Here is a 56,141-nt window from a genome sequence, read left to right as displayed (position 1 = left end):
CGCGCGCTGCTGCACCGGATCGCCGTCGCGCAGGCCGAGGGACGGGCTCCGTCGCTGGTCGCCGCCGTCGTACGGGACGGCAGGGCCGTGTGGCACGGGGCGCGCACCTCGGTGGACGGACACGGACCGGACGAGACGGTGCAGTACCGGATCGGATCCATCACCAAGACCTTCACCGCCGTGCTGGTGCTGCGGCTGCGCGACGAGGGTCTGCTCGACCTCGGTGATCCGCTGGAGAAGCATCTGCCGGGCACGGGGGTGGGGGAGGCGACCATCGCGGAGCTGCTCGCCCACACGGCGGGCCTGGCGGCCGAATCACCCGCGCCCTGGTGGGAGCGGACGCCCGGCTCACTGCGGCCCGAACTGAGCGATGTGCTCGGCGAGCAGCCCCTGCTGCATCCCGCCGGACGCCGGCACCACTACTCCAACCCGGGCTACGCCCTGCTCGGCGCCCTGGTGGAGGAGGTGCGCGGCGCCTCGTGGGAGGAGGTGCTGCGCGAGGAGATTCTGGAGCCGCTCGGCCTGCACCGCACGAGTACGCAGCCGCAGGCTCCGCACGCGGGCGGCTGGGCCGTGCACCCGTGGGCCGACGCGATGCTGCCCGAGCCGCTGGAGGACCTGGGCCGGATGGCGCCGGCCGGCCAGCTCTGGTCGACCACCGGGGACCTGGCGCGGTTCGCCGCGTTCCTGGCCCGCGGAGACGACCGGGTCCTCGGCGCGCGGTCGGTGGCGGAGATGCGGACGCCCGCGGCACCGGCCGAGAGCGCTGACGTGGTGGATGGGGTCACGTACGGCCTCGGGCTGCAGATCCAGCACCGGGACGGCCGGTTGCTCGTCGGGCACTCCGGTTCGCTGCCGGGCTTCCTGGCGAGTCTCACCCTCAGCGTGGCGGACGATGTGGCCGCGGTGGTGCTCACCAACTGCACCAGCGGACCGCTGCCGGGTGCCGTGGCGGCGGACCTGGTGCGGATCGTCGCCGAGGCGGAACCCCGCTTCCCCGAACCCTGGCGGCCCCTGCGCGAAGTCGATCCGGCGGTGCTGGAGCTGGTGGGGCAGTGGTACTGGGGGACGCACGCCTTCGGCCTGCGCGCGACCGCCGACGGGCTGCTCTCCCTGGCACCGCTGACCGGGAGAGGCCGCAGGGCCCGCTTCCGCGCGAACGGTGACGGTACCTGGACCGGGCTGGAGGGCTACTACGCCGGCGAGCTGCTGCGGCCGGTGCGGCGCCCGGACGGATCCGTGAGCCATCTCGACCTCGGCTCGTTTGTGTTCACTCGGCAGCCGTACGACCCCGAGGCCGCGGTGCCCGGGGGCGTCGATGCCCAGGGGTGGCGGGGCATCGGCTGATCCACGCCGGCCAGGGGTGTGTTTCACGTGAAACACACCCTTCGGCCGTCGCGGCGCACCGGAGGGCGGTCAGAGCCGCAGTTTGAAGCCCTCGTGCGAGGCCGTGAAGCCCAGCCGTTCGTAGAAGCGGTGGGCGTCGGTACGTGTCTTGTCGGACGTCAGCTGCACCATCCGGCAGCCGAGCCGCCGGGAGGTGTCGATCGCCCACTCGATCAGCTTGCTGCCCAGCCCGCTGCCCCGTTCGTCGGCGTGGATGCGCACGGCCTCGATGAGGGCGCGGGTGGCTCCCCGGTGCGAGAGTCCGGGGATGGTCGTGAGTTGCAGGGTGCCGATGACGCGGCCTTCGCGCACGGCGACGACGAGGTGCTGGTTCGGGTCGGCGGCCAGGCGCGCCAGCGCGGTCCGGTAGGGCGTCAGGTCGTCCGGTGACTCGCGCTGGGCTCCGAGCGGATCATCGGCGAGCATCGCGACGATCGCCGGAAGGTCGTCGGCGGTCGCGGCGCGTATCTCGAGATCTCCCATGCGCGCACCCTATGCGGGCACGTTCAGCGACTCCACCACCCGCACCAGCGGAGCCAGTTCGGGGCTCTTCGCGGCATCGTCCAGGGCCTCACGCAGGGCGGCGTCATTGGTGGGCCGCGCCTCTTCCAGCAGGCGCAGGCCCGCTTCGGTGACGTTGGTGTAGATGCCTCGCCGGTCGGTGGGGCAGAGGTAGCGCTCCAGCAGGCCGCGGTCCTCCAGCCGGCTCACCAGGCGGGTGGTGGCGCTCTGGCTGAGTACGACCGCGTCGGCGACCTGCTTCATCTGCAGATGTCCGCCTTCGCCGGCGTGCTGCCTGCTGAGCACGTCCAGCAGCGAGTACTCGCGCACGCTCAGATCGTGCTGGGCCTGCAAGGCGCGTTCGATGTGCGCCTCGATCCTTCCGTGCAGCGCAGAGAGGGCGCACCAGCCCTGAGCCAGGGCGGTGAGCGCTGGGTCCGTCGCTGTCATTGGCGTTTCCTCCGTCCGGGAGCGGCTTCCCACCAGAGTAGAGCACCGGTGCAATAGTGGGCGCTTGCACTTAGCCAGCGTCTGCAACTATTGTGGACGCACGCTAAGCGCTCCTGCAATCGTTTGGGAAGGTGTACCCCCACATGCCTCTCGCGCTTCTGGCCCTCGCGATCGGGGCCTTCGGAATCGGAACGACCGAGTTCGTGATCATGGGCTTGCTGCCCGAGGTCGCGAGCGATTTCGGGGTCTCCATCCCCACGGCGGGCCTGCTCGTGACCGGCTACGCCCTCGGTGTGGTCATCGGAGCCCCGATCATGACGGTGCTCGGCACCAAGGTCCCGCGCAAGCGCATGCTGATGCTGCTGATGGGCCTCTTCATCGCCGGCAACCTGCTCTCCGCGGTGGCCCCGGCCTTCGCGATCATGCTCCTCGGGCGGGTGATCGCCTCCCTCGCCCACGGCGCCTTCTTCGGCATCGGGTCGGTCGTCGCGGCCGAGCTGGTCGCACCGGACAAGAAGGCCGGAGCCATCGCCATGATGTTCACCGGCCTGACCGTCGCCAATGTCGTCGGCGTCCCGCTGGGCACGCTCATCGGTCAGAGCGTCGGCTGGCGCGTCACCTTCGGCATCGTCGCCGCGCTCGGCGTCGTCGGTCTCGCCGGTATCGCCAAGCTCGTGCCCGAGCTGCCCCGCCCGCAAGGCGTGCGGCTGCGCCACGAGCTGGCCGCCTTCAAGAACGCCCAGGTCCTGCTCGCCATGGCGATGACCGTCCTCGGCTTCGGCGGTGTCTTCGCGGCCATCACCTACATCGCGCCGATGATGACCCACATCGCTGGATTCTCCGACGGATCGGTCACCTGGCTGCTGGTCCTGTTCGGCCTCGGCATGGTCGGCGGCAACCTCGTCGGCGGCAAGTTCGCCGACCGCGCCCTGATGCCGATGCTGTACATCTCCCTGGGCGCCCTGGCCGTCGTCCTGGCGCTCTTCACGCTCACCGCCCACAACAAGGTCGCGGCAGCGGTCACCATCGCGCTGATCGGCGCCCTGGGCTTCGCCACCGTGCCGCCGCTGCAGAAGCGCGTCCTCGACCAGGCGCACGGGGCCCCGACGCTCGCGTCCGCCGTGAACATCGGCGCCTTCAACCTGGGCAACGCCCTGTCCGCCTGGCTCGGCGGTGTCGTGATCGCGGCCGGCTTCGGCTACACGTCCCCCAACTGGGTCGGTGCCGCCCTCGCCGCTGCCGCGCTGCTCCTCGCCTTCCTCTCGGCCGCCCTGGAGCGCCGGGACGGCACGCACGGCACCGTGGTCGCCTCCGGGGCGCCGGCCGAGCGCCGGACCGCCGTCCACCACTGAGCGGACCGCACTCCGGACGCCTCACCCCCCCGTAATCCCCCAGACGCCCGTACCGGGGCTCCGTCCCGGTACGGCAAGCACCAACACCAGCACCATCCAAGGAGACAGCTCCATGAGCACCACCACCGTCGCCCCGCTCACCACCGAGGACGCCGAGCTGCTCGTCGCCACGGCCCGCCGGGCGGCAGAGGACGCCGGAGTCACCGTCAGCGTCACCGTCCTGGACGCCGGCGGCCACCTGCTCGCCTTCCGCCGGGACGACCGGGCCGTGCTGATCTCCGGCGAGACCAGCACCCGCAAGGCCTACACGGCCCTCCAGCTGAACGCGCCCACCGCCGACCTCGTCGACGCCGTCCAGCCCGGCGGCCTCTTCCACACCCTGCCCACCGCTCTCGACCGGCCCCTGCTGTTCATCGCGGGCGGTGTCCCCGTCCGCCGGGACGGCCGGCTGATCGGCGCCATCGGTGTCGGCGGGGGTGCGCCGGAGCAGGACCACGGGTTCGCCACCGCGGCCGTGGAGGCACTCGCCTGATCCGGCGGCCGACCTCGTGACGCCGGCCCCGCCGCACCGAGCGGCGGGGCCGGCGCACGCCCGTACGCGGGTCAGCCCGCGGCGACGGTCAGGGGTGCGAACCGCCGGGTCCAGTCGCCCGGCAGGTCCGCGATGCCGTAGGTCATCACCGAGTTGAAGGCCACGGAGGCCAGCCCCCGCTCCTTGGCCCAGGCCAGCAGCTCCTCGTGGCGCACGTCGATGTCGGTGCGCAGGGGGCGTTCGGTGCGGGCCGCCAGCGAGGCGATGAGCGCCTTGGCGGTCTCGGTGTCCCGGGCGATCAGCGGGCCCACGACATGGGTGTCCATGTTGGGCCAGGCGGCGGTGTAGCCGATGAGCCGGCCGGCCTCCTCGGCGACCCGCAGCTGATCGGCGAAGGCGGGCAACCGGGTGATGAGAGGTGTGCGATCGGTGCCGAACACCTCCTCGTCGAGGCGCACGATCGCCGGGAGGTCCTCCGCGGTGGCGGCACGCGTGACGACCGCGGACTCCGGGCCGCCGGGAATGAAGCGGCCCAGCAGCATCTCGGCCCGGCCCGTCACCTTGAAGCCCAGCTCCTCGTAGAGGGGCCGGCCGTTGGGGGTGGCGTGCAGGGTCAGCGGGGTGGTCCCCATGGCCGAGACGATGTGCCGCATCAAACGGCGGCCGACTCCTTGACGGGCATGGCGCTCGGCCACGAGGACCATGCCGATGGCACCGAGATCCGGCCGCCCCCACCCGCCGTACTCCGTGACGACGCACGCGGCGACCAGACCGCCCTCGGGGTCGTCGATGCCGTATCCCTTCCCGGCGGTGAGGAGGAAGCCCCACTTGTGTTCCTCGCGTGGCCACCCCCGGTCTTCGGACAGGTCGGCGCAGGCGGTGAGATCGCGAAGCGTCAGACGGCGGATGGGCAGAGGGGTGAGGGAAGGAGTTGGCACGCAGGTCAGGCTGTCCGAACGGCGCCCCCGCCGTCCACCTGTTTCGATGCAGACGCACGTGCTTTTGGCCACCTCATGGCCATCCGTACAACCCTCGGACAGCTGTGCGGTGTTTCACGTGAAACATGGCACGGCCTTACTAGCCTCGGCGGCATGACCAGACTTCATCTGTTCGACATGGACGGCACGTTGCTGCACGGGTCCACCGCTCCGCTGGAGATATCCCGCCAGTTGGGCCTGGAAAGCGAGACGGTGGCCCTGGAGCGCGCGATCGCGGACGGGCGGATCGGCCCGCCGGAGTACGCCGCGCAGGTGTACGACCTATGGGCGGGCCTGACCGAAGCGCATGTGCGGGCCGCGTTCGAGGCGGCTCCCTGGCTGGCCCGGATCCGCGAGGTGTGGGCGCGGATCAGGAGCGTGGGCGAATACTGCGCGGTGGTGTCCCTCTCGCCCTCCTTCTTCGTCGAACGCCTCCTGGACTGGGGTGCTCACGCGGCCCATGGCTCCCGTTTCCCGGCCATACCGTTCACCGAGCCCGTCGACCCGGCCGGGGTGCTCAGCGCCGCCGCCAAGGTGGTCATCGCGGAACGGCTCTGCGCGGAATTCGGCGTGACCCGCGCGGACTGCGTGGCGTACGGCGACTCGGCATCGGACAAGGACCTGTTCGCCGCGGTGCCGGTGTCCGTGGCGGTCAACGCCGACGCCCATGTGGCCGGCCTCGCCACCCACTCCTACTCGGGCCTGGACCTGTGGGAAGCCTATGAACTGGTGGGACCGGCGCGGTAGCTCCCGGACCGACCGGGATCACCCGAGATCGGGGGCGTGCATGGCTCGCACTCCCTCGATGTTCCCGTCCAGGTAGTGGCGCAGGGACAGCGGGACGAGATGGACGGAGGCGATGCCGACGCGGGTGAACGGGATGCGGACGATCTCGTACTCGCCGGCCGGCTCCTCCACTTCGGGGCCGTGTCGCAGGGACGGGTCCATGGACTCGAGCCGGCAGACGAAGAAGTGCTGCACCTTCACGCCGGTCGCGCCGCCGTCCTCCCCGATGTGCTCCACCGTGTCCACGAAGCACGGCACCACATCGGTGATCTTGGCGCCCAGTTCCTCGTACACCTCCCGGTGCAGGGCGTCCACGACGGTCGAGTCCCCGGGTTCGACCCCGCCACCGGGAGTGACCCAGTAGGGATCGACGCCGGGCTTGGTGCGCTTGATCAGGATCAGGTCGTCACCGTCCAGGAGAACGGCACGCGCGGTGCGCTTGACCACGGGTCGGACGGTCATGGGAGAAATGTGGCCCCGCTGGTTCCACGTGAAACATCGCAAAGCGCCACGGCCCGACCGCTGTGCGTGCACCCCACCCGGGCGGCCTCAGCACCAGGCCGCGGCCGCACGCTGGAGCCACGCGTGGGCCCGTGCGACATGGGGCAGGGCGAGCGTCCCGGTCCGCACCACCAGGAAGTATGTGCGCAACGGCGGCACCACCGGGTCGAGCAGGGGGACGACCGTGCCTTGGTCCAGGGCGTGCGCGCACAGATAGCGGGGCAGCACCGCCAGCCCGGCCCCGGCGATCGCGCAGGAGAGCACCGCCCGCAGATCCGGGGCGATCACCGTGCCCGTGGCGGTTGGGGCGCAGTCGAAGACGGAAGCCCAGTAGCGCGAGACGAACGGCAGCGACTCGTGGACCTCGACCACGGGCAGGTCTTCCAGGGCCGAAGCGCCCTTCAGCCGTACGGTGTCCGCACCGATCCGCTCCGCCCAGCGCGGGGCCGCGACCAGCACATGCTCCTCGTCGCACAGCGCAGTGGCGGACAGCAGGGCCCCGCGCGGCCGGGTCGTGCTGATGGCCACGTCGTGCCGGCCGCAGGCCAGCCCGTCCAGCGTCTCCTCGGCCGTGCCGAAGGAGACGCGCAGCGTGAAGCCCTGCCCGTCCTCGCCGGTCAGCCCGGTGAGGACGGGCAGCGCGCGTTCGGTGGTGAACTCCGGAGGGCCGGCCAGGTACAGCGTTCGCGACGAGGCGTCGTCGTCCAGGCCGCTCTCGGCTATCTCCACCAGGGCATCGAGGTGCGGTGCGGCCCGGTGCGCGAGTTCGTCACCGATGGTCGTCGGGGTCACTCCCCGCGCCTGGCGGAGAAAGAGCGGCCTGCCGAGCTGGCGCTCCAGCGTGCGGATCTGCGAGGTGACGGCCGGCTGGGAGAGCCCGAGCAGAGCGGCGGCGCGGGTGAAGGAGCCGGCCCTGTGCACGGTGACGAAGGTCCGCAGCAAGGCCAGATCCATGGCGTGCCCTCCCTGTCCCTGCCCTCCTCGCCCTTCCGCCGGCCGCCAGGCAGGAACCAACTATAAATATGTCGATACGCCCCTGTCGCTACCGTGATTGGACACTGACGCAGAGTCAACTAGCCTTGTCCGGGCGGTCTTTCCACCCGGGCCGCAGACGGTCCGAGCCACGAGGGGGGGAGGCTCGGACCGTCCTGGAAACGGCGGCCGGCCACCGCGGAAGGAGCTACTCGGCGGACTCGTCCAAGGCGCGCAGGACGTCGGCCACCAGGTCCTCCGGGTCCTCCGCGCCGACGGACATCCGGACGAAGCCCTCCGGGACGTCGTCCCCGCCCCAGCGGCGGCGGCGCTCGGCCGTGGACCGCACCCCGCCGAAGCTCGTCGCGTCCTCCACCAGGCGCAGGGCCGCGAGAAAACGCTCGGCACGCGCGCGCGTGGGCAGCGTGAAGGACACGACACAGCCGTAACGGCGCATCTGCCGCGCCGCGACCGGGTGCGAAGGGTCGTCGGGCAGGCCCGGGTAGCGCAGACCGGAGACCTCGGGCCGCTGCCGCAGTGCCTCGGCGACCGCGAGGGCGGTGGCGTTCTGCCGGTCGACGCGCAGCTGGAGCGTGGCGATGGACCGGTGCGCGAGCCAGGCCTCCATGGGCCCGGAGATCGCGCCGACGATCTTGCGCCAGCGGCGTACGGCGGCCATCGCCTCGGCGTCGCGGCCGGCCACGTAGCCCAGCAGGACATCACCGTGCCCGGTGAGCTGCTTGGTGCCGCTGGCCACGGAGAAATCGGCGCCCAGCTCCAGCGGGCGCTGACCGAGCGGGGTGGCGAGGGTGTTGTCCACGGCGACCAGCGCGCCACGGGCGTGTGCCGCATCGGCCAGCCGCCGGATGTCGCAGACGTCGAGCCCGGGGTTCGACGGCGACTCGATCCACAGCAGCCGCGCCCCGTCCAGCAGCTCCAGCTGGGCGTCGCCGCCGGTCGGCGCGGTGCGCACCTCGATGCCGTAGGCCTCCAGCTGGGCGCGGACCAGCGGCAGCACCTGGTAGCCGTCGGAGGGCAGCACGACCGCGTCGCCGGCGCGCAGCTGCGAGAACAGCACGGAGGAGATCGCCGCCATGCCGGAGGCGAACACCAGCGTCTCGACGTCCTCCCGCCCCGGCGCCTCCAGCTCGCCTATGGCCCGCTCCAGCAGGGTCCAGGTCGGATTGTCGTCACGGCCGTACGCGTACGGTCCCGTCACCTCACCGGGCAGGTGGAAGTGCGCCGCGAACACCGGGCCGGGCAGGGTCGGCTCGTGCTTGACCGGTTCGGGCAGTCCCGCCCGTACCGCGCGCGTGCCGTCGCCCGTGCGGCCCTCGTCCTTCGTGCCCTCGCTCATGCGGCCCGTCCTTCCAGTTCGTCCTGTACGGCGGCGAGCAGCCCGGTGCTCGCCGCCTCCACCATCTCAAGGCACTCCTCGAAGCCGTCCCGGCCCCCGTAGTACGGGTCGGGTACGTCGAGGTCGGGGCCGGCACCGGGGTCGTAGGAACGCAGCAGGCGGATCTTGCGGGCGTCCTCCTCGGTGGGCGCGAGATGGCGCAGGGCCCTGAGGTGGCCGGTGTCGAGGGCTATCACGAGGTCGAGCCGGGCGAACCACGACGGCAGGAACCGGCGGGCCGTGTGCTCGCTGTCGTAGCCGTGTTCCGCCAGGACCGAGACGGTGCGCGGGTCGGCCGGCTCCCCCTCGTGCCAGCCGTCGGTGCCGGCGCTGTCGACCACCACCAGATCCTCCAGGCCGGCCTCCGCCACGCGCGCGCGGAAGACGGATTCGGCCATCGGGGAGCGGCAGATGTTGCCGGTGCACACGAAACAGACGCGGTAGGTCATGGCGCGCTCAGTCCTCGTCGGGCAGGACGACGTGCAGCGCCCAGGAGACGACGGAGACGATCAGGCCGCCGAGCACGGCCGTCCAGAAGCCCTCCACGTGGAAGCTGAGGTCGAGCTTGCCGCACACCCAGGAGGTCAGCAGCAGCATCAGCGCGTTCACGACCAGGGTGATCAGCCCGAGGGTCAGGATGAACAGCGGGAAGGTGAGTACCTTCACGACCGGCTTGACCAGCCAGTTGACCAAGCCGAAGATCAATGCGACGGCGATCAGCGTGCCGGTCTTCTTGGCGGTGCTGTCACCGGTCAGAGTGATCTTGTCGAGCGCCCATACCGCGACCGCCAGGGCGCCCGCGTTGGCGATCGTCTTGACTAGGAAATTCCTCATGTGTCTGATCGTGGCAGACCAGGCGGGACCCGGCCGGACGGCGGCGAGCGGGACCGCGAGGAGCAGGGCGACGGCGAGCAGTGAAGCGAGGACGGCAGCGGCGATGAAGGCATTCCGGCTGGATGATCTGGAGGCGGAGCGCGCCGCCAACGAGGGGGCCTATCTGCAGTTCCTGCGTGAGCGGAACATGTCGGTCGGTCTGTACGCCCTCGACGCGGGCGAGCACGACCCGCAGAAGCCGCACAACCAGGACGAGGTGTACTTCGTCGTCAGCGGCCGGGCCTCGCTCACGGTCGGCCTGGAGACGACGCAGGTGGCGCGGGGCAGCGTCGTGTACGTGCCCGCCGGGGTCCCGCACAAGTTCCACCACATCAGCGAGGACCTCAGGGTGCTCGTCGTGTTCTCTCCGCCCGAGGCGTGAGCCGGGTTCTCCGGGTTCCCTAGGGGACGGATCAGGGCAGGACAAGGGATGCCGGGCCCCCGCTCGGGCCCTTCGCGGCCCTAGCATCGAGTGCGTACGAAAGACAACGCACGAGAGCGCAAAGGACGAGGCGATGCGAGAGATCTTCGCGGGGCTGCCGTGGTGGGTGAAGTGGGTCGCGGTGCCGGTCATCGCCCTGGTCGTGTTCGGGGGCCTGATAGCGAGTGTCGTCGGGTTCGTGATCGGCCTGCTGTTCAAGGCGCTGGTCTTCGTCGCCCTGGTCGGCGGCCTGATCTACATCGTGCGGAAGTTCACCGGCAACTCCTCGTCGCGCAGCGGGTGGTGAGGCACCCGGTCATCGGTCAGCGGTGACAGGGGCGGTTCCCTCGGGGGAGGGAAGTTTCGGTCCGGAGCGGTTCCGGCGCGGTGGCGGACGGTTAAAGTCCGGAACCCCCCACAGGCTCCGGCTCCGTGGGCGGCGCCGATCCCCGTGCACCTCCTCTCGCACGGGCTCCCTCCTCGCGCTTCGGGAGTGACCCCTTGGCCATCGTCGACACCGCACCGGCAGCACCCCACACACCCGCCCTCGCACCGCGCCCCTGCGCACCCCCTCCCCAGCGACCACCGACCCCGCTCGTCCCCGGCCAGAGCACCGCGTCCCCGGCGGACAGCCCCGGCCCGCCGCCCGCCGCGGATGTCTGCGGGCCACCGTCCGCCACCGGCCGGCCGGCACCGCGGCCCGCGTCCGCCGGCACGCTCATCGGCTCCGTCCAGCGCGCCATGCGCCTGCTGGAGACCGTCGCCTCGCACGCCTACGGCGCCCCCGCCAAACAACTCGCCCGCGAGACCGGGCTCCCGCTGCCCACCACTTACCACCTGCTGCGCACCCTGGTGCACGAGGGCTATCTGCACCGGGACAAGGGGCTGTTCTTCCTCGGTGACGCCGCAGAACGCCTGGCCCGCTGCGGAGCACAGCAGAAACGTCGCAGCATGGTGGCGGACACGCTCGCGCACTGGCGCGATTCCATCGGTGTGCCGGTCTATTACGCGATGTACCGGGACGGTGAGATCGAGGTCATGTGCGTCTCCGCCTCCCGGCAGGCTCCGGCGGTCGAGGAGTGGGCGGACTTCCGCGAGACCGGCCATGCCCACGCCATCGGGCAGTGTCTGCTCTCCCAGCTGGACGAGGAGGCGCGGCGCGACCACCTCGCGCGCTACCCCGTCCGGCCCCTCACGCCGTACACCGTGCGGGACGACGACGCGCTGCTACGACGGCTGGCCCGGACCCGCCGGATGGAACCGACGGTGGAGCGCCAGGAGTACGCCGTCGGGACGGTCTGCGCGGCGATCCCCCTCACGGTCGGCGCCACCGCCGCCACGATGGCCATCTCGCTCCCCGCCCACCAGGCCGACCGGCTGCTGCCCGCCGCCCGCCGGCTGCAGACGGAGATCGGGCGCCACCTGGGCTCGCTCACGCTCTCTATCAGTATCTGAAAACTCACTCCTTGTAATCCACCGTGTACGTTCAGCTAGATTTGAGCACGGTCAGAGGGATCGATCCCGGCCAGTCGACGTCATATGACGGGGTAGTCAATGCGCGAGTCCGTACAGGCAGAAGTCATGATGAGCTTTCTCGTGTCGGAGGAGCTCTCCTTCCGCATCCCGGTGGAGTTGCGCTACGAGACCAGTGATCCCTACGCCGTGCGGCTCACCTTTCATCTGCCCGGCGACGCGCCGGTGACCTGGGCCTTCGGGCGGGAGCTGCTGGTCGACGGGGTCGGCCGTCCGTGCGGGGAGGGAGACGTGCGCATCTCCCCGGCCGACTCCGAGGTGCTGGGCGAGGTGCTGATCCGCCTTCAGGTCGGCGGCGACCACGCCCTCTTCCGCTCGTCGGCGCCCCCGCTCGTGGCCTTCCTCGACCGCACCGACAAGCTGGTGCCGCTCGGCCAGGAGGGCGCCCTGGCCGATTTCGACGCGCATCTGGACGAGGCCCTGGACCGCATCCTGGCCGAGGAGCAGAGCGCCGGCTGAAGCGCTACGGCGAGGGGGCGCTCCGCCGGTCCCCCGCGCCGCGCCGCAGGAACGCTTCTGCGCGACGGTGCCGGTCCCGGCAGCGCACCTCGCCGCGCCGGAACCGCCGGCGCTCACCGCTTCCGGCGCCGCCCCCGGCCGCCACGCGCGGGCGCGGACCGGGCGGCCCCGGCGGCCGACCCGGCCGCCCCGGCGTCCGGGGCGGCCCGGTCGGCCGACACCACCAGCGCGGCCAGCGCCGTGGTGACCGGGACCGAGGCGACCAGACCGATCGAGCCCACCAGCGTGCGCACGATCTCCTCGGCCACCAGCTCGCTGTTGGCCACGGTCCCGACGCTGCTCTGCGCGATCGAGAACAGCAGCAGCAACGGCAGTGCGGCACCGGCGTAGGCGAGCACCAGGGTGTTGACCACGGACGCGATGTGGTCGCGGCCGATCCGGATGCCTGCCCGGTACAGCCCGCGCCAGCCCATCGATGGGTTGGCCTCGTGCAGCTCCCAGACGGCCGAGGTCTGGGTCACCGTCACATCGTCCAGGACACCGAGCGAACCGATGATGACCCCGGCCAGCAGCAAGCCGCTCATGTCGATCGACGGATACAGGCCGTGGATCAGACCGGTGTTGTCGTCCGTGTTGCCGGTCAGCGCGGCCCAGCCGATGAACAGCGAGCCGAGCACACCGATCAGCGCCAGCGATATCAGCGTGCCGAGCACCGCCACCGAGGTACGGGCCGACAGCCCGTGACACAGATACAGGGCGATCAGCATGATGGCGCTCGACCCGACCACGGCCACCAGCAGCGGGTTCGAACCCTGGAGGATCGCCGGCAGGATGAACAGCGTCAGCACGAGGAAGCTGACGGCCAGCGCGACCAGCGCCATGACACCGCGCAACCGGCCCACCAGCACCACGGCGACCGCGAAGATGCCCGCGAGCAGTGTCATGGGGAACTTCCGGTTCACATCGGTCACCGCGTACTGCAGGTCCCTCGGGGCCGAGGGCTCGTAGGCGACGACGACCTTCTCGCCCTGGTGGAGCTGGCGTGACTGGTCCGGCTGCACGATCTCGGTGAAGGTACGGCCCTTGTCCTTGCCGGTGTCGACCCGGATGGTGGCCTTCCTGCAGGTGCCCTTGGCCCGCTGCTGCGCCGAGCTGCCCTCGGCCGTGGAAGTGTCACCGGTCGGGGGCACACCGGGGGCGTTCGCCGACGCGCAGCTCAGCTCGACGACCCGGGTGACCGTGGCCTGCTGGGTCTGCCGGTCGAAGCCGACGCCGGTGCGCTTGTGCTCCGGGGCCTGTCCGGGCCAGAGCACCACGAGGCCGACCAGGACCGCCGCGGTGAAGGGGACCAGGATCGCCGCGATGACCTTGCGCAGATGCTGGGAGACGGGAGCGGCGGGGCCGTGACTGTGGCTGTGACCGTGCGCGTGGCCGTGCCCGGAAGCGGCTCCACGGCCGCTTTCGGGGGCCCCGTGACCGTGCCCGGTGCCTTGTTCGGAGCCGTCTCGGCGGTGCGGCTCGGGCGGCTGGTGGGGGTACTGCTCCATGCTGGTCACCGCCCGATCATCCCAAGAACGCAGGGGGGCCCACTGTTCACCGCGCCATACATGGCGCTAGCGTGGAGGCACCTTTGCACACGCGGGAGCTCGGAGCACCGGGCTGAGAGGGCGCTGACCTCCGTGGATGCGATGTTTCACGTGGAACGAGCGATGTTCCGCGGGGAACATCAGCCGACGGAAACCGCTGCGTCGACCGCCGAACCTGTTACCGGGTAATGCCGGCGTAGGGAGTAGGTCTCATGACCAACAAGGACGCACGCACGCCTGCCTCCGCTCAGGACGAGAAGTCCACGGAGGCCGGGAAGTCCATCGGCTGGCACAAGGCGTATGTCGAGGGCTCGCGCCCCGACCTCCGGGTGCCGGTCCGTCAGGTGCATCTCACCAACGGGCAGTCGGTCACGCTGTACGACACATCGGGCCCGTACACCGATCCACTCGTCGACACGGACGTCCGCAGGGGCCTGTCGCCGCTGCGGGAGAACTGGATCATCGCCCGCGGCGACACCGAGGAGTACGCGGGCCGTCCCGTCCGTCCCGAGGACGACGGGATCAAGCACACCTCGCCGCGCGGCGGGCTGCGCAACCTGGACGCGGTCTTCCCTGGCCGCCCGCGCCAGCCGCGGCGGGGGCGCGACGGTCAGGCGGTGACGCAGCTCGCGTACGCCCGCCGGGGCGAGATCACTCCGGAAATGGAGTTCGTGGCCCTCCGGGAGAACGTGTCGCCCGAGGTGGTCCGCGAGGAGATCGCGGCGGGCCGGGCCGTGCTGCCGGCCAACGTCAACCACCCGGAGATCGAGCCGATGATCATCGGCAAGCGGTTCCTGGTGAAGGTGAACGCCAACATCGGCAACTCGGCGGTGACGTCCTCCATCGAGGAGGAGGTCGAGAAGATGACCTGGGCGACCCGCTGGGGCGCCGACACGGTCATGGATCTGTCCACCGGCCGCAACATCCACACCACCCGCGAGTGGGTGCTGCGCAACTCCCCCGTCCCCATCGGCACGGTGCCGCTCTACCAGGCACTGGAGAAGGTCGACGGTAAGGCCGAGGAACTGACCTGGGAGATCTACAAGGACACCGTCATCGAGCAGGCCGAGCAGGGCGTGGACTACATGACCGTCCACGCGGGCGTCCGGCTGCCGTACGTTCCGCTCACCGCCAACCGTAAGACCGGCATCGTCTCGCGCGGCGGCTCCATCATGGCCGCGTGGTGCCTGGCGCACCACAAGGAGTCGTTCCTGTACGAGAACTTCGAGGAACTGTGCGAGATCCTCGCCGCCTACGACGTCACGTACTCGCTGGGCGACGGCCTGCGGCCCGGGTCGATCGCCGACGCCAACGACGAGGCGCAGTTCGCGGAGTTGCGGACGCTCGGCGAACTCAACCGGATCGCCAGGCGTTTCGACGTACAGACGATGATCGAGGGCCCCGGGCACGTCCCGATGCACAAGATCAAGGAGAACATCGACCTCCAGCAGGAGATCTGCGACGAGGCTCCGTTCTATACGCTCGGTCCGTTGACCACGGACGTCGCGCCGGCGTACGACCACATCACCTCCGGTATCGGTGCCGCGATGATCGCCTGGTGGGGCACGGCGATGCTCTGCTACGTTACGCCCAAGGAGCACCTGGGCCTGCCCAACCGGGACGACGTCAAGACCGGCGTCATCACCTACAAGATCGCCGCGCACGCGGCGGACCTCGCCAAGGGGCATCCCGGGGCGCAGGAGTGGGACGACGCGCTGTCCGACGCCCGTTTCGAGTTCCGGTGGGAGGACCAGTTCAACCTCGCCCTGGACCCCGACACGGCACGGGAGTTCCACGACGAGACCCTGCCGGCCGAGCCCGCCAAGACGGCCCACTTCTGCTCGATGTGCGGTCCGAAGTTCTGCAGCATGAAGATCTCGCAGGACATCCGGCGGGAGCACGGCGGCAGCCGGTCCGAGATCGAGGCGGGCATGGCCCAGAAGTCGCAGGAGTTCGCGGCGGCCGGCAACCGGGTGTACCTGCCCATCGCCGACTGAACCGCCCTCCGGGAGCGCACCGCGTCGGCCCGGCCGTGCCCGGTGCGCGCCCCGGACGGCCCGGTGCGCGGCCGGGCTACTCGGGGCGGTGTTCCGGGCCGCCGAAGTCCGGGCTCGTGTAGTCGGGGCTGGTGTAGCGCGGGCGGTCGGAGGCCGTGCCGTCGCCGGGGCTGCTGAAGCCGGGCCGGTCGTAGCCCAGACGCGGGATGCGGCCGGTCGGAGCGGGCGGGACCGGGTGCTGTGCGCCGGCCGGTCCGGCCTCGGCCTGTGCCTCCCGGAGGAAGGGCAGGATGCCCCGCTCCAGCAGGGCGTCCCGCCAGGCCTCTCTGGCCCGCTCCAGCTCCTCCTCGTTCGCCCTGCCCCGGGCCCGGGCGTCCGCCGGGGTGCGGTTGCGCAGGGCGGCGAGCAGCAGTCCGACGGCGGCCACGAGGGCCGTCGCCGCGGTCAGCGCGCCGAACACCCAGCCGGTGGCGAGCAGGGTGCGCGCGAGGGTCTGCCCGGAGCTCAGCGCCCGCAGGACGTAACCGACGAGCAGCAAGATCGCCGCCGCGGTGCCGGAGAGGACGGGAGCCAGCACGGCGAGGACCGCGGCGGCACCCGCACCGGTGTCCTCGGCCGCCTCGTCCGGCGGGGCCCCCGCGTCCTGCGCGGTCGGGCCGTGGGCCGTCGCAGGGGAGTCGCCGGTGGCCACCGGGGCGGACAGCACCGGTTGGCGCAGTGCGTCGCGGAGTTCGGCGTAGTGCCGGTACTCGACCGCCGCGGCTGCCGTGATCAGAACGGCGGCGTCGAGTGCCATGGTGCGCAGGTGAGCCGTGGTCAGCCGCCGTGCGGCGGCGGCCGGTTCCGGTCGGCGCGGTGCCGAGCGCAGTGCTTCGTCGAGCAGTCGCTCGAATTCCCGGAGGTCCTCGCTCTTCAGGTGCTGCGGAAGGCTGTTCATCTGCATCCCCCGATGCTCCGTAGGGCTTGGGGCTCGCGCGTCGGCTGCCGTCGGGCAGAAACGGAGGGGAGCCTGCTACGGGTAAGCCGATGGTAGAGCCGTGACGGCGCGCGATGACAGGGGATTGCCGGAAATTGCCCTCCGGCCTGCGCGTACGCGTTCCGGGGGACGCCTTTCCGGGGAACCCTCAGTTGTCCAGCGGCAGTTGCCGGACCAGCAGCTTTCCGGCCATGGTCACGCCACCGTCCATGGCGATGGCGAGCCCGTCGGCGTAGACGTGCGGCCCTTCGACGGCCGGGCCGGTGCCCTCCTCGCCGTCCTCGGACCCGACCTCGCCGAGGAGGTAGGGGATGGGGCTGTGGCCGTGAACGACGCGGGTGCCGCCGTACGTATCGAGGAGGGTGCGCACGGCGTCGGCGCCGCCCTCGTCACGGAAGGAGAAGCGCTTGGTGAACTTGCGGAACAGGTCCCAGACCTCGTCGGCGTCGTTACGGGTCAGGGTCTCGCGGACGGTGTCGTTGACCGCCTCGATGGAGTCGCCGTAGTCGAGGTAGGCGGTGGTGTCGGAGTGGACGAGCAGATAGCCGTCGACCACCTCCACGGCGTCGAGGCGGGCCATCCACTGCAGATGGTGGTCCTGGAGGCGGTCCATGTCGGTCTTCTGGCCGCCGTTGAGCAGCCAGGCCGCCTGGAAGGTGGCGGTGCCCGCGCCGGAGTTGACGGGGGTGTCCCCGAACCGTTTGGCGCCGAGCAGCAGCAGCTCGTGGTTGCCCATGAGGGCCTTGCAGTAACCGCCTGCCGCGGCGGCCTCGGCGGACAGCCGCATGACCAGGTCGATGACGCCGATGCCGTCCGGGCCGCGGTCGGTGAAGTCGCCGAGGAACCACAGCCGGGTGGTGCCGGCGCACCACTGGCCCGAGGCGTCGATCAGGCCCTGTTCCTGGAGGGCGGCCACCAGCTCGTCCAGGTAGCCGTGGACGTCGCCGACGACGTAGAGCGGTCCGGGCCCGGTCGCGGGCTGCGGGGCCGGCGCGGCGGGGACCGGCTCGACGGGGAGCTGGAGGGTGTCACCGCGGTTGATGACCGGCAGGTCGCGCTGGGTGGGGGTGTAGCCCTCGGGGTACGCCTCCTCACCGGTTGGAACGGCGTTGCCGGGGTGGGTGCCGCCGGCGTACGGACCGGTCTCGTGTACGTACGCGGGTACCCGGAAGTCGCGCAGCGTCGCCGTCCGCTCCGCCTCGGGTCCCTGACCGGCCCCCTGAGTCATCAGACCCCTCCACCATCGCGCCGCATCTGCACCGCTTCGGACTGCCTGGTCGCAGCGGTCCGCGGTGTCGTGGGGCCCATCATAGGAATGCGCGTCGCGCCGTGTGATGACCCAGGGGTCGTGAATCGGAACAAGACTCCGGTTCACCGCGGCTTTCGCCCTGTTTGGGCAGATGTTCGACCTGCTGTCGACCGGTTGATCCCCCGGCCGACCGGTTCCCGTGCCGCACCGGACGCGCCCCTGCCCGACCGGACGCGCCCCGTGCCGCGTCCGCCGGGCCCCGCGCCGCCCCGGGCCGCTCGGGGTGCTACCGGTCGTCCGGGGTGCGCGGCGGGCTGACCGTCGTGCGCGGGGACCGCCGCTGCGAGGAGGTGCGCACGATCAGCTCGGTCGGTATCACCTGCTCGACCGGCTGCTCGGACTCGACGCCCTCGATCGCGTCGATGAGGAGCTGGACGACGGCGGTGCCGATGCGGCGTGGCTTCAGCGAGAGCGTGGTGATGGGCGGCTCGGTGCTGGCGTACATGGTCGACTCGCTGCAGCACACCAGCAGCAGGTCGTCGGGGACGCGCAGACCGTAGCGGCGGGCGGCGGCGAGCAGATCGGTGCCGTTGGGGTCGAACAGCCCGTAGACCGCGTCGGGCCGGTCGGGGCGGGCCAGCAGCCGGTCGGCGGCGACGGCGCCCGCGCACGGGTCGTGTGCCGGGTACGCCTCGTAGACCGGGTCCTGGCCGACCCGTTCGCACCAGCGCAGGTAGGCGGTGGTGGACAGATGGGTGTAGGTGTCCGTCGAGGTGCCGGTGAGCAGGCCGATGCGGCGGGCGCCGGCGTCGGCGAGGTGGTCGAGGATGCCGAGCACGGCGGCCTCGTGGTCGTTGTCGACCCAGGCGGTGACGGGGAGGGAGCCGGCCGGACGGCCGTCGGAGACGACCGGCAGTCCCTGCCGGACGAGCTCGCTGACGACCGGGTCCTGGTCGGAGGGGTCGATGACGACCGTGCCGTCCAGGGCCACGTTGGACCAGACGTCGTGGCGGGAGGTCGCGGGCAGGATCACCAGGGCGTAGCCGCGGGCGAGCGCGGCCGAGGTGGCGGCCCGGGCCATCTCCGCGAAATACGCGAACTCCGTGAAGGTGAAAGGTTCATCCCCGTAGGTCGTCACGGTCAGGCCGATCAGGCCCGACTTCCCCGTACGGAGGGTCCGGGCGGCTGCCGAGGGGCGGTACCCGAGGCGGTCGGCGACCTCGCGTACGTGGCGCCGGGTGGCATCCGGGAGCCGGCCCTTGCCGTTGAGGGCGTCGGACACGGTCGTGATGGAGACCCCGGCGGCGGCGGCGACGTCTCTGATGCCCGCCCGGCCCGGCCGACTGCCTCGACGTGAGGTTTCCGCGCGGCTCACCTGGTGCTTCCCTGCTGCTGTCATGGCGAGCCGATAGTAGGGCTCATGCGGCGGGGTGGTGCGGCCGCATATGCACACCTTTGGAGGCACGTTTCTGCATGGCTATATGGCGTCAAGTTCCTTGGAAACAAAGGCCGTTGCGCGTTTCCAGGGTAGGGCATGACTTGCCGAGGCGTACGGACCTGCCAAGCGTCCGATGTTTCGAAGAGGTCTCAACTCACCTGCACGGGCGACGCGCGCCAGGGCGCAAGCCACCGGCGCATAGATATATGTACGGCGCGCCCCCCGGATCGCACGCCTTCGTGCGGTGATGCCCCTGATGCCGACGGGGCCCCGCGATCCCGGCGCGGGGGCCAGCGGCCCGGTGGTGCCGCGCCTGTACGCAGCCGGGCCGAATCCTCTTAAGGTGTGGAGTATTGGAAGCCGGCGGCGTCGACGGTCCGCCGGTGGTCGCGAGGAGGACTGCGGTGAGCGAGACAAGCCCCAAGCTGCGCGCCGAGTTGGAGGGTATCCCCACCTACAAGCCGGGCAAGCCGGCCGCGGCCGGCGGTCCGGCCGCCTACAAGCTGTCCTCCAACGAGAACCCGTACCCGCCGCTGCCGGGCGTGATGGAGAGCGTGACCGCCGCGGCCTGCGACATGAACCGCTACCCGGACCTGGCATGCACCGGGCTGATGAACGAGCTGTCCGATCGCTTCGGTGTGCCGCTGTCCCACCTGGCGACCGGGACCGGATCGGTGGGGGTCGCCCAGCAGCTGGTCCAGGCCACCAGCGGTCCCGGTGACGAGGTGATCTACGCCTGGCGGTCGTTCGAGGCCTACCCGATCATCACGCAGATCAGCGGCGCCCGGTCGGTGCGGGTGCCGCTGACGCCGGGCGATGTGCACGACCTGGACGCGATGGCGGACGCGATCACCGACCGGACGCGGCTGATCTTCGTCTGCAACCCCAACAACCCGACCGGCACGGTGGTGCGGCGGGCCGAGCTGGAACGGTTCCTCGACCGGGTGCCCGAGGATGTGCTGGTGGTGCTGGACGAGGCCTACCGGGAGTTCATCCGCGACCCCGAGGTGCCCGACGGGGTGGAGCTGTACCGGGAGCGGCCCAACGTCTGTGTGCTGCGGACCTTCTCCAAGGCCTACGGGCTGGCCGGGCTGCGGGTCGGTTTCGCGATCGCCCATGAGCCGGTGGCGGCGGCCCTGCGCAAGACGGCGGTGCCCTTCGGGGTGAGCCAGCTCGCGCAGGAGGCGGCGATCGCTTCGCTGCGGGCCGAGGACGAGCTGCTGGGCCGGGTCGGCTCGCTGGTGTGTGAGCGCACGCGCGTGGTCGACGCGCTGCGGGACCAGGGCTGGACGATCCCGGAGACGCAGGCCAACTTCGTGTGGCTGCGGCTGGGGGAGCGCACTGTGGCGTTCGCGCAGGCCTGCGAGGAGCACGGGGTGGTGGTCCGGCCGTTCCCGGGCGAGGGTGTGCGGGTGACGGTCGGCGAGGCCGAGGCGAACGACATCTTCCTGAAGGTGGCGGAGGGGTTCCGCAAGGGCCAGTGATCCGGCGGCAGCGCCGGTGCCGGGGAGCGGTGATTTCCCGGGAGCGCCGCGAGGAGCTGTGACTCCGCGGCGGGATCAGTCTTCGATCAGTTCCACACGGATGGGGTCGCCGGCTCGTACGGTCGCCAGGAGGCCGGCGTCCCCGTCCAGGCTGCCGAGGATGTTGCACGGGCTCGCGAGGCGGCATTCCCCGTCGTGCGAGATCGGCGTGGGCCCATAGGGGAGGGCGAGGGAGTCGCCTTCCGTCCAGAAGGCCACCGTGCCCGGCTCCACGACCTGGCGGGCGTCCGTTTCACGTGAAACAGAGACGCCTGTGTCGAAATACACCTCCTCACCCCATGTGCTCGCGGTCGAGGCGAGGGGTAGTGCCTTGGCGAGGGCCTGTGCGGTCGGGGTGCTTGCGTCGAGGCTCGCGGTGATGCTGCCCGCGGGCCAGGAGATGCGTATCTGCATGGCGGGCAATTCAACAAGATGTTGAAGTCGCTGCCAAGGTCTTGACTCCATGGCGATAGGGGGGACCCCCCTGGTTCGGCCGAAAATCGGTGCGTCATAATGGCTTGTGAATGTGAACGCGTTCACAAGCGCGTCCCGTTTGCTCCTGTATGAGGGCAACAAACAGGTGCAAACCGCCGCTGACCACGCCGTAGTAAGGAGAGTGACGACGTGGACCTGGCTTTGGCGCCGGAAACACTGGCGCGCTGGCAGTTCGGCATCACCACCGTCTACCACTTCCTGTTCGTTCCGTTGACGATCTCCCTGGCCGCGCTCACGGCCGGGCTGCAGACGGCCTGGGTGCGCACGGAGAAGGAGAAGTACCTCAGAGCGACCAAGTTCTGGGGCAAGCTCTTCCTGATCAACATCGCCATGGGCGTGGTCACCGGCATCGTGCAGGAGTTCCAGTTCGGCATGAACTGGTCGGACTACTCGCGCTTCGTCGGTGACATCTTCGGCGCCCCGCTCGCCTTCGAGGCGCTGATCGCGTTCTTCTTCGAGTCCACCTTCATCGGCCTGTGGATCTTCGGCTGGGACAAGCTGCCGAAGAAGATCCACCTGGCCTGCATCTGGATGGTCTCGATCGGCACGGTCCTGTCGGCGTACTTCATCCTCGCGGCCAACTCCTGGATGCAGCATCCGGTCGGCTACAAGATCGACAAGGCGAGGGGCCGGGCCGAGCTCACCGACTTCTGGGCCGTGCTGACCCAGAACACCGCCCTCACCCAGGCGTTCCACACGCTCTCGGCGGCCTTCCTGACCGGCGGTGCCTTCATGGTGGGCATATCCGCCTACCACCTGGCCCGCAAGAAGCACATCCGCGAGATGAAGACCTCGCTGCGGCTCGGCCTGATCACCGTGGTCATCGCCGGTCTGCTCACCGCGATCAGCGGCGACATCCTCGGCAAGGTGATGTTCAAGCAGCAGCCGATGAAGATGGCCGCCGCCGAGGCGCTGTGGGACGGCCAGAAGCCGGCGCCGTTCTCGATCTTCGCCTACGGCGACGTGGAGAAGGGCCACAACAGCGTGGCCATCGAGATCCCGGGCCTGCTCTCCTTCCTCGCCGACGACAACTTCACCTCGTACGTCCCCGGCATCAACGACGTCAACAAGGCCGAGCAGCAGAAGTTCGGGCCCGGTGACTACCGGCCCAACATCCCGGTGGCCTTCTGGGGCTTCCGCTGGATGATCGGCTTCGGCATGGCCTCCTTCGCCATCGGGCTGGCCGGACTCTGGCTGACCCGGAAGAAGTTCATGCTGCCGCAGCACCTCCGGGTCGGTGAGGACGAGGTGCCGCACCTGGTGCTGTTCAAGAAGCAGGCGCTCGGTCCGAACCTCACCCCTTGGTACTGGCGCATCGCGACCTGGACGATGGCCTTCCCGCTCATCGCGAACTCCTGGGGCTGGATCTTCACCGAGATGGGCCGCCAGCCGTGGGTCGTCTACGGCGTCCTGCGGACCCGGGACGCGGTCTCCCCCGGTGTCTCCCAGGGCGAGGTCATCACCTCGATGGCCGTCTTCACCGCGCTGTACGCGATCCTCGCCGTGGTCGAGGTCAAGCTGCTCGCGAAGTACGTCAAGGCCGGCCCGCCCGAACTCACCGAGGCCGACCTCAATCCGCCCACGAAGATCGGCGGCGACACCCGTGACGCCGACAAGCCGATGGCCTTCTCGTACTAGGCCGGGGGAACAGTCATGGAACTTCACGACGTCTGGTTCGTCCTGATCGCCGTCCTGTGGACCGGCTACTTCTTCCTGGAGGGCTTCGACTTCGGAGTCGGCGTCCTCACCAAGCTGCTGGCCCGGGACCGAGCCGAACGCCGGGTGCTGATCAACACCATCGGCCCGGTCTGGGACGGCAACGAGGTCTGGCTGCTCACCGCGGGCGGTGCGACCTTCGCCGCCTTCCCCGAGTGGTACGCCACCCTCTTCTCCGGCTTCTACCTGCCGCTGCTGCTCATCCTGGTCTGCCTGATCGTCCGGGGCGTCGCCTTCGAGTACCGGGTCAAGCGGCCCGAGGAGAACTGGCAGCGCAACTGGGAGACGGCGATCTTCTGGTGCTCGCTCCTCCCGGCTTTCCTGTGGGGCGTGGCCTTCGGGAACATCGTGCGGGGTGTGAAGATCGACCAGCACTTCGAGTACGTCGGAGACGTCGGGGATCTGCTCAACCCCTACGCCCTGCTCGGCGGCCTGGTGACGCTCACGCTGTTCACCTTCCACGGAGCAGTCTTCACCGCGCTCAAGACCGTCGGTGACATCCGGGTGCGGGCGCGGAGGCTGGCCCGGTGGGTCGGTCTGGCCGCGACCGTCGTGGCGCTGGCCTTCCTGCTGTGGACGCAGGCCGACAGCGGTGACGGCAAGAGTCTGATCGCCGTGATCGTGGCCGTCGCCGCCCTGGTCGCCGCGCTGGTGGCCAACCAGGCCGGACGGGAGGGCTGGGCGTTCGCGCTGTCCGGGGTCACCATCGTGGCCGCCGTGGCGGTGCTCTTCCTCTCGCTCTTCCCGAACGTCATGCCGTCCACCCTGAACGGGGACTGGAGCCTGACGGTCACCAACGCCTCGTCGAGCCCCTACACCCTCAAGATCATGACGTGGCTGGCGGCGATCGCCACCCCGCTCGTCGTGCTCTACCAGGGTTGGACCTACTGGGTGTTCCGCAAGCGGATCGGCACGCAGCACATTGCTCCCGACGCCGCTCACTGAGTCCGCCGAGGGTGTGTTTCACGTGAAACACACCCTCTGGACCGAAGGGCATGTTTCACGTGAAACCGATCGACCCCCGCCTTCTGCGGTACGCCCGCGCGACCCGTCTCTTCCTCGTGGCCGTCGTCGGCCTGGGGGCCGTGGGAGCCGGGTTGGTCATCGCGCAGGCGATGCTCGTCGCCGAGATCGTCGTCGGCGCGTTCCAGCACGGTGAATCGGCCACCGGCCTGCGCACTCCCCTGCTGCTGTTGACGGCCGTCGCCGTGGGGCGGTCGTTGGTCGCGTGGCTCACCGAACTCGCGGCCCACCGGGCCGGCGCGGCGGTGAAGTCGGAGCTGCGCGGGCGGCTGCTGGACCGGGCCGCGGCGCTCGGTCCGGGATGGCTGAGCGGGCAGCGGACCGGCTCGCTGGTCACCCTGGCCACGCGCGGGGTCGACGCCCTGGACGACTACTTCTCGCGCTATCTCCCGCAGTTGGGGCTGGCCGTGGTCGTCCCGGTGGCGGTGCTGGCGCGGATCGTCACGGAGGACTGGGTGTCCGCGGCGATCATCGTCGGCACTCTGCCGCTGATTCCGCTGTTCATGATGCTGATCGGCTGGGCGACCCAGTCCCGGATGGACCGTCAGTGGCGGCTGCTGTCCCGGCTGTCCGGCCACTTCCTGGACGTGGTCGCGGGCCTGCCGACGCTGAAGGTGTTCGGCCGGGCCAAGGCACAGGCCGAGTCCATCCGGCGGATCACCGGGGAGTACCGGCAGGCCACGCTGCGCACCCTGCGGATCGCCTTCCTCTCCTCCTTCGCGCTGGAACTGCTGGCCACGCTGTCCGTCGCGCTGGTCGCTGTGACGATCGGGATGCGGCTCGTCCATGGGGACATGGACCTGTACATCGGGCTGGTGATCCTGGTGCTGGCGCCCGAGGCGTATCTGCCGCTGCGGCAGGTGGGGGCGCAGTACCACGCGGCGGCGGAGGGTCTGGCCGCCGCGGAGGAGATCTTCTCGGTGCTGGAGACACCGGTCCCGGCGTCGGGTACGGGCGCGGTGCCCGCGGGCGCCCTGGCCTTCGAGGATGTCGGCGTCCGCTATCCCGGGCGCTCGTCGGACGCGGTGACCGGTGTGTCGTTCCGTGTGGAGCCTGGTGAGACCGTGGCCCTGGTCGGGCCGAGCGGGGCGGGCAAGTCGACGCTGCTGAGCGTGCTGCTGGGATTCGTACGGCCCACCGGGGGGCGGGTGCGGGTCGGGGGCGCCGATCTCGCCGGCCTGGACCTGGCGGAGTGGCGGTCGCGGATCGCATGGGTGCCGCAGCGGCCGCACCTGTACGCCGGGACCATCGCGGAGAACGTGCGGCTGGCCCGGCCGGGGGCCGATGACGGTGCCGTGCGGCGGGCGCTGCGGAACGCGGGCGCGTGGGAGTTCGTGGCGGCGCTGCCGGACGGGGTCGACACCGTGCTCGGGGAGGACGGGGCCGGGTTGTCGGCGGGGCAGCGGCAGCGGCTCGCGCTGGCCCGGGCGTTTCTCGCGGACCGGCCCGTGCTGCTGCTGGACGAACCGACGGCCGCGCTGGACGGGGCGACCGAGGCGGATGTCGTGGCGGCGGTGCGGAGGCTGGCCGCCGGGCGGACCGTGCTTCTGGTCGTGCACCGGCCCGCGCTGCTGGAGGTGGCCGACAGAGTCGTACGGCTGGGCGGTGCGGAGGTCGCGAAGCCCCCGGTCGACGGCCGTACTCCCCCGGAGGACGAACCGAAGGGCATGCTGCCCGGTGGGCCGGAGAGTGGGCCGGACGGGGGGCGGCTCGGTGGGGACGCCGCGCCGGCCAGGGCTCGCGCGGCCCGGAGGGATGGCGCGCCGGCCGGGGCTTCGGGGGCCGGGCCGGACGGCGGTGCCGGTCCGCGGGGGCGGAGTGTGCTGGCACGGGTTCGTGCGCTGGGCGGCGGGGCGCGGGGGCGGCTGGCCGGAGCCCTGGTGCTGGGAAGTCTGGCGCTGGGAAGTGCCGTCGGACTGATGGCGACCTCCGGCTGGCTCATCTCACGGGCCTCGCAGCAGCCGCCGGTGCTGTATCTGATGGTGGCCGTCACCGCGACCCGTGCCTTCGGCATCGGGCGGGCCGTGTTCCGCTATGCCGAGCGGCTGGTCTCACACGACGCCGTGCTGCGGATGCTGGCCGACACCCGGGTGGCGGTGTACCGGCGCCTGGAGCGCCTCGCTCCCGCGGGGCTGCGCGGCACCCGGCGCGGCGATCTGCTCACCCGGCTGGTCGCGGATGTCGACGCCTTCCAGGACTACTGGCTGCGCTGGCTGCTGCCCGCCGGTGTCGCCGCCGCCGTCTCCGCCGCCTCCGTCGGCTTCACGGCCTGGCTGCTGCCGGAGGCCGGCGCCGTCCTCGCGGCGGGCTTGCTGGCGGCAGGTGTCGGTGTTCCCCTGCTGACCGCGGCCGTCGCCCGGCGGACCGAGCGGCGGCTGGCCCCCGCCCGTGGCGTCCTCGCCACCCGGGTGACCGAGCTGCTCACCGGCACCGCGGAACTGACCGTCGCCGGCGCGCTGCCGGCCCGTACGGACGCGGCCCGGCGAGCGGACCGCACTCTCACCGGGATCGCCGCCCGCGCCGCCGCCGTCACCGGGCTCGGGGACGGGCTCACCGCGCTGATCTCCGGGCTGACCGTCACGGCCACCGCGGTCTGCGGCGCCCAGGCGGTGGCGGCCGGACGGCTGGGCGGCGTGGCGATGGCCGTGGTCGTACTGACCCCGCTGGCCGCCTTCGAGGCCGTCCTGGGGCTGCCGCTCGCCGTGCGGCACCGGCAGCGGGTGCGGCGCAGCGCGGAACGGGTGTACGAGATCCTGGACGCCGCCGAGCCCGTACGCGAACCGGAGCAGCCCCGGCCGGCGCCCGTCACGCCGTTCCCGGTGGTCCTCAAGGGCGTGGCCGCGCGGTACGAGGGACAGCGGCGGGAGGCGCTCGCCGAGCTGGACCTGACTTTGGAGCGGGGGCGCCGGATCGCGGTGGTGGGGGCCTCCGGTTCCGGTAAGACGACCCTCGCGCAGGTGCTGCTGCGGTTCCTGGATCCGCGGGCGGGCTCGTACACGCTCGCCGGAGTGGACGCGTGCGCGGTGGCGGGGGACGACGTACGGCGGCTCGTCGGGCTGTGCGCGCAGGACGCGCACCTCTTCGACAGCTCGGTGCGCGAGAACCTGCTGCTGGCCAGGAAGGACGCCACCGAGACGGAGCTGCGTGGGGCGCTGGCCCGAGCCCGGCTGCTGGACTGGGTCCAGTCGCTGCCCGACGGTCTGGACACGCTCGTCGGCGAGCACGGGGCCCGGCTGTCCGGTGGGCAGCGGCAGCGGCTGGCGCTGGCCCGGGCGCTGCTGGCCGGCTTCCCGGTGCTGGTCCTGGACGAGCCCGCGGAGCATCTGGACCTGGCGACGGCGGACGCGCTGACCGCCGATCTGCTGGCCGCGACCGAGGGCCGTACCACGCTGCTGATCACCCACCGGTTGGCGGGGCTCGACGCGGTGGACGAGGTGATCGTGCTCGACGCGGGCCGGGTGGTACAGCGCGGGCCGTACCGGCGGCTGCTGGCCGAGGACGGTCCGCTGCGCGAGATGGCCGTCCGGGAGTCCGAAGCGGAGGCGCCCGCGGGAGCGCGCTGAGACGAGCCGCCACGGATCGCGCCGGTGCCGGCGGGAGCGCGTTGGGACGAGCCGCCACGGATCGCGCCGGTCCCGGCGGGAGCGCCGAAGCGTGCCGTCATGGGCGCGGGCGCCCCGCGTGCCGGGCGTCATGGCAGCGGTGCGGGCGGTGTGCCACTGGCTACCCGCGGCCGGCGAGAAGCTGTTCGATCACCACCGCCACGCCGTCGTCGTTGTTGGCGACGGTACGGCCCGACGCGGCGGCGATGGCGTCCGGGTGGGCGTTGCCCATCGCGTACGACTGACCGGCCCAGGTCAGCATCTCCACGTCGTTGGGCATGTCCCCGAAGGCCACGACCTCCTCGTGCGAGATGCCGCGCTCGGCGCAGCACAGGGCGAGGGTGCTGGCCTTGGACACGCCGGGCCCGCTCAGTTCCAGCAGGGCGCTGGGGCTGGAGCGGGTGACGTTGGCGTGCCCGTCGACCGCCAGGCGGGCCAGGGTGAGGAAGGCGTCGGGGTCGAGGGAGGGATGGTAGGCGAGGATCTTGAGGACGGGCTGGTCGGCGGTCGGGCCGTCGGGGGCGAGCAGCTCCTCGGCGGGCAGCACCGCGTCCGGTATCTCCATGTGCAGCTTGGGATAGTCCGGTTCCTGGTGGAAGCCGTAGGTCTGCTCGACCGCGAACACCGTGCCGGGGGCCGCCTCGCGTAGCAGCCGTACGGAGGCCAGGGCGTTCTCCCGGGCCAGCTCGCGGACCTTCACGAACCGGTGGGCGCCGGGGCCGCCGTGCAGGTCGACCACGGCGGCGCCGTTGCCGCAGATCGCCAGGCCGTGGCCGTGGACGTGGTCACTGACCACGTCCATCCAGCGGGCCGGCCGGCCGGTGACGAAGAAGACCTCGATCCCGGCCTCCTCGGCGGCGGCCAGCGCGGCGACGGTCCGCGCGGAGACCGACTTGTCGTCGCGCAGCAGTGTGCCGTCGAGGTCGGTGGCGATCAGCCGCGCCGGCAGGGCGGCGGCAGGGGTCCCGGGCTGTCTGGTCGCTGAGGTCACCCGGCCATTCTCGCCCAGGCGTCCGCACGGCCGTGCGGGACTGCGCACGGATGAGACACAGACGACGTCCCGTCGCGGGGCCACGGTCAGTCCAGCTGGGCGAGCGCCTCCATGGCGATCCGCTCGAAGACCTTCTCCTCCGCCGCGAAGACGGAGTCCGGGACGGGCCAGTGGATCACGATCTCGGTGAAGCCCAGCTCGCGGTGACGGCCGGCGAAGTCCACGAAGGCGTCCAGGGACGACAGCGGCCGGCCGCGGTCCGGGGTGAAGCCGGTGAGCAGGACCTTGTCCAGTCCGGCCACGTCCCGCCCGGCGGCCTCGCACGCCTCGGCCAGCCTGCCGATCTGCCCGCGCAGGGCCTCGACGGACTGCTCCGGCGTTCCCGTCTCGTACAGCTTCGGGTCGCCGGTGGTCACCCACGCCTGGCCGTACCGCGTGGCGAGCCGCAGACCACGCGGGCCGGTGGCCGCCACGGCGAACGGCAGCCGGGGCCGCTGCACACAGCCCGGGATGTTCCGGGCCTCGTGGGCCGAGTAGAAGCGCCCTTCGGAGGTCACCGCGTCCTCGGTGAGCAGCCGGTCGAGGAGGGGGACGAACTCGGCGAACCGGTCCGCGCGCTCACGCGGGGTCCAGGGCTCCTGGCCGAGGGCGGTCGCGTCGAAACCGGTGCCGCCCGCGCCGATGCCCAGGGTGACCCGGCCGCCGGAGATGTCGTCCAGGGAGATCAGCTCCTTGGCGAGGGTCACCGGGTGGCGGAAGTTGGGCGAGGTGACCAGCGTGCCCAGGCGCAGCCGGTCGGTGACCGCGGCGGCGGCCGTCAGGGTCGGGACGGCACCGAACCAGGGGCCGTCACGGAAGCTGCGCCAGGACAGGTGGTCGTAGGTGTACGCGGTGTGGAAGCCGAGCTGTTCGGCGCGCACCCACGCCGAACGGCCGCCTTCGTGCCAGCGGCGGTACGGAAGGATCACGGTGCTCAGACGCAGACTCATGGGTCCGAGCGTAAGCGGGCCGCCGACGGCGAACTAAACGGTCACCGCGAGCGTGCGCGTCAGGGGCCCGGGGGAGGGAGACGCAGATCACGCGGGATTTCCCGGTTGGAGGTTTGATCCACAACGAAGTGGGGTTATCCACAGGCGAATGGACGAAACTGTGGACAACCAGAGGGGGCGGTACGCCCTCGAGCGCCCGCCCCCACCCCTCACAGCCTCGGTTCCACCCGCGCGATCCTCCGCAGCAGCCCCGGCGCGAACCGGGACAGCAGATGGGCGCCCTTGGCCTCCGGGGTCACCGGAGCCACCGGTTTGTTCCGGGCGACCGCGTCCAGGATCGCGTCGGCCACCTTCTCCGGCGGATAGTTCCGCATGCCGTACAGGCGGGCGGACCGCTGCCTGCGACGGCGCTGTTCGGCCTCGTCGACACCGGTGAAGCGGGCCGTGGCGGTGATGTTGGTGTTGACGATGCCCGGGCAGACCGCCGTGACGCCGATCCCCTGCGGAGCCAGCTCCGCGCGCAGGCACTCGGAGAGCATCAGGACCGCCGCCTTGGAGGTGCTGTAGGCCGGCAGCAGCCGCGAGGGCTGGTAGGCGGCCGCCGAGGCGGTGTTGACGATGTGGCCGCCCTGGCCGCGCTCGGCCATGCGGGCCCCGAAGAGCCGGCAGCCGTGGATGACGCCCCACAGGTTCACGTCCAGCACCGCGCGCCAGTCGTCGGCCGTCGTGGTGAAGAAGGAGCCCGACAGGCCGATGCCCGCGTTGTTGACCAGCACGTCCAGCACGCCGTAGGCGCGGTGGACCTTCTCCGCGAGCTTCTCCATGGCCTGCTCGTCGGAGACGTCGGCCGGCTCCGCCCATGCCTCGGGGGCACCGACCAGCCGGCACAGCTCGGCGGTGCGGGCCGCGGACTCGGCGTCGCGGTCGACGGCGATCACCCGCGCGCCGGCCTCCGCGAACGCGAACGCCGTGGCCCGTCCGATGCCGCTGCCCGCACCGGTGATCAGCACCAGCTGCCCGGCGAACCGTTCGGCGTGCCGCCCGGTGGGCCGCGGGGCGGGCCGGCCGCCTTCCACGGACACGACGAACTCCTCGATCCACGCCGACAGCTGATCGGGGCGGGTGCGCGGCACCCAGTGCCCGGCGGGCAGCGTGCGGCGGGTCAGCCGGGGCACCCACCGGTCCAGGTCGTCGTACAGCCGCTCCGAGAGGAACACGTCCCCTTGAGGGGTGATGAGCTGCACGGGCGCGTGGGCGTAGGCGTCCGGGCGGGGCCTGCGCAGCCGGGCGCGGACGTTGTCCCGGTAGAGCCAGGCGCCGTGCGCCGCGTCCGAAGGGAGGGAGGCGGTCGGATAGTCGCCGGCCGGGACCCGCTCGGCCCGCTCCAGGATCCCGGGCCAGCGCTTGCCGAGCGGGCCGCGCCAGGCCAGTTCGGGCAGGGCCGGGGTGTGCAGCAGATAGACGTACCAGGATTTGGCGCCCTGGCCGAGGAGCTGGCCCACCCGCCGGGGCGTCGGACGCTTCACGCGCGCGTCGATCCAGTGCCCGAAGTGGTCGAGGGACGGCCCCGAGATCGAGGTGAACGAGGCGATACGGCCCTCCGTGCGGCCGACGGTGACGAACTCCCAGGACTGCACCGAGCCCCAGTCGTGCCCGACGAGGTGCACCGGCCGGTCCGGGCTGACCGCGTCCACGACGGCCAGGAAGTCGTCGGTGAGCTTGGCGAGGGTGAAGCCGCCGCGCAGGGGCCGCGGCGCGGTGGAGCGGCCGTGGCCCCGGACGTCGTAGAGCACCACGTGGAAGCGGTCGGCCAGCCGTACGGCCACCTCCGACCAGACCTCCTTGCTGTCCGGATAGCCGTGCACCAGGACGACGGTCGGCTGTGCCGGGTCGCCCAGCTCGGCCACGCACAGCTCGACCCCGCCGGTACGCACCCGGCGCTCGCGCGCACCCTTCACGGTCACTTCTCCTCCGCCCAGCGCCGCACGTGCGGCAGGTCGTCGTCCAGCCAGAAGGCGCTCTCCTCGGTGTCCCGGGAGTCGGTGACCACCAGGATCTCCTCGAACTTCGCGCCCGTGCCCCGGAAACCGAGATGCGGTTCGACCGCCCACAGGCCCGGCCGTGGCGGGTGGTCCGAGAAGCGGTACGGCGACCACAGCGGCGACCAGCCCTCGCGGTGTCCGTGCAGCGCGTCGGAGGCCAGGCCCTTCAGGGACTGCGTGCCGAAGCCGAACAGATGGGGCGACCAGCGGCGCGGCCGTACCCGGTCCACCTTGTGGGCGATCACCCCGAAGGGGTAGGCGCGGTGCCGGTTGGCGTAACCCTGGCGGACCATCAGCCGGTCCACGTCCTGGTAGATCTCCCGCAGCGGGCGCCGCTCGCGCACCTCGCGAAGGATCAGCTCCCGGTGGGCCTCCAGGTCGGCCATCAGCCGGTCCTGCACCGGGTTCACGCCCAGCGAGCCGGAGTAGCCGACGTCGGCCGGGTAGCCCTCGTACACCGGCGCCAGGTCCAGGATGAACGGCATCCCCGGCTCCAGGGCGCGGTCGGTGGGGAAGAACTGGAGCGGGACGCGGAAGCCCGAGAAGGCGGTGCGGTCGCCGAACCAGGCGAAGGGGAGGTGGAACCAGTCCCGCACCCCGCGCTCGCGCAGCCACTCCCGCTGCATCCGCGCCGCCTCGCGCTCGGTCACACCCGGTTCGAGCCGGGCCGCGACCGCCTCCGCGCACTCGTAGGCCAGGCGCTGCACCCGTTTGAATCCCCGCAGGTCCACGGAGGGTTCGCTGCTCACTGCCGTCGTCATGCCGCCCCGTCCCGTCGAGCGCGCTACGCGTCCGTAACTTGACACAGGCGAATCTGGCACTTGTTAGAGGTGGCGTCAATAGGCGGGATCAAGGGCGGTGGACGACGGCCGTCCGCCGCGCCCGGGCCACCCCTGGGTGGGTGACCCTTAGGGTCCCGTAATACCTGGGGCGGACGAGGAAACGGCTCTGAGGTCTGACGACGAACGTGGTCCGGGTCACTACCGTCGAAGGCGTGACTGTGATCGCGACCGAAAGCCTGAGCAAGCGGTTCCCCCGGGTGACCGCGCTCGACCGGCTGTCCGTGGACATCGGGCCCGGTGTGACCGGACTCGTCGGGGCCAACGGCGCCGGCAAATCCACCCTGATCAAGATTCTGCTGGGGCTGTCCCCCGCCACGGAGGGCCGCGCCGAGGTGCTCGGCCTCGACGTCGCCGCCAAGGGCGCCGCCATCCGCGAGCGCGTCGGGTACATGCCGGAGCACGACTGCCTCCCGCCGGACGTCTCGGCCACCGAGTTCGTCGTCCACATGGCCCGCATGTCCGGCCTGCCGCCCGCCGCCGCGCGCGAGCGCACCGCCGACACCCTGCGCCACGTGGGGCTGTACGAGGAGCGCTACCGCCCCATCGGCGGCTATTCGACCGGCATGAAGCAGCGCGTGAAGCTCGCCCAGGCCCTGGTGCACGACCCGCAGCTGGTCTTCCTGGACGAGCCGACCAACGGACTCGATCCGGTCGGCCGGGACGAGATGCTCGGCCTGATCCGCCGCATCCACAGCGACTTCGGCATCTCGGTCCTGGTCACCTCACACCTGCTGGGCGAGCTGGAACGCACCTGTGACCACGTCGTCGTCATCGACGGCGGCAAGCTGCTGCGCTCCAGCTCCACCACCGACTTCACCCAGACCACGACCACCCTCGCCATCGAGGTCACCGACAGCGACGCACACCCCGACGGCACCCGTGCTCTCCGCGAGGCGCTGCACGCGCGCGGGGTCGACACCCGCGCGGAGGCCGGCGGACTGCCCGGCGCCGGGCACATCCTGCTGCTGACCGCCACCGGCGAGGAGACCTACGACCTGGTCCGGGACGTGGTCGCCGACCTCGGCCTCGGCCTGGTGCGCATGGAACAGCGCCGGCACCACATCTCCGAGGTCTTCACCACCAGCGACGAACAGCGGAAGGAGGCCGTCGGCCATGGCGGTTGAGCATCCCCTGGCAACGCCCACCGGCGACCAGAGCCGCATCCACGACATCGGCTACCGCGGCTACGACGGCCCCCGCCTCGGCCGCTCCTACGCCCGCCGCTCGCTGTACTCGCAGTCCCTGCGCGGCGCCTACGGCCTCGGCCGCTCGGTGAAGTCCAAGGTGTTGCCGATGCTGCTGTTCGCGGTGATGTGCGTGCCGGCCGCCATCATGGTGGCCGTCGCCGTCGTCACCAAGGCACACGAACTGCCGGTGTCCTACACCCGGTATGCGATCGTCACCCAGGCCGTGATCAGCCTGTACGTCGCCTCGCAGGCACCCCAGGCGGTCTCCCGCGACCTGCGCTTCAAGACCGTGCCGCTGTATTTCTCGCGGCCCATCGAGACCGCCGACTACGTCCGCGCCAAGTTCGCGGCGCTCGCCTCCGCGCTCTTCATCCTCACCGGCGCCCCGCTGCTGGTGATGTACGTGGGCGCGCTGCTGTCCAAGATGGACTTCGCCCATCAGACCAAGGAATTCGCCCAGGGACTGGTCTCCGTGGCCCTCCTCTCGTTGCTCTTCGCCGGTATCGGCCTGGTCATCGCCGCCTTCACCCCGCGCCGTGGCTTCGGCATCGCCGCCGTCATCGCCGTACTGACCATTTCCTACGGCGCGGTCTCCACCCTCCAGGCCATCGCCGACACCCAGGGCAGCGGCTCCGCCGTGCCGTGGATCGGGCTGTTCTCGCCGATCACGCTGATCGACGGCGTGCAGTCCGCGTTCCTCGGCGGCAGCTCCGCCTATCCGGGCGGCACCGGCCCCTCGGCCGGCCAGGGCGTGGTCCACGTCCTGTTCGTCCTCGGCCTGATCGCCGCCTGCTACGGCCTCCTCGTCCGCCGCTACCGCAAGGTGGGACTGTGACCACCCTGAAGATCGACCACGTCTCCCGCTGGTTCGGCAACGTGGTCGCCGTCAACGACATCACCATGACCATCGGCCCCGGCGTCACCGGACTGCTCGGCCCCAACGGCGCCGGCAAGTCCACCCTGATCAACATGATGGGCGGCTTCCTCGCCCCCTCCACCGGAACCGTCACCCTGGACGGACAACCGGTGTGGCGCAACGAGGCCATCTACCGGCACATCGGCATCGTCCCCGAGCGGGAGGCGATGTACGACTTCCTCACCGGCCGCGAGTTCGTCCTCGCCAACGCCGAGTTGCACGGTCTCGACGCCAAGGCCGCCCAGCGCGCCTTGGCCACCGTGGAGATGGAGTACGCGCAGGACCGGAAGATCGCCACGTACTCCAAGGGCATGCGGCAGCGCGTGAAGATGGCGAGCGCCCTGGTGCACGACCCGTCGCTGCTCCTGCTGGACGAGCCGTTCAACGGCATGGACCCCCGCCAGCGCATGCAGCTGATGGACCTGCTGCGCAGGATGGGCGACGAGGGCCGTACCGTGCTGTTCTCCTCGCACATCCTCGAAGAGGTCGAGCAGCTCGCCCGGCACATCGAGGTCGTCGTCGCCGGACGGCACGCGGCCAGCGGCGACTTCCGCCGGATCCGCCGCCTGATGACCGACCGTCCGCACCGCTATCTGGTGCGCTCCAGCGACGACCGCGCCCTCGCGGCCGCGCTGATCGCCGACCCCTCCACGGCCGGCATCGAGGTCGACCACACCGAGGGCGCCCTGCGCATTCAGGCCGTCGACTTCGGCCGCTTCACCGTCCTGCTGCCGAAGGTCGCCAGAGACCACGGCATCCGCCTCCTCACGGTCTCGCCGTCCGACGAGTCCCTGGAGTCCGTCTTCTCGTATCTGGTCGCGGCGTAGGAGGCCGAAGATGTACGACCCCACCGTGGCCCGGCTCACCTATCGGGCGCTGCTCGGCCGTCGCCGGGCCCTCATCCTCGGCGCGCTGCCGTTGCTGCTGATCGTGATTTCCCTGGCCGTGCGCGCCCTGACCGGGGCCGACGACCAGACCGCCTCCGACGTCCTCGGCGGCTTCGCCCTCGCCACGATGGTGCCGATCATCGGTGTCATCGCGGGCACGGGCGCGATCGGCCCGGAGATCGACGACGGCTCCGTGGTCTACCTGCTGTCCAAACCGCTGAAGCGGCCCACGATCATCTTCACCAAGCTCATCGTCGCCATCGCCGTGACCATGGTCTTCTCGGCCGTGCCGACGCTGATCGCGGGCCTGATCCTGAACGGCAACGGCCAGCAGGTCGCCGTCGCCTACACGGTTGCCGCGCTGGTCTCCTCCATCGCCTACTCGGCGCTGTTTCTGCTGCTGGGCACGGTCTCCCGGCACGCGGTGGTGTTCGGGCTCGTCTACGCCCTGGTCTGGGAGGCGCTGTTCGGATCCCTGGTGCCCGGCGCGCGCACCCTGAGCGTCCAGCAGTGGTCGCTGGCTGTCGCCCACAAGGTCGCCGACGCGCCGCTGGTGACCTCCGACGTGGGCCTGCCGACGGCCACCGTGCTGCTGGTGGCGGTCACCGTCCTGGCCACCTGGTTCGCCGGCCAGAAGCTGCGGTCCCTGACGCTCGCCGGAGAGGAGTGAGGAAGCCCGGGCCACCCGCTGTACGGCCGTTCTCCACGCCCTGTTTATTCGGTGGCGTCCGATTCGGCGGCGGGGCACAGTGGTCGTGCACCGTCCGCCGGGACCGTCCCGGCGTCACGAACCGGGAGTGGAGGTGGGCGATGTCCATGCACGGCAGTACGCCCGGCTCCCGTCAGGGCGGCCCGAGGCCGGCTCCGGAGTAGTCGCCACCTCTCCGTAGAGCCAGGGAACCGCCCGGGGCGGCCGCTTCGAGCACGCGAGCGCCACGCTCGCGTGAGGCCGCCCACCCGGAGGATTGGCCGAGTGGTAAGGCACCGGCTTGCTAAGCCGTGGTCGGGCTGGAAGGCCCGCGCACGTTCGATCCGTGCATCCTCCGCGAGACGTCGCCCCACCGGGGCTTGACCGCATGGGCTGGGATTCGTTTCCCAGTGCAGGTTCGGTGCGGCTGGTCGCGCCCACGCGGCGGAGCCGCCTACCGGACACGGCCCGCGCCCCTTCGGGGCGCTCCCGCCCGGGGCGGGAACTCGGCGGGCTACGCCAGCAGGCGTTCCAGGACCACCGCGATGCCGTCCTCCTCGTGGGAGGCCGTGATCTCGTCGGCCACCGCCTTCAGCTCCGCGTGGGCGTTGGCCATGGCCACGCCCCGGGACGCCCAGGCGAACATCGGGATGTCGTTGGGCATGTCGCCGAAGGCGATCGTGTCGGCCGCCTTCAGGCCCAGGCGGCGGGCCGCCAGCGACAGTCCCGTGGCCTTGGACAGGCCGAGCGGGAGCAGCTCCACGATGCCCGCGCCCGCCATGGCCACCGTGACGAAGCCGCCGGCCGCCTGCCGGGCCGCCTCCGCCAGCTCGTCGTCGCCCAGCGTCGGATGCTGTATGTAGATCTTGTTCAGCGGCGCCGCCCACAGGTCGGAGACGTCCGTGAACGGGGTGCCGGGCAGCCGGCCCGTGACCGCGTAGCCCGGGCCGACCAGGACGTCGCCGTCCAGGCCGTCCCGGCTGGCCGCCAGGTACAGCGGGCCCACCTCGGCCTCGATCTTGGCCAGGGCCACGCCCGCCAGCTGCCGGTCCAGGGTGACCGAGGTCAGCAGCCGGTGCGCGCCGGCGTCGTACACCTGGGCGCCCTGGCCGCAGACGGCGAGCCCGTCGTAGCCGAGGTCGTCCAGGACGTGCCGGGTCCAGGGGACCGCGCGGCCGGTGACGACGATGTGGGCCGCGCCCGCCGCGGTGGCCGCGGCGAGCGCGTCACGGGTGCGCTGCGAGATCGACTCGTCGGAGCGCAGCAGCGTTCCGTCGAGGTCGGTGGCGATGAGCCCGTACGGGAAGCTCACCGGGACACCGGCTCCAGGACCTCGCGGCCGCCCAGGTAGGGGCGCAGTACCTCGGGGACGCGGACGGAGCCGTCGGCCTGCTGGTGGTTCTCCAGGATCGCCACGATGGTGCGCGGGACGGCGCACAGCGTGCCGTTCAGCGTGGCCAGCGGCTTGACCTGCTTGCCGTCGCGGACCCGGATGGACAGCCGGCGGGACTGGAACTCGGTGCAGTCCGAGGTCGAGGTCAGCTCGCGGTACTTGCCCTGGGTCGGGATCCAGGCCTCACAGTCGAACTTGCGGGCGGCCGAGGCGCCGAGGTCGGCGGAGGCGACGTCGATGACGCGGAACGGCAGCTCCAGCGAGGTCAGCCACTGCTTCTCCCACTCCAGCAGGCGCTGGTGCTCGGCCTGGGAGTCCGCGGGGTCGACGTACGAGAACATCTCGACCTTGTCGAACTGGTGCACGCGGAAGATGCCCCGGGTGTCCTTGCCGTGCGAGCCGGCCTCGCGGCGGAAGCACGGGGAGAAGCCCGCGTAGCGCAGCGGCAGCCGGTCGGCGTCGATGATCTCGTCCATGTGGTAGGCCGCCAGCGGGACCTCGGAGGTGCCGACCAGGTACAGGTCGTCCTTGTCGAGGTGGTAGACGTCCTGGGCGGCCTGGCCGAGGAAGCCGGTGCCGGCCATGGACTGCGGGCGGACCAGCGCCGGGGTCAGCATCGGGGTGAAGCCGGCCGCGGTCGCCTGCGCGATCGCCGCGTTCACCAGGGCCAGCTCCAGCAGGGCGCCGACGCCGGTGAGGAAGTAGAAGCGGGAGCCGGAGACCTTGGCGCCGCGCTCGACGTCGATCGCGCCGAGCAGCTGGCCCAGCTCCAGGTGGTCCTTGGGCGCGAAGCCCTCGGCGGCGAAGTCGCGGATCGTGCCGTGCGTCTCCAGCGTGACGAAGTCCTCCTCGCCGCCGACGGGCACGTCGGGGTGGACGAGGTTGCCGAGCCGGAGCAGCAGCTCCTGGGTCTCGGCGTCGGCCGCGTCGCGCTCGGCGTCGGCGGCCTTGACGTCGGCCTTCAGCTGCTCGGCGCGCTTGAGCAGCTCGGCCTTCTCCTCGCCGGCGGCCTTGGGGATCAGCTTGCCGAGCTGCTTCTGCTCGGCGCGCAGCTCGTCGAAGCGGACGCCGGAGGACCTGCGCCGCTCGTCGGCAGACAGGAGGGAGTCGACGAGCGCGACGTCCTCTCCACGGGCGCGCTGGGACGCGCGCACACGGTCGGGGTCCTCACGAAGCAGGCGAAGGTCAATCACGAGGCCAAGGCTACCGGTGCCGGGTCGCGGCTCACGAATCACTATTACGGTGAGTTCGCATTCGCGGCCTACGTTCCGTTATGCGGTAATTGCCGGAGGTGTTCCCTGCCGGAGGTGTTCCCCGGTGGCCGCGAGTCAAGGCGAAAGTGTCTCACTCCCTGGGACGGAGCAGGCCGCGGGTGTCCGGTTGACCCGATTCCCTTGTGGAGAACGGGATTTGGCAAGCCGGTTGTCCACAGAGATCCACACCCTTCCAGAAGTTATCCACAGGCTGTGTGGAAGATCTGTGGACTCCGGAATTGATCACTGGGGAAAGTGTCGTCAGGCCGAAGAATTCCCGGCCCAAACGTCGTCGACGCCCACTTTCGGGTGGAAAACGGTCGCCCTGAAAGATGAACCAAAGGAAACAGGTGGACGAAGGGCGGGCCGGGCGGCGGTGGTCTCGGGCGAGCGCCATAGGGCGATTTGTCGACCCTGTGCCCGTGCCCTGTCGACTTGTCCCCAGGTCGAGAAGGGCACCTGTGGATAACTTCTGTGGATAACGTTCGTCAGCCCGTATGACCGGTCAGAAGCGGCCGTCCTGGCAGCGCGCCACCCAGTCGGCGGCCGCCATGAACTCCTCGTCCGACGTCCCCGGCGGCGTCGGCCGGGCCTCGCCCGGCGCGATGTCCGCGCGCGGATAGGAACCGAGGAAACGCACCTGGAGGCAGATCCGCCGCAGCCCCATCAGGGCCTCCGCCACCCGCCGGTCGGCGATATGGCCCTCGGCGTCGATGCAGAAGCAGTAATTGCCGATGCCCGCGCCGGTCGGCCGGGACTGGAGCAGCATCAGGTTGATCCCGCGCGAGGCGAACTCGCCGAGCAGGTCGCGCAGCGCGCCGGGGTGGTCGTCCCGCTGCCACAGCACCACCGAGGTCTTGTCGGCACCGGTGGGCGCGGCGGGCCGGGCCGGGCGGCCGACCAGCACGAACCGGGTCTGCGCGTTCTCCGCGTCGTGGATCCCGGTCTCCAGCGCCTCAAGGCCGTACCGGGCGGCGGCGAACTCGCCGGCGAAAGCCGCGTCGTAGCGGCCCTCCTGGACCAGGCGGGCGGCGTCCGCGTTCGAGGCGGCCGACTCCCAGACGGCGTCCGGGAGGTGGGCGCGCAGCCAGTTGCGCACCTGTGGCTGGGCCGCCGGGTGGGCGGAGACCGTCTTGATGTCCGCGAGCTTCGTGCCGGGCCGGACCAGCAGCGCGAAGGTGATCGACAGCAGTACTTCGCGGTAGATCATCAGCGGTTCGCCCGCGACCAGCTCGTCCAGGGTGGTGGTGATGCCGCCCTCGACGGAGTTCTCGATCGGCACGAACGCGGCCTCGGCCTCGCCGGCCCGGACCGCGTCCAGTGCCGACTGCACCGACACATACGGGATCAGCTCCCGGGTGGCCGCCTCCGGAAGCGTGCGCAGGGCGACCTCCGTGAAGGTGCCCTCCGGGCCGAGATAGGCATAGCTCGCTGGCATGGTCCTCACCCTAATGGCCGCGGACGGACCCGTCGCGAGTGTCTCGCGAATACCACCCGGCCGGGTGGTTTGAACCCGGTCCGCCCCTCAAGCGGCCGAGTCATCCCTCCAGCAGCCGCTGTCCCACGTACTCGCCCTTCGCCGCCCCGCCCGGCACCGCGAACAGTCCGCTCGCCTCGTGCCGGATGAACGGGGACAGCGCGTCGCCCCGGTCGAGCTTGCGCTGCACCGGCACGAAGCCGCGCAGCGGATCGGCCTGCCAGCAGATGAAGAGCAGACCGGCGTCCGGGGTGCCGTCCGCGTTGATGCCGTCGTGGTAGGAGAAGGGTCGCCGCAGCATGGCCGCGCCGCCGTTGCGGTCGGGCCGGGTGATCCGGGCGTGCGCGTTGAGCGGGACCAGGTAGTCGCCCTTGGCGTCGGCCTTCTCCAGGTCCATCGGGGTCGTCTCGGCACCACCGGACAGCGGCGCCCCGTCGGCCTTGCGGCGCCCGATGACCTGCTCCTGGGCCGTGGTCGACAGCTTCTCCCAGTCGTCCAGGAGCATGCGGATGCGGCGGACGACGGCGTAGGAGCCGTTCGCCATCCACGCCGGCTCGCCGGAGGCGGGCACGAAGACGCGCTTCTCGAAGTCGGCGTCCGACGGCTTCGGGTTGCCGGTGCCGTCGAGCTGGCCCATGAGGTTGCGGGCCGTCATGGGGTGCGCGGTGGCCCCCGGGCTGCGGTTGAAGCCGTTCATCTGCCAGCGCACCCGGGCGGCCGACCCCGCGTCCTTCTGGATGGCGCGCAGCGCGTGGAAGGCCACCAGGGCGTCGTCCGCCCCGATCTGCACCCACAGGTCCCCGTCGCTGCGGGACTTGTCGAGCCGGTCGGAGGAGAAGTCCGGCAGCGGGTCCAGCGCGGCCGGCCGCTGCTTCTCCAGCCCGGTCTTGCCGAAGAAACCGTGCCCGAAGCCGAAGGTGACGGTCAGCGAGGACGGCCCCGCGTCCCGGGCCACGTCGGTGTCGTCGTGCGGGGCGGGCTCGCCCGCCATCAGCCGCTCGGCCGTGGTCGACCAGCGGCGCAGCAGGGCCGCCGCCTCCTTGCGGCCCGCGCCCGCCACCAGGTCGAACGCGACGAGATGACCGCGCGCCTGGAGGCCCTCGGTGATGCCGGGCTGATGTTTCCCGTGAAACATCGCCCGGCCCGAGCCGAGCGCGGTCAGCGGGGTGGCCCCGGCGGGCGCGGCGGCATAGCCCACGGCTCCGCCGGCCGCGCCGAGCACGAGCCCGGTGGCGCCGGCGGTGCCGAGCAGGGCGCGCCGGGAGACACCGCTCGCGCGGGCCCCGGGCTCCGCCGCCGGCGCGTCGGGGGTACGGACCTGGGAGAGGGACTGGTCGGGCATGGTGCGGTTCAGCCGATCTGCGCGTTCTTGGAGACGGTGGCCTGGTCGATGTCGGAGGTGCGGACGGTGACGGCGACCTTCCAGTTGCCGGCCACGGGGAGCTGCACCCCGTTCGCCGACCAGTGGCCGGTGGTGATGTGGTCCGGGTTCACGGGAAGCGGGCCGATCTTCTGCGCCTCCAAGGTGAAGGAGACCTTCACCTCCGGGACGTCGAAGGCCCGGCCGTTGGGCCGCTGGACGTAGACGTGCATCTCGTTGCCGCCCACCCGCGCGGGGTCGAGGCCGACGCGGACGACGCCCTTGCCGTCGGCGCCGCCGGTGTCGAACGGCATGTCCAGGGTGAGCGCGCCGGAGGCCGCCGAGGTGCCGGAGCCGGCCGATGCCGAGGCGGCCGCCTCGGCCTCCTGCTCGGTGCGGCCCGGCTCGGTCTGGGTCAGCGCGGTGGTGACGGCGAGCAGCACCAGGGCGACACCGGCCTCGGCGAGCACCGAGCGGCGCAGTCCGAAACGGTTCTCGTCGGCGTCGCGCAGCCGCTTCTGCCGGGCGGCGTCGACGGCCGCGCGCTGCCGGGCGAGCTGGGCGGCCCGCCGGGCGTCACCGGGGTCGCCGGCGTCCCCGCCCGCGCCGCCGCCACGGGTCGTCGTGGCGGCCGGGACCCGGTCCGTGCGCGCCCGCCCCGCCGCGTCCGCGCTCCGGTCGGTGAGCCGTCCCGTCCACCGGCGGGACAGGCCGGCGATGCCGACCAGCACCGCCACCAAGGCGATCTTGGCCAGCAGCAGCTGCCCGTAGCGGGTCTCGGTGAACGCCGACCAGGAGCCGAGCTGCCGCCAGGACTGGTAGACGCCGGTGAGGACGAGCGCGAGCACGGAGCCGAAGGCCAGCCGGGAGAAGCGCCGGACGGCGGCGGCCTCGACCGGCTGCTCGGCGGGCGCCCGGTACAGCGCGGTCAGCAGGGCGGTGAGCCCGCCCAGCCAGGCGGCGACGGCCAGCAGATGGACGACGTCCACCGGCATGGCGAGGCCCGGCTGGAGTCCGGTGGAGGCGTGCTCGGCCATGGCCCAGCTGGTGGCGAGGCCGGCCGCGACGACCACCCCGCCGACCGCGAGCCCGAAGGTCAGGTCGCGTTTCTCGGTGGCGTCCTCGCGCCGGGTGTAGGTGCCGAACAGGACGGCGACGAACAGCGCGGCGGCGGCGAGCAGCAGCAGCCGGGAGACCAGCGCGGCCCCGGTCTTGGTCTGGAGCACCTGGCCGAGCAGGTCGAGGTCGAAGACGTCGGCGAACGCCCCGGAGGTGGTGTAGGAGCCGCGCAGGAGCAGCAGCCACAGGGTGGCCGCGGTCAGCGCGATCCAGCCGCCGACGACGAGCCGCTGCACGGCCCGTACCCCCGCGCCGCGCTGCCAGCAGGCGAGCACGAAGGCCGCGCCGCCGGCGAGCACGATGAAACCGGCGTACGACACGTACCGGCCGAACGCGTAGAGCCCGCCCACGACTCCGCCGCCCGCGGCCGGCGCGGTGCCGGTCACGACGGTCCGCGAGGGCGCGCCGACGGAGAAGGTGTAGGCGCCGGCGACGGGGTGGCTGTCCGCGGAGACGACCTGGTAGGTGACGGTGTAGGTGCCCTTGGCCAGGCCGCTCTTGAGCTTCACGGAGTACGTCGTCCCGCGCACGTTGGCCGGGCTGCCCGTCTGCACCGGCTTGCCCCGGGGGTCGAGGACGCGCACGGAGTCGTCGCTCATGGCCACCTTCTCGGAGAAGGTGAGCGACACCTGGCTGGGTGCCGTTCGGGCCACCACCCCCTGCGCGGGGTCGCTGCCGGTCAGCGCCGCGTGGGCGGAGGCGGGTGAGGCGCCCGCCAGCAGCGCGCCGGTGACGGCGAGCAGGAGCAGCAGCAGGGTCCGCAGACGGGGGGCGGTGGTCCGGATCACGGTGGTCCCTCCCTCAGTGGCCGGTCGACGGGTCGTACGTCGCGGGCTTCACCGGCATCGCGACGGTGAGCGGCCCGGACTTGGCGAAGGTGAGCTTCACACTGACCGTCTGGCCCTGCTTCGGCGCACGCTTCAGCTGCTCGAACATCAGGTGGTTGCCCCCGCTGCGGAACTCCAGCCGGCCGTGCGCCGGTATGCGGAAGGAGGACTCCTCCGCCATGGCCCCGCCGGTGGTGCTGTGCATGGTGACCTGCCCGGCGACATCGCTGCTGACCGAGGTCAGCTCGTCGCCGGCCCCGCCCTTGTTGGTGATCGTCAGGAATCCGGCGGCCATGTCGGCGGAGACGGGCTGGGGCATGTAGGGAGAGCTGACGGACAACTGAGCCGTCTTGGAGCCCGAGTCCGCCGCGGACTCCGAGCAGCCGGTGAGGGCCAGCGCGGCGGCGAGCGCGCCCGCGGTCAGGGCGGCCCGGCGCCTCACGGGTTGGCTCCCTTGACGAGCTTGGGCAGGTCCCTGGTGTAGTCGTCGGCCGAGGCGTTCTCGCCGTAGAGGACGTAACCGGCGTCGGTCTTCGGGGAGAAGGCGACGACCTGGGTGCCGTGCATGGAGACGAGCTTGCCGTTCTTGTCCTTCTTCGTCGGCTCCACGGCGATGCCGAGGGACCGGGCGGCGGCCTGGACCTTGGCGAAGTCGCCGGTCAGGCCGATGAACGCGGGGTCGATGCCCTTGAGCCACTTGCCCAGCTCGGCGGGGGTGTCGCGGTCGGGGTCGGTGGTGACGAACACGACCTTCAGGGCGTCCTGCTCGGCCTTGGGCAGCGACTTCTTGGCGACGGCGATGTTGCTCATCGTGGCCGGGCAGATGTCCGGGCAGTGGGTGTAGCCGAAGTAGACGAGGGTCGGGTGGCCCGTGGTCTCCTTGCGGAGGTCGTACTTCTCGCCGTGGGTGTCGGTGAGGACCACGGCCGGCTTGTCGAACGGCTGGTCGAGGACGGTGGCGGGCCTGTTCGATTCGGTGCCACCCGAGACCACGGCGATCGGTGCGTTGTCGTCGTCGTTCCCGCTGCCGCAGGCGGAGAGGGTCAGGGTGGCGGCGGCGAGCAGCGCCGCCGCGGCGAACGTCTTCTTGCGCATAGGAAAATGTCCCAGATGTGTGAACTCCGGCGCGCACCGGGGTCGCGCGAAGCCGTGCGGGGACGGCCCCGCGCGACGCCCGGTCACGCGCTGTGGAACGAGGATCAGGCGGCGGTGCGGCGGCGGCCGGCGAAGACGCCGTAGGCCACGCCCGCGATGCCGATGACGATGCCGGCCACGCCGAGCACGCGCGCGGTGGTGTCGGTGTCGTCACCGGAGTCCGCGGCGGCCGTCTTCTCGGTCGTGCCGGCCTTGTCGGTGGCGTTCGCGGCGCTCGCCGAGTCGTGCTCGTCCTCGGCGGCGGCGGCCAGCTTCAGCACCGGGGCCGGGTTCTCCGGCTCGTCCTGGCCCTCCTGCGGGACCTCGATCCAGCGGACCACCTCCTTGTCGGAGTAGGTCTGCAGGGCCTTGAACACCAGCTGGTCGGTGTTCTCGGGCAGGGCGCCCAGGGAGAGCGGGAACTTCTGGAAGAAGCCGGGCTCGATGCCCTTGCCGTCGGCGGTCCAGGTGACCTTGCTGACGGCCTCGTCGATCTTCTCGCCGTGCATGGTCAGCGGCTTGTCCAGCTTGGACTTGGTGACGGTGGCCTTCCAGCCGGGCACCGGCTGCGGCATGACCGAGGCGATCGGGTGGTCGGCCGGCAGGCTGATCTCGACCTTGGTGGTCGAGGCGTCGTCGCGCTCGTTCGGGACCTTGACGTCCACGACCGCGTAACCGCCCTTGGCGGCGGTGCCCTCCGGCTGCACGGTGACGTGCGCGAACGCGGGGACGGACAGGGCGAGGACGGCCGAGCCGGCGGCGACGGTGGCGGCGGCGATACGAGAAGCCTTCATGGCAGGGAGTACTCCACTCCGGGTGAGAGGTCCGTTGGTGATCGGGAGTACGCGTGCGCGTGGCCGTGCCGTTCGGAGCGGCCGGTACCGGTGATGCGCACGCGTGTGTGCCGCACGACGGCGGCGCCTCCCGTCCGGCTCTCTCGGATCCGGTCGCGGTGGTCGTCGCGTCGTGTCAGGCGGCGAGGAGGAAGGCGGCGGGCGGGCCGCGCCGGATCACCGTGTGCTGGAGTACGGCGGTGTGCGGGGCCGGGGCGTCGTCCCGGTCGGGACGCGGGCCGCGCGGGCCGGGCCCGGCGTCGGGCAGCAGCCCGGCGCACAGGGCGCGCACCAGCGCGAGCGCGGCGCGCAGGGACCGTATGAGCGCGGCCTCGGCGACTCCGTGCGCTCCGTGCGCGGACAGTTCGATCAGCCGCAGTACGGCCAGGTCCCCGCGGCGCAGCAGCCAGCCGGCGGCCACGGCCGCGAGCACATGGCCGAGCAGCATCGGCAGCGAGGGCAGCAGACCGCCCGAGGCGCCCGCGGCGTCGTGGGCGTGCCCCAGGGTGCCCAGGGCCGGCGTCGGCCGGCCCGAAGGGTCGATCAGCCGGGCGTCGAGCAGCAGCCGGTAGGCGTGCCCGGGGGTGAGGGACGACGGGGTCGACCCGCACAGGAGCCGGGTGGCCTGTTCCACCAGCGCGTGGTCGCTCAGCGCGGAGCCGGTGGACCCGGCGGTCATCGCCGCCGCCGGCGCGGCCATCGCCCCGTGCTGGCCCAGCCCGAACAGCGTGTGCAGCACGGTCTGGCCGAGGGCGAGCAGCGCGGCGATGCCCGGCAGCGAGCGGGCCCGCCCGGCGAGCGGGACCACGAGCAGCAGACAGCCGAGGAAACCCGCGCCGAGCGTCCACAGCGGCACGCCCGCGCAGGAGGCCAGGGTGTGCCCGCACGCGGCCAGCGCGACGCAGGCCGCGGCGAACACCGCGGCCCGCAGGATCCGGAGCCCGGCTCCGGGACGCGCCGTGCGCGGGTGGGGGGCAGTCATGGCGGGCTCATCATCCCACTGCCCTCGTGCACCGCCTACGGCAGGTCGGCCGAGCCGCCCCCGATCACCGGTTCGATGCGCCCATACACCGATTCCCGCCTCGGCGCATCGGCCGAATGGGCCCGCTCACGCCGACGGAGTGCTTATGGTCGCCCGCGTGTGGCAATACGTAACGGTATGTCGAGCCGCGGCCAGGAGGCTGGAGCATGAGCATCTGGTGGTCACTCCATCTGCGGCGTGAGGCCGCCAGCGTGCCGCTCGCGCGACGGCTGCTGATCGGCACGATGGAGACGGCGGGCGTCGACCCGGACATCTCCTACGACCTGTCGGTGGCCCTCACCGAGGCCTGCGCGAACGCGGTCGAGCACGGCGGGGACGCCGCGCCCGGCGGCTCGCAGGCCTACCGGGTGACGGCGTACCTCGACGGGGAGAAGTGCCGTATCGAGGTGGCCGATTCCGGGCCCGGTCTGCCCCGCGCCCAGGACTTCCGGCCGGCCCGTGCGGACGCCGAGCACGGGCGCGGCCTGTGCCTGATCCAGGAGCTGACCGACCACGTCCACATCGGGGCGAAGCCCGGTCTGGGCGGGACCGTGGTCAGCTTCGACAAGATCCTCAAATGGACGAAGGACCCCTCGCTGCTCACCGCGTGAGCGCGAGGGGTCCTTCGGCACCGGATCAGCCCTTCAGCGAGGCCATCCACGCCTCGACGTCGGCGGAGCGGCGCGGCAGCCCCGCGGAGAGGTTCCGGTTGCCGTCCTGCGTCACGAGGATGTCGTCCTCGATCCGGACGCCGATGCCCCGGTACTCCTCGGGCACGGTCAGGTCGTCAGCCTGGAAGTACAGACCCGGCTCGACGGTGAGCACCATGCCCGGCTCCAGCGTGCCGTCCACGTAGGTCTCGGTCCGCGCGGCGGCGCAGTCGTGGACGTCCATGCCGAGCATGTGCCCGGTGCCGTGCAGGGTCCAGCGGCGCTGGAGGCCCAGCTCCAGGACGCGCTCGACCGGGCCCTCGACCAGGCCCCACTCCACGAGCCGCTCGGCCAGCACGCGCTGGGCCGCGTCGTGGAAGTCGCGGTACTTGGCGCCCGGCCTGACGGCCGCGATCCCGGCCTCCTGGGCGTCGTACACGGCGTCGTAGATCTTCTTCTGGATCTCGCTGTACGTGCCGTCGACCGGCAGCGTGCGCGTGACATCGGCGGTGTACAGGGTGTGCGTCTCCACGCCGGCGTCCAGCAGGAGCAGGTCGCCGGAGCGGACCGGGCCGTCGTTGCGGACCCAGTGCAGGGTGCAGGCGTGCGGGCCGGCCGCGCAGATGGAGCCGTAGCCGACGTCGTTGCCCTCCACGCGCGCGCGGAGGAAAAAGGTGCCCTCGATGTAGCGCTCGGAGGTGGCCTCGGCCTTGTCGAGGACCTTCACGACGTCCTCGAAGCCGCGCACGGTGGAGTCGACGGCCTTCTGCAGCTCGCCGATCTCGAACTCGTCCTTGACCAGGCGCATCTCGGACAGGAAGACGCGCAGCTCCTCGTCGCGCTCGGCGGTCACCTTGTCGGTCAGGGCCGCCTCGATGCCCGCGTCGTGACCGCGCACCACGCGGACCGGGCCGGTGGCCTCGCGCAGCTGGTCGGCCAGCTCGCGCACATCGGCGGCCGGGATGCCGTAGAGCGCCTCGGACTCGCCGAGGGAGTGCCGGCGGCCGACCCACAGCTCGCCCTGGCCGGAGAGCCAGAACTCGCCGTTCTCCCGGTTCGAGCGGGGCAGGAGGTAGATCGTCGCCTCGTGGCCGTCGCCCTTGGGCTCCAGGACCAGGACGCCGTCCTCGGTCTGGTTGCCGGTGAGGTACGCGTACTCGACGGAGGCGCGGAAGGGGTACTCGGTGTCGTTCGAGCGCGTCTTGAGGTTGCCCGCTGGGATGACCAGGCGCTCGCCCGGGAAGCGGGCGGAGAGCGCGGCGCGGCGGCGCGCGGTGTGCGCGGCCTGCTCGATGGGCTCCAGATCACGCAGCTCCGTGTCGGCCCAGCCGGACTTCATGTTTTCGGCCAGCTCGTCGGAGACGCCCGGGTACAGGCCGTTCTTCCGCTGCTTGACCGGCTCCTCGGGCTCGGTCTCCGGGCCCTCCGCGGTAGCGGAGTCGGGCACAGCCGGGTTGAGCTCGTCGGACACGTGATCCTCCTCGATACGCCAGTGATCTCCCCCGGGGCCCGTGCGCTCCTGCTTGTGGCCGAGCGGGGCCTCCATCATCGTACGGTCGTACCGGGAGCGGGCGGGCCCGGATGACCTGTTATGCCCGGTCATACCGGCCGGCCGGAACCGTCGCCGGGACCGGTCGGCCGGGCCGCCGGCCGGGCCGTCAGTCGAAGCGGGCCGCGAGCAGGACCACGTCCTCCTCGCTGTCGGCCGTGTCCAGGCCGTCCGGCAGGACCGTGCGCAGGACGTGGTCGGCGACGGCCCCCGGGTCGTGCCGCAGCGCGCGCGGGACGCCCGCGGCGGCGGCGTGCAGCCGCGCGAAGGCGCGGTCCATCGGGTCGCCGGTACGGTGCAGCAGCCCGTCGGTGTAGAGCAGGACCGTCTCGCCGGGCTCCGTCTGCACCTCGGCGCTGGGCGCCTCCCAGCAGGCGAGCATGCCGAGCGGCGCGGAGACGGAGGTCTCGGCGAACTCGGTGCGCCGCTCGCCGATCAGCAGCGGCGGGCTGTGCCCGGCGCCGGCCAGGGTGATCCGGCGCAGGGCGGGCTCGCAGTAGGCGAACAGGGCGGTGGCCGAGCGGGCGGGCTCGGTCAGCCGCAGCAGCAGCTCCAGGTCGGACAGGACGGCGACCGGGTCCTCGCCCTCCATCACGGCGTACGCGCGCAGGGAGGCGCGTAGCCGGCCCATGGCGGCAACCGCGCCCGGCCCGGAGCCGGTGACCGAGCCGACGGACAGGCCGAGCGCCGCGTCCGGCAGCGGCAGGGCGTCGTACCAGTCGCCGCCGCCGCGCGCGCCCGTACGGTGCCGGGCGGCGAGCTGCACGCCGGGCACCCGGGGCAGCCGGGAGGGCAGCAGTCCGTCGGTGAGGGCCGCCACGCACGCGCGCGTGCGTTCCACTTCCAGCAGCCGGGACAGGTGCTCGGTGGCGTGCCGGAGATACAGCCCGGCGAGATGGCGGCGGTGCTCGTGCGGCTCGGCCGGTTCGTCGTAGAACCACACGGCGGCGCCGAGGCGGCCGGCGGACTCGGTGGCGAGGGGCAGGGCGTAACTGGCGGCGTAGCCGAGGCGGACGGCCACCTCGCGGTGGAGCGGGTCGAGCCCCTCCTCGGCGAGCAGATCGGGGTGGAGCAGCTCGGCGCTGCCGCCGGTGTCGTACGGCAGTGAGCCGCGCGGCACGGTCTCGAGGTGGCCGAGGTCGGCGCGGTCCAGGCCCAGGCCCAGGCTGGTGCGGGGACCGAGGCCGTCGGCGGGGTCCAGGGCGACCAGGCCGCGGCGGGCGCCGACCAGGGCGGCTCCGGCGCGCAGCAGCTCGTGCAGGGCGGGGTCGAGCGCGCTGGTGCGCAAGAGGCGCTCGGTGAGTTCGTGGAGGGTGGTCAGATCGGAGACCCAGCCGGCCAGCCGGTCCTGCAGCAGGGTCCCGGGGGCGGGCGAGTGGGGCGCGGGGACGGCGGCGGTGCCCGGGACGGAAGGGGCCCCGGGGGCGGGAGGGGCGGGCGTCGCAGTGTGGGCGGGCGTGGGAACTGTTGAATCGATTCCAGCCACTTTCGGAGGGTGCGGGGCGTTCATGGCGTCCGGCTTCCAGACCGGCGCGTATTGCTGGAAAGCATCGCAAACCCCCATGTCATTCTGCGCCGCTAGCAGTGTCTCCACATGTACACGCACTCGTGAGGGGATGTCCAGCATTGTCCTGCCGGGATTCCTGGTGTCCAAGGGAACCGAGAGGTTTTGCCCGAACCCCTTGCCTTACCGCCAAGTTGGCTGAAAACTGCCTTAGGTATCGGCCCATTGCGGTCGACTGGCCCTGCTCCACGGAGCGTCACAACGGTCGTGATGGGTACGTACTCGGAGAAGGCCAGGGGTGGTTGGGGATCACCCGGAACCTGGCGACGGACCCGGGCGTCATAGCCACCGACGACCGAGCCCCATCCTCCCGTGGCGGAGGCGGAGAGAAACACGCGCGACGGCAAAACGCCAGACTTCGCCACCCCCACGCCGCGGCCGTGCTTTTGATAGACGCACTATGGACGCGGACGCGGCCCACGCTCGACCCCCCTTGGGGTTGCCATGCCGTGCGCGGGGTGTTGAGGCGCCATCAGGTACGCACAGTGAAGTGATCGACACATGGTGTGATGTAGCCCACGGTGTTGCCAGCGGTGCAACGGAAAGGAACGAGCGCTCATGCGCGAGATCCTCGGAAGGCGACGCAGGCTCCTGTCCAGGCGGAACGGCGGGAAGCCCGCGCTGCTCGGCGCGGCCCTGACCTTCGCGACGGAATGGCAGTGGCCGGTACTCCCCGGTGTGGCGCCGGACCCGCAGGGGCGGGCCCGTTGCGCCTGCCCCGACCCGGAGTGCACGGTCCCCGGTGCCCACCCCTTCGACCCCGGACTGCTTGCCGCCACCACCGACGCGCGCATGGTGCGCTGGTGGTGGACCAACCGGCCGAGCGCCCCCGTCATCCTGGCGACCGGAGGCCGGGCGCCCTGCGCGGTCAGCCTGCCGGCCCTCGCCGCCTCCCGCGCCCTCGCCCTGCTCGACCGGCGCGGCATGCGGCTCGGCCCGGTTCTCGCCTCGCCCACCCGCTGGGCGCTGCTGGTGAAGCCGTACTCCATGGAGCAGCTCGGCGAACTGCTCTACGCCAAGGACTTCGTCCCCGGCTCCCTGCGCTTCCACGGCGAGGGCGGCTATCTCGCCCTGCCCCCGTCCGAGACCGGCCAGGGCGCCGTCCGCTGGGAGCGCGCCCCGCTGCCCGGCTCGGCCGCGCCCTGGGTGCCCGATGTGGAGGCCGTGGTGGACGCCGTGGTCGACGCCCTCACTCGTACGGGTGTGAGCGCGCCGGAGATGTGAGGGTGTCGGGCGCGGCCCGGGCGGGCCGCGCCCGCCCGCTCGTTATCTTCCGGGCATGCTGCGTCATTCCGGTGGCCACCGCGCCCCACAGCCGCGCCACCGCGGGCGGCGCCCGCGCAGGCCGCGGCTGCTGCTCGCCCTCGGGGCCGTCGTGGCGGCCGCGGTCGCGCTGCCGCTGACCGTGGCGTCCGCGGGACAGGTGGGCGAGGCCGGCCGGACCGCCGTACCGGCCGCTCTCCGGGCCGACGCCAAGACCGGCCGGACCGCCGTACCGGCCGCCCCCCGGGCCGACGACGAGACCGGCGCGCACGGCGCCCGCCGCTCCCCCTTCCTGCTCGGCATCGGGCTCGCCACCGCCGCCCGCTGCGGCCCGGCGCTCACCTCGCCGGACGGCATCGAGGCCCAGACCTGTGTGCTGACGCAGGGCGAGGACACCTGGGCGCGCACCTACTACCGCAACGCCACCGGCAGATCGCTGGATTCGCTGCTGACCCTGATGGGACCGGGTGGCCGGACGGTTCAGACGCGCTGCGCCACCGGGACCGGCGACGAGCCCGCGACCTGCGAGACACCGCGCGAACGCCTCCGGGGCCGGCCGGACGCCTACACGGCCGTCACCGAGTTCGCCGAACGGGGCGGGAGCGGCCCGCTGCTGCTCCGCTCGGGCAGCAACACCTGAGGACTCCCGGGCAGTTGACGCCCCGCTCGGCTCCGTACACCGGTGCGGGTACGGCCGGGGGCGTGGCCACGGGCATGGAAAGGCCCGGTTGCTGGCGACGGGGGATGCACCAGCAACCGGGCTACAGGAACCGTAACAAGAGATCGGCGGTTCGCAAATTCGGTCTTGCCGATTCGGACACCGATTTTCCGGGAGAAGCGCCGAGTTGTGACACGAGTCACCCTCCGCGCGGTCCGGTGGCACGGCCCGTCGGCCGACCGGCCGTGCCTGTCCGCGTACGGCGCGTCAGCTGAGCGTGACCTGCCGGTTGGTCAGTCCGCCGCGGGCCCGGCGCTCCTCCGGAGTGAGCGGTTCCGCCACCGCGAGGGCGGCGGCGAGACGCTCGGCGAACTCGGCGGCCGGCTGCTCCACGTCCTTGGCCGAGATTCCGCTCGGCAGGTCCCAGACCGGCACGGTGAGGCCGTGAGCACGGAAGGAGCCCACGAGCCGGGTGCCCTCGCCGAGGCTGGAGCGGCCCGCCGCGTGCAGTCGCGCGAGAGCGTCCAGAAGCTGCTCCTCCGGGTGCGGCATGACCCAGCGCAGGTGGTTCTTCTCCGGGGTCTCGCACCAGTAGGCCGCGTCCACGCCGGACAGCCGTACGGTCGGGATCGCGGCGGCGTTGGCCCGCTCCAGGGAGGCGGCCACCTCGGGGGTGGCGTTCTCCGCGTCCGGCACCCAGAACTCGAAGCCGCTGTGCACGACCGGCTGGAAAGCGCCCTCCGGGTCCAGCAGGTCCTGCAGCCGCGGCCCTTCGGCGGGGGCGCGGCGGCCCTGCACCGGGGTGCCCGGCTCGGCCTCCAGGGCGCGCAGCAGGGTGTCGGCGAGGTCGCGGCTGATGTCGCCGGACGCCGTGTCGTTCTGCAGGCCGAGCAGGACCGAGCCGTCGTCCCGGCGCAGCGCGGGCCAGGCCATCGGCAGCACCGTGGCGAGCGTGACCGACGGGACGCCCTCGGGCAGGCCGTCCCGCAGGGTCAGTTCGGCCGTCGCGGCCGGGACCAGCTCGCGCAGCGCTACCCAGTCGCACTCGCCGGGCAGTCCCTCGAACGGGCGGTGCACCAGCTCGGTGACGGCGTGCGCGGCGGCCCGGCCGTGGCAGGCCTTGTAGCGCCGGCCGCTGCCGCAGGGGCAGGGTTCGCGAGCGCCGACAACCGGGATCTCCCCGTCGATCAGCTGCGGCTTGGCCTTCGTCTGGGGGCGCTTCTTGGCCATGGTGGGTGTCTCCCGGTTACGGCTCTTCTCGTACGTCGGGAGCCTAGCCGTTCACGCCGTGCCCGACGGGAACCTGTGGACAACGTACGGGCGCTCGACGGCCGGGAGGGGGAAGGGGGGAAGGAGGGGAAGGGGGGAACGGCGGTTGGAGCACGCTGGTTCCCGGCTGTGCTGCCGATGCCTGCCCGCCGCCGTGTCGGCCGCGGTCAGTCCAAGTCCTCGAACGCGTCGGCGAAGTCCAGGCCGGACAGGTCCGGCAGGGTCAGGCCGGGGGTGGCCAGACCGGACAAGGGTACGTCCGGGGCGGTGATGCCCGGCAGCGTCGTCGTATCGGATACGCCCGTCAGCGCCGTATCCGGTATGCCGGGCATGGCTGCCTGAGCTATGCCCGGTACGGCCGTCTCCGGTATGCCCGTGCGGGGTGTGTCCGGGCCGGGAGCGTCCGGCAACGTGCCGTTCGCGGCGGGCAGGTGAGGCAGTGCCACATCGGCGGCCGCCGCCACGCTCGGCAGTGTCAGGTCCGCAAGGGGTGTCCTGCCCGTCATGGCCCGGGTGACGCGCGTAGCGAACGCGTCATGGGAGTGGCCCGCGTCGGGATCGTGGACGTCCCCGTGGACCAGCACCCAGACCGTCACCTCGCCCTCGACGTCGTCCCGGACGCCCCAGTCGTCGGCGAGTGCCGTGATGATGTTCAGCCCGCGCCCGCCGTGCGCGGTCACCGACGGTGTCGCCGGTGCCGGGCGGGTCGGGCCGCCGCCGTCCGTGACCTCCACGAGGAGCCGCCCGCGCGCGTCGATCCGCCAGGCGGCGCGGACGTCGCCGTCCCCGGCCGGCGCGTCTCCCAGGGGCCGCCCGTGCCGGCAGGCATTGCTCAACAGCTCCGAAAGGATCAGTACGGCATCGTCGATGACCGACTCCGCCACGCCCCCGCTGCGCAGCTGCGCCCGCAGCCGGTGCCGCGCTTCCCTCACGCCCGCAGGGCCATGGGGTACGGCCATGCTCGACGACGTGGGCACTTCCTGTGCCACCACCAACGCCACCCCCGAGACCTCCTTCGCCCCACGCCACGGTGTGGATGCCCTCTTGGCCTGTACCGGAAACCGGCCAGTCCCGTTCCGGTGACGCATTCGATACGAGCGCACACGCAGCGAACGCGCCGGTGCACTCCCCGTGACGGGGCCTGATCGCTCCGCGTGGGAAACCCGGCCGCCTTCCGTGGCGAACCCGGCCGCTTCCCGTGGCGGAACCCGGCCGCTTCCGTGTGCCGGAGGGGCCGGTTCACCGGTGCGGTGCCGGGCCGCTCAGCGGCCCAGCCGGTGCAGCACCGCGCGCGGGCGGTTGGTGATGATGGCGTCGACGCCCAGCTCGACGCAGAGGTCGACGTCCTCGGGCTCGTTCACGGTCCACACGTGGACCTGGTGGCCGGCCTGCCGCAGCCGCTCCACGTAGACGGGGTGGTTGCGCAGGATGCGGATCGAGGGCCCCGCGATGCCCACGCCCGCCGGGAGCCGGCCGTCGCGCAGCCGGGGGGAGACGAACTGCATCAGATAGACCGTCGGCAGGGCCGGCGCCGCCGTGCGCACGCGGTGCAGCGAACGGGCCGAGAAGCTCATGATCCGGACCGGTGACTCGGCGGCGGAGGCCGGCGCGGCGAGGCCGAAACGGTCCAGCAGGGTCAGCAGCCGCTCCTCGACCTGGCCCGCCCACCGCGTGGGGTGCTTGGTCTCGATGGCCAGCTCCACCCGGCGCCCGGCGTCCGCGACCAGCTCCAGCAGCCGCTCCAGGGTGAGGACGGAGGTGGCCTCGCGGTCCTCCGGCCGGTGCTCCCAGTCGGGCTCCTCGTCCCGCCCATGCCAGGCCTCGCGCGTCTTCCAGGAGCCGAAGTCGAGGGCGGCCAGGTCGGCCAGTTCCAGCGCGGAGACCGCGCCGCGGCCGTTGGAGGTACGGTTCACGCGTCGGTCGTGGACGCAGACCAGATGGCCGTCCGCGGTCAGCCGTACGTCGCACTCCAGGGCGTCGGCGCCGTCCTCGATGGCCTTCCGGTAGGCGGCGAGGGTGTGCTCGGGGGCGTCTTCGGAGGCGCCCCGGTGGGCGACGACCTGGATGGAGCGCTGTGGTGCGTGGGTCACCGCGTCATGGTGCCATCGTCGGCGGGCGGACGGGGCGGGACGGAGGCGTTCCGGCGGCGAACGAGCGGCGCCCTGAACGCTTATATAACTTTTACGTTGAATGCCCCAACAGATCCTATATAAAGAGGACCGCCGGACCCACAGCCACGGCTTATGGTGCTCTGACGGCCCGTGGGAAAAGCTGACCGCAAGACCAGTGCGACCGACGACAACAGGCGTGGACCGAGGAGAAGAGCTGTGAGCACCGAGAACGAGGGCAACGCGGTACCCCCGGCGCCGTCCGCACCTCCCGTGCCGGTGGCCTCTCCCGACGTTTCCCCGCAGGGCGCCGCGCCCGAGGGGAACGCCCAGGGGGCACCCCGCCCGCCCATGCCCCAGGAGAACCCGGCGGCCCC

The 56,141-nt window shown here is 71.9% G+C and carries 50 protein-coding genes, 1 tRNA gene and 1 pseudogene (1 of these 52 running past the window's edge); 21 read left to right on the top strand and 31 right to left on the bottom strand.

From position 1 onward, the window contains the following. Positions 1 to 1,347, top strand: the 3' portion of a protein-coding gene (locus tag IH25_RS0125535) for a serine hydrolase domain-containing protein (protein WP_030615081.1). It extends 39 nt beyond the left edge of the window; 1,347 of the gene's 1,386 nt are visible here — the last part of the coding sequence; its start codon lies off the left edge, out of view; it ends in the stop codon at positions 1,345 to 1,347. A 69-nt stretch (positions 1,348 to 1,416) separates the two neighbouring features. Here the strand turns inward: IH25_RS0125535 and IH25_RS0125530 are convergent, their stop codons facing one another. Both IH25_RS0125530 and IH25_RS0125525 read right to left on the bottom strand, forming a co-directional pair. After that, complete coding sequence (locus IH25_RS0125530) at positions 1,417 to 1,869, bottom strand: GNAT family N-acetyltransferase (RefSeq protein WP_030615078.1); 453 nt, start codon at positions 1,867 to 1,869, stop codon at positions 1,417 to 1,419. A 9-nt stretch (positions 1,870 to 1,878) separates the two neighbouring features. Continuing rightward, the gene (locus IH25_RS0125525) at positions 1,879 to 2,337 is read right to left on the bottom strand and encodes a MarR family winged helix-turn-helix transcriptional regulator (protein ID WP_030615075.1); all 459 of its coding nucleotides are present in this window, start codon (positions 2,335 to 2,337) and stop codon (positions 1,879 to 1,881) included. A gap of 143 nt (positions 2,338 to 2,480) precedes the next feature. Between IH25_RS0125525 and IH25_RS0125520 the strand changes: the two genes are divergently transcribed. Together IH25_RS0125520 and IH25_RS0125515 are read left to right on the top strand one after the other, a co-directional pair. Then, positions 2,481 to 3,689, top strand: coding sequence for an MFS transporter (locus IH25_RS0125520; protein ID WP_030615072.1), 1,209 nt, complete (start codon positions 2,481 to 2,483; stop codon positions 3,687 to 3,689). Between the two features lie 112 nt (positions 3,690 to 3,801). Further along, entirely contained in the window at positions 3,802 to 4,221 is a 420-nt protein-coding gene (locus tag IH25_RS0125515) for a GlcG/HbpS family heme-binding protein (RefSeq protein ID WP_030615069.1), read from the top strand. Between the two features lie 71 nt (positions 4,222 to 4,292). Here the strand turns inward: IH25_RS0125515 and IH25_RS0125510 are convergent, their stop codons facing one another. Beyond that, on the bottom strand, positions 4,293 to 5,159 hold the full coding sequence (locus tag IH25_RS0125510) for a GNAT family N-acetyltransferase (protein ID WP_030615066.1): 867 nt from the start codon (positions 5,157 to 5,159) through the stop codon (positions 4,293 to 4,295). A gap of 153 nt (positions 5,160 to 5,312) precedes the next feature. Between IH25_RS0125510 and IH25_RS0125505 the strand changes: the two genes are divergently transcribed. Further along, positions 5,313 to 5,945, top strand: coding sequence for an HAD family hydrolase (locus IH25_RS0125505; RefSeq protein WP_030615065.1), 633 nt, complete (start codon positions 5,313 to 5,315; stop codon positions 5,943 to 5,945). Positions 5,946 to 5,963: 18 nt separating this feature from the next. On the opposite strand, the gene IH25_RS0125500 is transcribed toward IH25_RS0125505, so the two are convergent. From IH25_RS0125500 to IH25_RS0125480, 5 genes are all read right to left on the bottom strand, one after another. Continuing rightward, positions 5,964 to 6,446, bottom strand: coding sequence for an NUDIX domain-containing protein (locus IH25_RS0125500; protein WP_030615062.1), 483 nt, complete (start codon positions 6,444 to 6,446; stop codon positions 5,964 to 5,966). Between the two features lie 87 nt (positions 6,447 to 6,533). Beyond that, positions 6,534 to 7,439 (bottom strand): LysR family transcriptional regulator, encoded by a 906-nt coding sequence (locus IH25_RS0125495; RefSeq protein ID WP_030615060.1) that lies wholly within the window; start codon positions 7,437 to 7,439, stop codon positions 6,534 to 6,536. Between the two features lie 226 nt (positions 7,440 to 7,665). Beyond that, positions 7,666 to 8,814 (bottom strand): cystathionine gamma-lyase, encoded by a 1,149-nt coding sequence (locus tag IH25_RS0125490; RefSeq protein WP_030615058.1) that lies wholly within the window; start codon positions 8,812 to 8,814, stop codon positions 7,666 to 7,668. After that, positions 8,811 to 9,302, bottom strand: a complete 492-nt coding sequence (locus IH25_RS0125485; protein WP_030615056.1) for a low molecular weight protein-tyrosine-phosphatase — start codon at positions 9,300 to 9,302, stop codon at positions 8,811 to 8,813. The genes IH25_RS0125490 and IH25_RS0125485 overlap by 4 nt, the downstream gene beginning before the upstream one ends. Before the next feature lie 7 nt (positions 9,303 to 9,309). Beyond that, entirely contained in the window at positions 9,310 to 9,687 is a 378-nt protein-coding gene (locus IH25_RS0125480) for a phage holin family protein (RefSeq protein WP_030615055.1), read from the bottom strand. A gap of 103 nt (positions 9,688 to 9,790) precedes the next feature. Between IH25_RS0125480 and IH25_RS0125475 the strand changes: the two genes are divergently transcribed. The 4 genes from IH25_RS0125475 to IH25_RS0125460 all read left to right on the top strand — a co-directional run bounded on the left by IH25_RS0125475 (position 9,791) and on the right by IH25_RS0125460 (position 12,139). Continuing rightward, a complete protein-coding gene (locus IH25_RS0125475) occupies positions 9,791 to 10,108 on the top strand; it encodes a cupin domain-containing protein (RefSeq protein ID WP_030615054.1) in 318 nt (105 codons plus the stop codon). Positions 10,109 to 10,241: 133 nt separating this feature from the next. Beyond that, positions 10,242 to 10,454 (top strand): DUF5326 family protein, encoded by a 213-nt coding sequence (locus tag IH25_RS0125470; RefSeq protein WP_030615053.1) that lies wholly within the window; start codon positions 10,242 to 10,244, stop codon positions 10,452 to 10,454. A gap of 194 nt (positions 10,455 to 10,648) precedes the next feature. Beyond that, on the top strand, positions 10,649 to 11,602 hold the full coding sequence (locus IH25_RS0125465) for an IclR family transcriptional regulator (protein WP_394298450.1): 954 nt from the start codon (positions 10,649 to 10,651) through the stop codon (positions 11,600 to 11,602). A gap of 99 nt (positions 11,603 to 11,701) precedes the next feature. Further along, positions 11,702 to 12,139, top strand: coding sequence for an SsgA family sporulation/cell division regulator (locus IH25_RS0125460; protein ID WP_030615049.1), 438 nt, complete (start codon positions 11,702 to 11,704; stop codon positions 12,137 to 12,139). Between the two features lie 113 nt (positions 12,140 to 12,252). Here the strand turns inward: IH25_RS0125460 and IH25_RS0125455 are convergent, their stop codons facing one another. After that, a complete protein-coding gene (locus IH25_RS0125455; protein WP_030615047.1) occupies positions 12,253 to 13,686 on the bottom strand; it encodes a YibE/F family protein in 1,434 nt (477 codons plus the stop codon). 251 nt (positions 13,687 to 13,937) lie between these two features. On the opposite strand from IH25_RS0125455, the gene thiC reads away from it, so the two are divergent. Continuing rightward, positions 13,938 to 15,722, top strand: a complete 1,785-nt coding sequence (thiC, locus tag IH25_RS0125450; protein WP_030615045.1) for a phosphomethylpyrimidine synthase ThiC — start codon at positions 13,938 to 13,940, stop codon at positions 15,720 to 15,722. Between the two features lie 76 nt (positions 15,723 to 15,798). On the opposite strand, the gene IH25_RS0125445 is transcribed toward thiC, so the two are convergent. From IH25_RS0125445 to IH25_RS0125435, 3 genes are all read right to left on the bottom strand, one after another. Then, the gene (locus tag IH25_RS0125445) at positions 15,799 to 16,665 is read right to left on the bottom strand and encodes a hypothetical protein (RefSeq protein WP_030615042.1); all 867 of its coding nucleotides are present in this window, start codon (positions 16,663 to 16,665) and stop codon (positions 15,799 to 15,801) included. A 181-nt stretch (positions 16,666 to 16,846) separates the two neighbouring features. Further along, complete coding sequence (locus IH25_RS0125440) at positions 16,847 to 17,926, bottom strand: metallophosphoesterase (protein WP_030615039.1); 1,080 nt, start codon at positions 17,924 to 17,926, stop codon at positions 16,847 to 16,849. Between the two features lie 307 nt (positions 17,927 to 18,233). Continuing rightward, positions 18,234 to 19,346, bottom strand: a complete 1,113-nt coding sequence (locus IH25_RS0125435; RefSeq protein WP_030615036.1) for a LacI family DNA-binding transcriptional regulator — start codon at positions 19,344 to 19,346, stop codon at positions 18,234 to 18,236. A gap of 443 nt (positions 19,347 to 19,789) precedes the next feature. Here IH25_RS0125435 and hisC point away from each other — a divergent pair, with 443 nt between their 5' ends. Continuing rightward, positions 19,790 to 20,869: a histidinol-phosphate transaminase gene (gene hisC, locus IH25_RS0125430; RefSeq protein ID WP_030615033.1), complete on the top strand. Its 1,080-nt coding sequence runs from the start codon at positions 19,790 to 19,792 to the stop codon at positions 20,867 to 20,869. A 75-nt stretch (positions 20,870 to 20,944) separates the two neighbouring features. Here hisC and IH25_RS0125425 read toward each other — a convergent pair whose 3' ends face one another. Next, the gene (locus IH25_RS0125425; protein ID WP_030615030.1) at positions 20,945 to 21,322 is read right to left on the bottom strand and encodes a cyclophilin-like fold protein; all 378 of its coding nucleotides are present in this window, start codon (positions 21,320 to 21,322) and stop codon (positions 20,945 to 20,947) included. A gap of 210 nt (positions 21,323 to 21,532) precedes the next feature. Here IH25_RS0125425 and IH25_RS0125420 point away from each other — a divergent pair, with 210 nt between their 5' ends. Genes IH25_RS0125420 through cydD form a run of 3 tightly spaced genes read left to right on the top strand, consistent with a single transcriptional unit; the run spans position 21,533 to position 27,705 of the window. After that, a complete protein-coding gene (locus tag IH25_RS0125420; protein WP_030615025.1) occupies positions 21,533 to 23,041 on the top strand; it encodes a cytochrome ubiquinol oxidase subunit I in 1,509 nt (502 codons plus the stop codon). A gap of 15 nt (positions 23,042 to 23,056) precedes the next feature. Next, positions 23,057 to 24,064 carry a cytochrome d ubiquinol oxidase subunit II gene (cydB, locus tag IH25_RS0125415; protein WP_030615023.1) on the top strand — a complete coding sequence of 336 codons (1,008 nt, stop codon included), beginning with the start codon at positions 23,057 to 23,059 and terminating at the stop codon, positions 24,062 to 24,064. Between the two features lie 59 nt (positions 24,065 to 24,123). Next, positions 24,124 to 27,705, top strand: coding sequence for a thiol reductant ABC exporter subunit CydD (gene cydD, locus IH25_RS0125410; protein WP_030615020.1), 3,582 nt, complete (start codon positions 24,124 to 24,126; stop codon positions 27,703 to 27,705). A gap of 160 nt (positions 27,706 to 27,865) precedes the next feature. Here cydD and IH25_RS0125405 read toward each other — a convergent pair whose 3' ends face one another. The 4 genes from IH25_RS0125405 to IH25_RS0125390 all read right to left on the bottom strand — a co-directional run bounded on the left by IH25_RS0125405 (position 27,866) and on the right by IH25_RS0125390 (position 32,527). Further along, entirely contained in the window at positions 27,866 to 28,735 is an 870-nt protein-coding gene (locus tag IH25_RS0125405; protein WP_030615017.1) for an HAD-IIB family hydrolase, read from the bottom strand. A gap of 86 nt (positions 28,736 to 28,821) precedes the next feature. Beyond that, positions 28,822 to 29,724, bottom strand: coding sequence for an LLM class flavin-dependent oxidoreductase (locus IH25_RS0125400; RefSeq protein WP_030615014.1), 903 nt, complete (start codon positions 29,722 to 29,724; stop codon positions 28,822 to 28,824). A gap of 209 nt (positions 29,725 to 29,933) precedes the next feature. Next, positions 29,934 to 31,688 (bottom strand): SDR family oxidoreductase, encoded by a 1,755-nt coding sequence (locus IH25_RS0125395; protein ID WP_030615011.1) that lies wholly within the window; start codon positions 31,686 to 31,688, stop codon positions 29,934 to 29,936. Next, entirely contained in the window at positions 31,685 to 32,527 is an 843-nt protein-coding gene (locus IH25_RS0125390) for a M24 family metallopeptidase (protein ID WP_030615008.1), read from the bottom strand. The genes IH25_RS0125395 and IH25_RS0125390 overlap by 4 nt, the downstream gene beginning before the upstream one ends. Positions 32,528 to 32,766: 239 nt before the next feature. On the opposite strand from IH25_RS0125390, the gene IH25_RS0125385 reads away from it, so the two are divergent. The 5 genes from IH25_RS0125385 (at position 32,767) to IH25_RS0125365 (ending at position 36,644) form a co-directional block, all read left to right on the top strand. Beyond that, positions 32,767 to 33,732, top strand: coding sequence for an ABC transporter ATP-binding protein (locus IH25_RS0125385; protein WP_030615005.1), 966 nt, complete (start codon positions 32,767 to 32,769; stop codon positions 33,730 to 33,732). Continuing rightward, a complete protein-coding gene (locus IH25_RS0125380) occupies positions 33,722 to 34,630 on the top strand; it encodes an ABC transporter permease subunit (protein ID WP_030615002.1) in 909 nt (302 codons plus the stop codon). Before IH25_RS0125385 ends, IH25_RS0125380 begins: the two co-directional genes overlap by 11 nt. After that, a complete protein-coding gene (locus IH25_RS0125375; protein ID WP_030614999.1) occupies positions 34,627 to 35,538 on the top strand; it encodes an ABC transporter ATP-binding protein in 912 nt (303 codons plus the stop codon). The genes IH25_RS0125380 and IH25_RS0125375 overlap by 4 nt, the downstream gene beginning before the upstream one ends. 10 nt (positions 35,539 to 35,548) lie before the next feature. Further along, complete coding sequence (locus IH25_RS0125370; protein WP_030614996.1) at positions 35,549 to 36,268, top strand: ABC transporter permease; 720 nt, start codon at positions 35,549 to 35,551, stop codon at positions 36,266 to 36,268. Between the two features lie 289 nt (positions 36,269 to 36,557). Further along, positions 36,558 to 36,644: transfer RNA gene (locus IH25_RS0125365), tRNA-Ser, on the top strand. Positions 36,645 to 36,800: 156 nt separating this feature from the next. On the opposite strand, the gene IH25_RS0125360 is transcribed toward IH25_RS0125365, so the two are convergent. The 9 genes from IH25_RS0125360 to IH25_RS0125320 all read right to left on the bottom strand — a co-directional run bounded on the left by IH25_RS0125360 (position 36,801) and on the right by IH25_RS0125320 (position 46,664). Further along, the gene (locus IH25_RS0125360) at positions 36,801 to 37,598 is read right to left on the bottom strand and encodes an HAD family hydrolase (protein WP_030614993.1); all 798 of its coding nucleotides are present in this window, start codon (positions 37,596 to 37,598) and stop codon (positions 36,801 to 36,803) included. Continuing rightward, positions 37,595 to 38,872 carry a serine--tRNA ligase gene (serS, locus tag IH25_RS0125355; RefSeq protein ID WP_037655582.1) on the bottom strand — a complete coding sequence of 426 codons (1,278 nt, stop codon included), beginning with the start codon at positions 38,870 to 38,872 and terminating at the stop codon, positions 37,595 to 37,597. The genes IH25_RS0125360 and serS overlap by 4 nt, the downstream gene beginning before the upstream one ends. Before the next feature lie 565 nt (positions 38,873 to 39,437). Then, positions 39,438 to 40,370 (bottom strand): prephenate dehydratase, encoded by a 933-nt coding sequence (pheA, locus tag IH25_RS0125350; protein WP_030614989.1) that lies wholly within the window; start codon positions 40,368 to 40,370, stop codon positions 39,438 to 39,440. Positions 40,371 to 40,470: 100 nt separating this feature from the next. Beyond that, on the bottom strand, positions 40,471 to 41,751 hold the full coding sequence (efeB, locus tag IH25_RS0125345; RefSeq protein ID WP_030614986.1) for an iron uptake transporter deferrochelatase/peroxidase subunit: 1,281 nt from the start codon (positions 41,749 to 41,751) through the stop codon (positions 40,471 to 40,473). Between the two features lie 8 nt (positions 41,752 to 41,759). Continuing rightward, on the bottom strand, positions 41,760 to 43,676 hold the full coding sequence (locus tag IH25_RS0125340) for a copper resistance CopC/CopD family protein (RefSeq protein WP_030614983.1): 1,917 nt from the start codon (positions 43,674 to 43,676) through the stop codon (positions 41,760 to 41,762). 13 nt (positions 43,677 to 43,689) lie between these two features. Further along, positions 43,690 to 44,157 (bottom strand): copper chaperone PCu(A)C, encoded by a 468-nt coding sequence (locus tag IH25_RS0125335; RefSeq protein ID WP_030614980.1) that lies wholly within the window; start codon positions 44,155 to 44,157, stop codon positions 43,690 to 43,692. Beyond that, a complete protein-coding gene (locus IH25_RS0125330) occupies positions 44,154 to 44,810 on the bottom strand; it encodes an SCO family protein (RefSeq protein WP_030614976.1) in 657 nt (218 codons plus the stop codon). Before IH25_RS0125330 ends, IH25_RS0125335 begins: the two co-directional genes overlap by 4 nt. 104 nt (positions 44,811 to 44,914) lie before the next feature. After that, entirely contained in the window at positions 44,915 to 45,643 is a 729-nt protein-coding gene (locus tag IH25_RS0125325; RefSeq protein WP_030614974.1) for a YcnI family copper-binding membrane protein, read from the bottom strand. Positions 45,644 to 45,818: 175 nt separating this feature from the next. Further along, positions 45,819 to 46,664, bottom strand: coding sequence for a hypothetical protein (locus tag IH25_RS0125320; RefSeq protein WP_030614972.1), 846 nt, complete (start codon positions 46,662 to 46,664; stop codon positions 45,819 to 45,821). 206 nt (positions 46,665 to 46,870) lie between these two features. On the opposite strand from IH25_RS0125320, the gene IH25_RS0125315 reads away from it, so the two are divergent. Beyond that, the gene (locus IH25_RS0125315) at positions 46,871 to 47,314 is read left to right on the top strand and encodes an ATP-binding protein (RefSeq protein WP_030614969.1); all 444 of its coding nucleotides are present in this window, start codon (positions 46,871 to 46,873) and stop codon (positions 47,312 to 47,314) included. A gap of 25 nt (positions 47,315 to 47,339) precedes the next feature. Here the strand turns inward: IH25_RS0125315 and IH25_RS0125310 are convergent, their stop codons facing one another. Continuing rightward, entirely contained in the window at positions 47,340 to 48,824 is a 1,485-nt protein-coding gene (locus tag IH25_RS0125310; RefSeq protein WP_030614966.1) for an aminopeptidase P family protein, read from the bottom strand. Positions 48,825 to 49,011: 187 nt separating this feature from the next. Further along, on the bottom strand, positions 49,012 to 50,529 hold the full coding sequence (locus tag IH25_RS0125305) for a PP2C family protein-serine/threonine phosphatase (RefSeq protein WP_209445370.1): 1,518 nt from the start codon (positions 50,527 to 50,529) through the stop codon (positions 49,012 to 49,014). A 495-nt stretch (positions 50,530 to 51,024) separates the two neighbouring features. On the opposite strand from IH25_RS0125305, the gene IH25_RS0125300 reads away from it, so the two are divergent. After that, positions 51,025 to 51,690: a bifunctional DNA primase/polymerase gene (locus IH25_RS0125300; RefSeq protein ID WP_030614960.1), complete on the top strand. Its 666-nt coding sequence runs from the start codon at positions 51,025 to 51,027 to the stop codon at positions 51,688 to 51,690. 55 nt (positions 51,691 to 51,745) lie between these two features. Beyond that, the gene (locus tag IH25_RS0125295; protein ID WP_245172877.1) at positions 51,746 to 52,369 is read left to right on the top strand and encodes a hypothetical protein; all 624 of its coding nucleotides are present in this window, start codon (positions 51,746 to 51,748) and stop codon (positions 52,367 to 52,369) included. A 285-nt stretch (positions 52,370 to 52,654) separates the two neighbouring features. Here IH25_RS0125295 and IH25_RS0125290 read toward each other — a convergent pair whose 3' ends face one another. From IH25_RS0125290 to IH25_RS0125280, 3 genes and pseudogenes are all read right to left on the bottom strand, one after another. Further along, complete coding sequence (locus IH25_RS0125290; RefSeq protein ID WP_030614955.1) at positions 52,655 to 53,617, bottom strand: DUF5926 family protein; 963 nt, start codon at positions 53,615 to 53,617, stop codon at positions 52,655 to 52,657. 518 nt (positions 53,618 to 54,135) lie between these two features. After that, positions 54,136 to 54,744: pseudogene (locus IH25_RS0125285) on the bottom strand (ATP-binding protein); the annotation flags it as partial. Positions 54,745 to 54,918: 174 nt separating this feature from the next. Next, entirely contained in the window at positions 54,919 to 55,746 is an 828-nt protein-coding gene (locus IH25_RS0125280) for a glycerophosphodiester phosphodiesterase (protein WP_030614950.1), read from the bottom strand. Positions 55,747 to 56,141: the final 395 nt, after the last annotated feature.

The organism is Streptomyces achromogenes subsp. achromogenes, assembly GCF_000720835.1.
GTDB lineage: Bacteria > Actinomycetota > Actinomycetes > Streptomycetales > Streptomycetaceae > Streptomyces > Streptomyces achromogenes.
This window is presented reverse-complemented; position numbering and strand designations above follow the sequence as displayed.

What these genes read in the sequence shown, in the direction of transcription:
- IH25_RS0125530 (WP_030615078.1), bottom strand. Translation starts at nt 1,869, where the DNA reads ATGGGAGATCTCGAGATACGCGCCGCGACCGCCGACGACCTTCCGGCG.
- IH25_RS0125525 (WP_030615075.1), bottom strand. Translation starts at nt 2,337, where the DNA reads ATGACAGCGACGGACCCAGCGCTCACCGCCCTGGCTCAGGGCTGGTGC.
- IH25_RS0125520 (WP_030615072.1), top strand. Translation starts at nt 2,481, where the DNA reads ATGCCTCTCGCGCTTCTGGCCCTCGCGATCGGGGCCTTCGGAATCGGA.
- IH25_RS0125515 (WP_030615069.1), top strand. Translation starts at nt 3,802, where the DNA reads ATGAGCACCACCACCGTCGCCCCGCTCACCACCGAGGACGCCGAGCTG.
- IH25_RS0125505 (WP_030615065.1), top strand. Translation starts at nt 5,313, where the DNA reads ATGACCAGACTTCATCTGTTCGACATGGACGGCACGTTGCTGCACGGG.
- IH25_RS0125500 (WP_030615062.1), bottom strand. Translation starts at nt 6,446, where the DNA reads ATGACCGTCCGACCCGTGGTCAAGCGCACCGCGCGTGCCGTTCTCCTG.
- IH25_RS0125495 (WP_030615060.1), bottom strand. Translation starts at nt 7,439, where the DNA reads ATGGATCTGGCCTTGCTGCGGACCTTCGTCACCGTGCACAGGGCCGGC.
- IH25_RS0125490 (WP_030615058.1), bottom strand. Translation starts at nt 8,814, where the DNA reads ATGAGCGAGGGCACGAAGGACGAGGGCCGCACGGGCGACGGCACGCGC.
- IH25_RS0125485 (WP_030615056.1), bottom strand. Translation starts at nt 9,302, where the DNA reads ATGACCTACCGCGTCTGTTTCGTGTGCACCGGCAACATCTGCCGCTCC.
- IH25_RS0125480 (WP_030615055.1), bottom strand. Translation starts at nt 9,687, where the DNA reads ATGAGGAATTTCCTAGTCAAGACGATCGCCAACGCGGGCGCCCTGGCG.
- IH25_RS0125475 (WP_030615054.1), top strand. Translation starts at nt 9,791, where the DNA reads ATGAAGGCATTCCGGCTGGATGATCTGGAGGCGGAGCGCGCCGCCAAC.
- IH25_RS0125470 (WP_030615053.1), top strand. Translation starts at nt 10,242, where the DNA reads ATGCGAGAGATCTTCGCGGGGCTGCCGTGGTGGGTGAAGTGGGTCGCG.
- IH25_RS0125460 (WP_030615049.1), top strand. Translation starts at nt 11,702, where the DNA reads ATGCGCGAGTCCGTACAGGCAGAAGTCATGATGAGCTTTCTCGTGTCG.
- IH25_RS0125455 (WP_030615047.1), bottom strand. Translation starts at nt 13,686, where the DNA reads ATGGAGCAGTACCCCCACCAGCCGCCCGAGCCGCACCGCCGAGACGGC.
- thiC (WP_030615045.1), top strand. Translation starts at nt 13,938, where the DNA reads ATGACCAACAAGGACGCACGCACGCCTGCCTCCGCTCAGGACGAGAAG.
- IH25_RS0125445 (WP_030615042.1), bottom strand. Translation starts at nt 16,665, where the DNA reads ATGCAGATGAACAGCCTTCCGCAGCACCTGAAGAGCGAGGACCTCCGG.
- IH25_RS0125440 (WP_030615039.1), bottom strand. Translation starts at nt 17,926, where the DNA reads ATGACTCAGGGGGCCGGTCAGGGACCCGAGGCGGAGCGGACGGCGACG.
- IH25_RS0125435 (WP_030615036.1), bottom strand. Translation starts at nt 19,346, where the DNA reads ATGACAGCAGCAGGGAAGCACCAGGTGAGCCGCGCGGAAACCTCACGT.
- IH25_RS0125425 (WP_030615030.1), bottom strand. Translation starts at nt 21,322, where the DNA reads ATGCAGATACGCATCTCCTGGCCCGCGGGCAGCATCACCGCGAGCCTC.
- cydB (WP_030615023.1), top strand. Translation starts at nt 23,057, where the DNA reads ATGGAACTTCACGACGTCTGGTTCGTCCTGATCGCCGTCCTGTGGACC.
- IH25_RS0125400 (WP_030615014.1), bottom strand. Translation starts at nt 29,724, where the DNA reads ATGAGTCTGCGTCTGAGCACCGTGATCCTTCCGTACCGCCGCTGGCAC.
- IH25_RS0125390 (WP_030615008.1), bottom strand. Translation starts at nt 32,527, where the DNA reads ATGACGACGGCAGTGAGCAGCGAACCCTCCGTGGACCTGCGGGGATTC.
- IH25_RS0125380 (WP_030615002.1), top strand. Translation starts at nt 33,722, where the DNA reads ATGGCGGTTGAGCATCCCCTGGCAACGCCCACCGGCGACCAGAGCCGC.
- IH25_RS0125370 (WP_030614996.1), top strand. Translation starts at nt 35,549, where the DNA reads ATGTACGACCCCACCGTGGCCCGGCTCACCTATCGGGCGCTGCTCGGC.
- pheA (WP_030614989.1), bottom strand. Translation starts at nt 40,370, where the DNA reads ATGCCAGCGAGCTATGCCTATCTCGGCCCGGAGGGCACCTTCACGGAG.
- efeB (WP_030614986.1), bottom strand. Translation starts at nt 41,751, where the DNA reads ATGCCCGACCAGTCCCTCTCCCAGGTCCGTACCCCCGACGCGCCGGCG.
- IH25_RS0125330 (WP_030614976.1), bottom strand. Translation starts at nt 44,810, where the DNA reads ATGCGCAAGAAGACGTTCGCCGCGGCGGCGCTGCTCGCCGCCGCCACC.
- IH25_RS0125325 (WP_030614974.1), bottom strand. Translation starts at nt 45,643, where the DNA reads ATGAAGGCTTCTCGTATCGCCGCCGCCACCGTCGCCGCCGGCTCGGCC.
- IH25_RS0125320 (WP_030614972.1), bottom strand. Translation starts at nt 46,664, where the DNA reads ATGACTGCCCCCCACCCGCGCACGGCGCGTCCCGGAGCCGGGCTCCGG.
- IH25_RS0125315 (WP_030614969.1), top strand. Translation starts at nt 46,871, where the DNA reads ATGAGCATCTGGTGGTCACTCCATCTGCGGCGTGAGGCCGCCAGCGTG.
- IH25_RS0125305 (WP_209445370.1), bottom strand. Translation starts at nt 50,529, where the DNA reads ATGCTGGACATCCCCTCACGAGTGCGTGTACATGTGGAGACACTGCTA.
- IH25_RS0125300 (WP_030614960.1), top strand. Translation starts at nt 51,025, where the DNA reads ATGCGCGAGATCCTCGGAAGGCGACGCAGGCTCCTGTCCAGGCGGAAC.
- IH25_RS0125295 (WP_245172877.1), top strand. Translation starts at nt 51,746, where the DNA reads ATGCTGCGTCATTCCGGTGGCCACCGCGCCCCACAGCCGCGCCACCGC.
- IH25_RS0125290 (WP_030614955.1), bottom strand. Translation starts at nt 53,617, where the DNA reads ATGGCCAAGAAGCGCCCCCAGACGAAGGCCAAGCCGCAGCTGATCGAC.